Annotated in this window: 56 protein-coding genes, 4 tRNA genes and 1 pseudogene (2 of these 61 cut by a window edge); 40 read left to right on the top strand and 21 right to left on the bottom strand. The window is 40.8% G+C overall.

Translation table 11 applies throughout. The features are described 5' to 3' along the window. A protein-coding gene (locus ACPUEY_RS02765; protein WP_425121062.1) for an anti-phage deoxyguanosine triphosphatase crosses the window boundary here: on the bottom strand, positions 1-181 show its start. 1,157 nt of this gene lie to the left of the window's left edge; 181 of the gene's 1,338 nt are visible here — the first part of the coding sequence; it begins with the start codon at positions 179-181; its stop codon lies beyond the left edge, outside the window. Positions 182-248: 67 nt separating this feature from the next. Then, positions 249-3,080 carry an excinuclease ABC subunit UvrA gene (gene uvrA, locus ACPUEY_RS02770; protein WP_425121063.1) on the bottom strand — a complete coding sequence of 944 codons (2,832 nt, stop codon included), beginning with the start codon at positions 3,078-3,080 and terminating at the stop codon, positions 249-251. Positions 3,081-3,323: 243 nt separating this feature from the next. On the opposite strand from uvrA, the gene ACPUEY_RS02775 reads away from it, so the two are divergent. Further along, entirely contained in the window at positions 3,324-3,680 is a 357-nt protein-coding gene (locus ACPUEY_RS02775; RefSeq protein WP_409976748.1) for a DUF1304 domain-containing protein, read from the top strand. A gap of 64 nt (positions 3,681-3,744) precedes the next feature. Continuing rightward, entirely contained in the window at positions 3,745-4,086 is a 342-nt protein-coding gene (locus ACPUEY_RS02780; RefSeq protein ID WP_131272708.1) for a GlpM family protein, read from the top strand. Between the two features lie 267 nt (positions 4,087-4,353). On the opposite strand, the gene tenA is transcribed toward ACPUEY_RS02780, so the two are convergent. Next, positions 4,354-5,025 (bottom strand): thiaminase II, encoded by a 672-nt coding sequence (gene tenA / locus ACPUEY_RS02785; protein WP_425121064.1) that lies wholly within the window; start codon positions 5,023-5,025, stop codon positions 4,354-4,356. A gap of 237 nt (positions 5,026-5,262) precedes the next feature. Between tenA and ACPUEY_RS02790 the strand changes: the two genes are divergently transcribed. The 3 genes from ACPUEY_RS02790 to ssb all read left to right on the top strand — a co-directional run bounded on the left by ACPUEY_RS02790 (position 5,263) and on the right by ssb (position 8,499). Beyond that, positions 5,263-6,348, top strand: coding sequence for a DUF475 domain-containing protein (locus ACPUEY_RS02790; protein ID WP_131272707.1), 1,086 nt, complete (start codon positions 5,263-5,265; stop codon positions 6,346-6,348). A 147-nt stretch (positions 6,349-6,495) separates the two neighbouring features. After that, positions 6,496-7,860: an MFS transporter gene (locus tag ACPUEY_RS02795; RefSeq protein ID WP_425121065.1), complete on the top strand. Its 1,365-nt coding sequence runs from the start codon at positions 6,496-6,498 to the stop codon at positions 7,858-7,860. Between the two features lie 51 nt (positions 7,861-7,911). Beyond that, the gene (gene ssb, locus ACPUEY_RS02800) at positions 7,912-8,499 is read left to right on the top strand and encodes a single-stranded DNA-binding protein (protein WP_425121066.1); all 588 of its coding nucleotides are present in this window, start codon (positions 7,912-7,914) and stop codon (positions 8,497-8,499) included. Between the two features lie 90 nt (positions 8,500-8,589). Here the strand turns inward: ssb and ACPUEY_RS02805 are convergent, their stop codons facing one another. Next, a complete protein-coding gene (locus ACPUEY_RS02805; protein WP_425121067.1) occupies positions 8,590-9,054 on the bottom strand; it encodes a hotdog fold domain-containing protein in 465 nt (154 codons plus the stop codon). Positions 9,055-9,193: 139 nt separating this feature from the next. Between ACPUEY_RS02805 and ACPUEY_RS02810 the strand changes: the two genes are divergently transcribed. Then, the gene (locus tag ACPUEY_RS02810; RefSeq protein WP_425121069.1) at positions 9,194-9,844 is read left to right on the top strand and encodes a TetR/AcrR family transcriptional regulator; all 651 of its coding nucleotides are present in this window, start codon (positions 9,194-9,196) and stop codon (positions 9,842-9,844) included. Positions 9,845-9,982: 138 nt separating this feature from the next. After that, positions 9,983-10,546, top strand: a complete 564-nt coding sequence (gene ahpC, locus ACPUEY_RS02815) for an alkyl hydroperoxide reductase subunit C (protein ID WP_092820458.1) — start codon at positions 9,983-9,985, stop codon at positions 10,544-10,546. A gap of 73 nt (positions 10,547-10,619) precedes the next feature. On the opposite strand, the gene ACPUEY_RS02820 is transcribed toward ahpC, so the two are convergent. Next, positions 10,620-11,543: a LysR substrate-binding domain-containing protein gene (locus ACPUEY_RS02820; RefSeq protein WP_425121071.1), complete on the bottom strand. Its 924-nt coding sequence runs from the start codon at positions 11,541-11,543 to the stop codon at positions 10,620-10,622. A gap of 122 nt (positions 11,544-11,665) precedes the next feature. Beyond that, positions 11,666-12,292: an isochorismate family cysteine hydrolase YcaC gene (ycaC, locus tag ACPUEY_RS02825; RefSeq protein WP_425121072.1), complete on the bottom strand. Its 627-nt coding sequence runs from the start codon at positions 12,290-12,292 to the stop codon at positions 11,666-11,668. Between the two features lie 316 nt (positions 12,293-12,608). Between ycaC and ACPUEY_RS02830 the strand changes: the two genes are divergently transcribed. The 3 genes from ACPUEY_RS02830 (at position 12,609) to ACPUEY_RS02840 (ending at position 16,062) form a co-directional block, all read left to right on the top strand. Further along, positions 12,609-13,496: a pirin family protein gene (locus tag ACPUEY_RS02830; protein ID WP_425121074.1), complete on the top strand. Its 888-nt coding sequence runs from the start codon at positions 12,609-12,611 to the stop codon at positions 13,494-13,496. 430 nt (positions 13,497-13,926) lie between these two features. Beyond that, positions 13,927-15,225: an FAD-dependent oxidoreductase gene (locus ACPUEY_RS02835; protein ID WP_425121075.1), complete on the top strand. Its 1,299-nt coding sequence runs from the start codon at positions 13,927-13,929 to the stop codon at positions 15,223-15,225. Between the two features lie 3 nt (positions 15,226-15,228). After that, entirely contained in the window at positions 15,229-16,062 is an 834-nt protein-coding gene (locus ACPUEY_RS02840) for an SAM-dependent methyltransferase (protein ID WP_425121076.1), read from the top strand. Between the two features lie 80 nt (positions 16,063-16,142). On the opposite strand, the gene ACPUEY_RS02845 is transcribed toward ACPUEY_RS02840, so the two are convergent. Together ACPUEY_RS02845 and ACPUEY_RS02850 are read right to left on the bottom strand one after the other, a co-directional pair. Next, positions 16,143-16,218, bottom strand: a tRNA-Thr gene (locus tag ACPUEY_RS02845). Between the two features lie 140 nt (positions 16,219-16,358). Then, on the bottom strand, positions 16,359-16,586 hold the full coding sequence (locus tag ACPUEY_RS02850) for a hypothetical protein (protein ID WP_092820453.1): 228 nt from the start codon (positions 16,584-16,586) through the stop codon (positions 16,359-16,361). 70 nt (positions 16,587-16,656) lie between these two features. Here ACPUEY_RS02850 and ACPUEY_RS02855 point away from each other — a divergent pair, with 70 nt between their 5' ends. The 3 genes from ACPUEY_RS02855 to ACPUEY_RS02865 all read left to right on the top strand — a co-directional run bounded on the left by ACPUEY_RS02855 (position 16,657) and on the right by ACPUEY_RS02865 (position 17,541). Further along, entirely contained in the window at positions 16,657-16,887 is a 231-nt protein-coding gene (locus ACPUEY_RS02855; protein WP_425121077.1) for a hypothetical protein, read from the top strand. A gap of 84 nt (positions 16,888-16,971) precedes the next feature. After that, entirely contained in the window at positions 16,972-17,163 is a 192-nt protein-coding gene (locus tag ACPUEY_RS02860) for a hypothetical protein (RefSeq protein WP_425121078.1), read from the top strand. A 120-nt stretch (positions 17,164-17,283) separates the two neighbouring features. Continuing rightward, the gene (locus ACPUEY_RS02865; protein WP_092820450.1) at positions 17,284-17,541 is read left to right on the top strand and encodes a hypothetical protein; all 258 of its coding nucleotides are present in this window, start codon (positions 17,284-17,286) and stop codon (positions 17,539-17,541) included. Between the two features lie 534 nt (positions 17,542-18,075). On the opposite strand, the gene ACPUEY_RS02870 is transcribed toward ACPUEY_RS02865, so the two are convergent. Next, the gene (locus tag ACPUEY_RS02870) at positions 18,076-19,044 is read right to left on the bottom strand and encodes a hypothetical protein (protein ID WP_425121079.1); all 969 of its coding nucleotides are present in this window, start codon (positions 19,042-19,044) and stop codon (positions 18,076-18,078) included. 177 nt (positions 19,045-19,221) lie between these two features. Between ACPUEY_RS02870 and ACPUEY_RS02875 the strand changes: the two genes are divergently transcribed. From ACPUEY_RS02875 to ACPUEY_RS02940, 14 genes are all read left to right on the top strand, one after another. After that, the gene (locus ACPUEY_RS02875; protein ID WP_425121080.1) at positions 19,222-21,024 is read left to right on the top strand and encodes a MarR family transcriptional regulator; all 1,803 of its coding nucleotides are present in this window, start codon (positions 19,222-19,224) and stop codon (positions 21,022-21,024) included. A gap of 456 nt (positions 21,025-21,480) precedes the next feature. Next, on the top strand, positions 21,481-22,482 hold the full coding sequence (locus ACPUEY_RS02880; RefSeq protein WP_425121081.1) for a hypothetical protein: 1,002 nt from the start codon (positions 21,481-21,483) through the stop codon (positions 22,480-22,482). 42 nt (positions 22,483-22,524) lie between these two features. Beyond that, complete coding sequence (locus tag ACPUEY_RS02885) at positions 22,525-23,496, top strand: hypothetical protein (RefSeq protein ID WP_425121082.1); 972 nt, start codon at positions 22,525-22,527, stop codon at positions 23,494-23,496. Between the two features lie 604 nt (positions 23,497-24,100). Continuing rightward, entirely contained in the window at positions 24,101-24,361 is a 261-nt protein-coding gene (locus ACPUEY_RS02890; RefSeq protein WP_004650270.1) for a hypothetical protein, read from the top strand. Positions 24,362-24,378: 17 nt separating this feature from the next. Further along, positions 24,379-24,960: a hypothetical protein gene (locus ACPUEY_RS02895; RefSeq protein WP_425121083.1), complete on the top strand. Its 582-nt coding sequence runs from the start codon at positions 24,379-24,381 to the stop codon at positions 24,958-24,960. 11 nt (positions 24,961-24,971) lie between these two features. Continuing rightward, positions 24,972-25,352 carry a hypothetical protein gene (locus ACPUEY_RS02900; RefSeq protein ID WP_425121084.1) on the top strand — a complete coding sequence of 127 codons (381 nt, stop codon included), beginning with the start codon at positions 24,972-24,974 and terminating at the stop codon, positions 25,350-25,352. Positions 25,353-25,471: 119 nt separating this feature from the next. After that, positions 25,472-25,774, top strand: a complete 303-nt coding sequence (locus ACPUEY_RS02905; protein ID WP_425121085.1) for a hypothetical protein — start codon at positions 25,472-25,474, stop codon at positions 25,772-25,774. A 91-nt stretch (positions 25,775-25,865) separates the two neighbouring features. Beyond that, a complete protein-coding gene (locus ACPUEY_RS02910) occupies positions 25,866-26,912 on the top strand; it encodes a DUF932 domain-containing protein (protein ID WP_425121086.1) in 1,047 nt (348 codons plus the stop codon). Positions 26,913-27,047: 135 nt separating this feature from the next. Continuing rightward, on the top strand, positions 27,048-28,091 hold the full coding sequence (locus tag ACPUEY_RS02915; protein WP_425121087.1) for a YqaJ viral recombinase family protein: 1,044 nt from the start codon (positions 27,048-27,050) through the stop codon (positions 28,089-28,091). Between the two features lie 117 nt (positions 28,092-28,208). Then, positions 28,209-29,141, top strand: coding sequence for a hydrolase or metal-binding protein (locus ACPUEY_RS02920; RefSeq protein ID WP_425121088.1), 933 nt, complete (start codon positions 28,209-28,211; stop codon positions 29,139-29,141). Positions 29,142-29,237: 96 nt separating this feature from the next. Next, complete coding sequence (locus tag ACPUEY_RS02925; protein WP_425121089.1) at positions 29,238-29,465, top strand: helix-turn-helix transcriptional regulator; 228 nt, start codon at positions 29,238-29,240, stop codon at positions 29,463-29,465. A 561-nt stretch (positions 29,466-30,026) separates the two neighbouring features. After that, positions 30,027-30,968, top strand: a complete 942-nt coding sequence (locus tag ACPUEY_RS02930; protein ID WP_425121090.1) for a DUF4007 family protein — start codon at positions 30,027-30,029, stop codon at positions 30,966-30,968. Continuing rightward, complete coding sequence (locus tag ACPUEY_RS02935) at positions 30,958-34,263, top strand: hypothetical protein (RefSeq protein WP_425121091.1); 3,306 nt, start codon at positions 30,958-30,960, stop codon at positions 34,261-34,263. Before ACPUEY_RS02930 ends, ACPUEY_RS02935 begins: the two co-directional genes overlap by 11 nt. Positions 34,264-34,266: 3 nt before the next feature. Continuing rightward, complete coding sequence (locus tag ACPUEY_RS02940) at positions 34,267-35,109, top strand: phosphoadenosine phosphosulfate reductase family protein (RefSeq protein WP_425121093.1); 843 nt, start codon at positions 34,267-34,269, stop codon at positions 35,107-35,109. Here the strand turns inward: ACPUEY_RS02940 and ACPUEY_RS02945 are convergent, their stop codons facing one another. The 4 genes from ACPUEY_RS02945 to ACPUEY_RS02960 all read right to left on the bottom strand — a co-directional run bounded on the left by ACPUEY_RS02945 (position 35,110) and on the right by ACPUEY_RS02960 (position 40,989). Further along, positions 35,110-37,044: a hypothetical protein gene (locus tag ACPUEY_RS02945; protein WP_425121094.1), complete on the bottom strand. Its 1,935-nt coding sequence runs from the start codon at positions 37,042-37,044 to the stop codon at positions 35,110-35,112. Between the two features lies 1 nt (position 37,045). Then, positions 37,046-39,403, bottom strand: coding sequence for a sensor histidine kinase (locus ACPUEY_RS02950; RefSeq protein WP_425121095.1), 2,358 nt, complete (start codon positions 39,401-39,403; stop codon positions 37,046-37,048). Between the two features lie 118 nt (positions 39,404-39,521). After that, entirely contained in the window at positions 39,522-40,718 is a 1,197-nt protein-coding gene (locus ACPUEY_RS02955; RefSeq protein WP_425121096.1) for a tyrosine-type recombinase/integrase, read from the bottom strand. A gap of 181 nt (positions 40,719-40,899) precedes the next feature. Further along, positions 40,900-40,989 (bottom strand) — tRNA-Ser (locus tag ACPUEY_RS02960). A gap of 121 nt (positions 40,990-41,110) precedes the next feature. Here ACPUEY_RS02960 and ACPUEY_RS02965 point away from each other — a divergent pair. Beyond that, positions 41,111-42,991 carry a potassium transporter Kup gene (locus tag ACPUEY_RS02965; RefSeq protein ID WP_131272697.1) on the top strand — a complete coding sequence of 627 codons (1,881 nt, stop codon included), beginning with the start codon at positions 41,111-41,113 and terminating at the stop codon, positions 42,989-42,991. Between the two features lie 718 nt (positions 42,992-43,709). Here the strand turns inward: ACPUEY_RS02965 and ACPUEY_RS02970 are convergent. Then, positions 43,710-43,896 (bottom strand): annotated as a pseudogene (locus ACPUEY_RS02970) (hypothetical protein); the annotation flags it as partial. A 256-nt stretch (positions 43,897-44,152) separates the two neighbouring features. Here ACPUEY_RS02970 and ACPUEY_RS02975 point away from each other — a divergent pair. Together ACPUEY_RS02975 and ACPUEY_RS02980 are read left to right on the top strand one after the other, a co-directional pair. Further along, a complete protein-coding gene (locus ACPUEY_RS02975) occupies positions 44,153-45,268 on the top strand; it encodes a DNA/RNA non-specific endonuclease (protein WP_425121097.1) in 1,116 nt (371 codons plus the stop codon). 69 nt (positions 45,269-45,337) lie between these two features. Next, the gene (locus ACPUEY_RS02980) at positions 45,338-45,583 is read left to right on the top strand and encodes a hypothetical protein (RefSeq protein WP_092820446.1); all 246 of its coding nucleotides are present in this window, start codon (positions 45,338-45,340) and stop codon (positions 45,581-45,583) included. Positions 45,584-45,711: 128 nt separating this feature from the next. On the opposite strand, the gene ACPUEY_RS02985 is transcribed toward ACPUEY_RS02980, so the two are convergent. Beyond that, a complete protein-coding gene (locus tag ACPUEY_RS02985; protein WP_092820445.1) occupies positions 45,712-46,737 on the bottom strand; it encodes an AraC family transcriptional regulator in 1,026 nt (341 codons plus the stop codon). A gap of 102 nt (positions 46,738-46,839) precedes the next feature. Here ACPUEY_RS02985 and ACPUEY_RS02990 point away from each other — a divergent pair, with 102 nt between their 5' ends. Next, entirely contained in the window at positions 46,840-47,436 is a 597-nt protein-coding gene (locus ACPUEY_RS02990) for a hypothetical protein (protein ID WP_425121098.1), read from the top strand. 377 nt (positions 47,437-47,813) lie between these two features. Here the strand turns inward: ACPUEY_RS02990 and hisF are convergent, their stop codons facing one another. Beyond that, positions 47,814-48,575, bottom strand: a complete 762-nt coding sequence (gene hisF / locus ACPUEY_RS02995) for an imidazole glycerol phosphate synthase subunit HisF (RefSeq protein WP_425121131.1) — start codon at positions 48,573-48,575, stop codon at positions 47,814-47,816. Positions 48,576-48,686: 111 nt separating this feature from the next. Between hisF and ACPUEY_RS03000 the strand changes: the two genes are divergently transcribed. The 3 genes from ACPUEY_RS03000 to ACPUEY_RS03010 are packed head-to-tail and all read left to right on the top strand — an operon-like array spanning position 48,687 to position 50,697. Then, the gene (locus ACPUEY_RS03000) at positions 48,687-49,637 is read left to right on the top strand and encodes a homoserine kinase (RefSeq protein ID WP_425121099.1); all 951 of its coding nucleotides are present in this window, start codon (positions 48,687-48,689) and stop codon (positions 49,635-49,637) included. Positions 49,638-49,651: 14 nt separating this feature from the next. Further along, the gene (locus ACPUEY_RS03005) at positions 49,652-50,275 is read left to right on the top strand and encodes a DUF1294 domain-containing protein (protein ID WP_425121100.1); all 624 of its coding nucleotides are present in this window, start codon (positions 49,652-49,654) and stop codon (positions 50,273-50,275) included. A gap of 29 nt (positions 50,276-50,304) precedes the next feature. Continuing rightward, entirely contained in the window at positions 50,305-50,697 is a 393-nt protein-coding gene (locus ACPUEY_RS03010; RefSeq protein ID WP_425121101.1) for a DUF4870 family protein, read from the top strand. Positions 50,698-51,278: 581 nt separating this feature from the next. On the opposite strand, the gene ACPUEY_RS03015 is transcribed toward ACPUEY_RS03010, so the two are convergent. The 5 genes from ACPUEY_RS03015 to hisB all read right to left on the bottom strand — a co-directional run bounded on the left by ACPUEY_RS03015 (position 51,279) and on the right by hisB (position 55,049). Then, the gene (locus ACPUEY_RS03015; RefSeq protein ID WP_425121102.1) at positions 51,279-52,181 is read right to left on the bottom strand and encodes a DMT family transporter; all 903 of its coding nucleotides are present in this window, start codon (positions 52,179-52,181) and stop codon (positions 51,279-51,281) included. A 76-nt stretch (positions 52,182-52,257) separates the two neighbouring features. Next, positions 52,258-52,989, bottom strand: coding sequence for a 1-(5-phosphoribosyl)-5-[(5-phosphoribosylamino)methylideneamino]imidazole-4-carboxamide isomerase (gene hisA / locus ACPUEY_RS03020; RefSeq protein WP_086197722.1), 732 nt, complete (start codon positions 52,987-52,989; stop codon positions 52,258-52,260). 67 nt (positions 52,990-53,056) lie between these two features. Next, the gene (locus tag ACPUEY_RS03025) at positions 53,057-53,734 is read right to left on the bottom strand and encodes a 3'-5' exonuclease (protein ID WP_092821056.1); all 678 of its coding nucleotides are present in this window, start codon (positions 53,732-53,734) and stop codon (positions 53,057-53,059) included. Between the two features lie 104 nt (positions 53,735-53,838). Then, a complete protein-coding gene (gene hisH / locus ACPUEY_RS03030) occupies positions 53,839-54,456 on the bottom strand; it encodes an imidazole glycerol phosphate synthase subunit HisH (RefSeq protein WP_092820993.1) in 618 nt (205 codons plus the stop codon). Then, complete coding sequence (hisB, locus tag ACPUEY_RS03035) at positions 54,456-55,049, bottom strand: imidazoleglycerol-phosphate dehydratase HisB (RefSeq protein ID WP_086197720.1); 594 nt, start codon at positions 55,047-55,049, stop codon at positions 54,456-54,458. The genes hisH and hisB overlap by 1 nt, the downstream gene beginning before the upstream one ends. Before the next feature lie 96 nt (positions 55,050-55,145). Between hisB and ACPUEY_RS03040 the strand changes: the two genes are divergently transcribed. From ACPUEY_RS03040 to ACPUEY_RS03065, 6 genes are all read left to right on the top strand, one after another. Then, positions 55,146-55,523 (top strand): GNAT family N-acetyltransferase, encoded by a 378-nt coding sequence (locus ACPUEY_RS03040; protein ID WP_092820994.1) that lies wholly within the window; start codon positions 55,146-55,148, stop codon positions 55,521-55,523. 487 nt (positions 55,524-56,010) lie between these two features. Next, a tRNA-Phe gene (locus ACPUEY_RS03045) sits at positions 56,011-56,086 on the top strand. Between the two features lie 136 nt (positions 56,087-56,222). Continuing rightward, positions 56,223-56,298: transfer RNA gene (locus ACPUEY_RS03050), tRNA-Phe, on the top strand. Between the two features lie 271 nt (positions 56,299-56,569). Beyond that, entirely contained in the window at positions 56,570-57,049 is a 480-nt protein-coding gene (locus tag ACPUEY_RS03055) for a hypothetical protein (protein WP_092820996.1), read from the top strand. 122 nt (positions 57,050-57,171) lie between these two features. After that, a complete protein-coding gene (locus ACPUEY_RS03060; RefSeq protein WP_425121103.1) occupies positions 57,172-57,621 on the top strand; it encodes a hypothetical protein in 450 nt (149 codons plus the stop codon). An 18-nt stretch (positions 57,622-57,639) separates the two neighbouring features. Beyond that, positions 57,640-57,671, top strand: partial view of a hypothetical protein gene (locus ACPUEY_RS03065; protein WP_425121104.1) — the 5' portion only. 682 nt of this gene lie beyond the right edge of the window; only the first 32 of its 714 coding nucleotides appear in the window; the start codon lies at positions 57,640-57,642; its stop codon lies beyond the right edge, outside the window.

Consider the following 57,671-nt stretch of genomic DNA (forward strand, 5'->3'; position numbering starts at 1 on the left):
AAAAGTCACTATCTCCAATACCTAGAATTTGAGTTTTCGCTTGGAGTCGTCGAAATGAAGCTGAATGTATAATCCGCGCACGGTCAATTTGATAAGGAGTATCATTTGAAATGGAATTCCAATCTTCATCTTTAGATACGTCTGGATTAACTCTTTCACTTAATAAATTATGATCTAACACTATTAGCCCTAAATAAAAAACGGTGAATGAATCACCGTTTTATCATGCACTTAACTAAATGTGAAGATTATTTAAGCAGTGGCTTCAAGAACTTCGCTGTATGTGAAACTTTAGATTTCACCACCTGTTCAGGCGTACCTTCGGCAATAATCATACCGCCACCGGCACCGCCTTCAGGACCCAGGTCAATCACCCAGTCGGCGGTTTTAATCACATCCAGATTATGCTCAATCACTACAATGGTATTTCCCTTATTGCGTAGCTCATGCAGAATGTCGAGCAGCTTGGCAATATCGTGGAAATGCAGACCGGTAGTCGGTTCATCAAGTACATACAGCGTTTTACCGGTATCGCGTTTGGCCAGTTCTCGTGCCAGTTTGACCCGCTGTGCTTCACCACCGGAAAGCGTGGTTGCAGACTGACCCAGTCGGATATAGCCCAGACCCACCTGATTCAAGGTTTCTAGACGGCGGTGAATGACCGGAATGGCATCAAAGAAATGCATGGCATCTTCAACCGTCATTTCCAGTACGTCGGAAATGTTTTTACCCTTATAGCCGACTTCCAAAGTTTCACGATTATAGCGTTTGCCATGACAGGCATCGCAAGGCACATACATATCCGGCAGGAAGTGCATGGCGACTTTAATCATGCCGTCCCCCTCACAGGCTTCACAGCGACCGCCTTTCACGTTAAACGAGAAACGACCTGCGGCATAACCACGCGCCTTGGCTTCTGGCGTTTGTGCAAATAACTCACGAATCGGGGTGAACAAGCCAGTATAAGTCGCCGGGTTAGAACGTGGGGTACGTCCAATCGGACTCTGGTCAATATCCACGACTTTATCCAGAAATTGCAGACCATCAATCGAGTCAAACTTTTCAGCCGTTAAAGTCGTTGCACCGTTCAATTGTGTTGCGGCCAGCGGTAACAGGGTACGGTTAATCAAGGTCGATTTGCCCGAACCTGAAACTCCAGTCACGCAGGTCATCACGCCTAAGGGAATAGTCAGGTCGACATTTTTCAAGTTATGGCCGGCAGCGCCCATCAGCTTGATTTGCTCTTCCGGTTTTGGCGGCTGAGTTCGAACTTTCGGAACTTCAATTTTCAACTTGCCTGAAAGATATTTTCCGGTCAGCGAGTCTTCATGGGCTGCCAGTTCTTCATAGGTTCCTTCGGCAATGATATGACCACCATGTACGCCTGCACCCGGACCAATATCAATAATATGGTCGGCGGCACGAATCGCATCTTCATCATGCTCGACCACCAGCACGGTATTGCCAAGATCACGCAGGCGAACCAGGGTTTCCAGCAGGCGGTCATTATCACGTTGATGCAAACCGATAGATGGTTCATCCAGTACGTACATCACCCCCATCAGGCCGGCACCAATTTGTGATGCCAGACGGATACGCTGTGCTTCACCGCCAGACAGGGTTTCGGCAGAACGGGACAGGCTGAGATAATTTAAGCCAACAGACACCAGGAAGTGCAGACGTTCACGGATTTCCTTGAAAATCTTGTCGGCAATTTCACCTTTGGCCCCTTCAAGATTTAAATCCTGATAATAGCTTTCGGCATCGCCAATCGACATCTTGGTGATCTCGGCAATGGTTTTGTCTTTGACCCGGACATTGCGGGAAATTTCATTCAGACGTGAACCGCCACAGGCATCACAAGCGGCATTGGAAAGGTACTGGGCTAAATCATCACGCACATAGTTCGATTCCGTTTCACGGTAACGACGTTCCAGATGCGGCAAGATGCCTTCAAAAGGCATGACACGATTGTGTTTGCGCCCGCGCTCATCAATATAGCTTAAATCGATTTTTTCCTTGCCGGTCCCGTACAGGAATTTCTTTTTGGTCTCGGCATCCAGCTCGTTCCACGGCGTATCCAGGGAAAAGCCAAAATGCTCTGCGACTTTTTCAATCATGCTGTAGTAATAAGGACGCTGTCTGTCCCAACCGCGAATTGCACCCTGGCTAATCGAAACTTCAGTATTGGGAATCAGCTTTTCTGCACTGAAATGGCTGCGGGTTCCCAGACCATCACAGACCGGGCAGGCGCCAAAGGGATTGTTGAATGAAAACAGGCGTGGTTCCAGTTCGGCAACCGCACGGTCGCATTCCGGGCAGGAGTGCTTGGCAGAGAAAACCCGTTCTGGTTGTTCGCCTTTCATCCAGGCCAGAATGGCAATATCGCCGCCTAAACGCAGCGCAGTTTCGAAGGATTCGGCAATCCGGTTACCCAAGTCATCACGGACTTTAAAGCGGTCAACCACCACTTCAATGGTGTGCTTTTTCTTTTTGTCCAGTTCGGGTGGGGTGTCAATTTCAACAATCTCACCATCCACACGGGCACGGACAAAGCCCTGACTTTGCAGCTGTTCAAACAGATTGCTGTATTCACCTTTGCGTTCACGTACTACGGGTGCAAGCAGCATCAAGGCTGTGCCTTCTTCCAGACTTTTAACCGCATCGACCATTTCCGATACGGTCTGCGCCACCATCGGCAAGTCATGTTCAGGACAATATGGTGTTCCTACACGGGCATATAAAAGACGCAAATAGTCGTAAATTTCCGTGATTGTTCCCACAGTTGAACGCGGGTTATGGCTGGTCGATTTCTGCTCGATGGCAATCGCGGGACTTAAACCTTCAATCGAGTCAACTTCCGGTTTTTCCATTTGCGACAGGAACTGGCGTGCATAGGCAGACAGGGATTCCACATAACGGCGCTGACCTTCGGCATATAAGGTATCAAAGGCGAGGGATGATTTACCTGAACCCGAAAGCCCCGTAATCACCACAAACTTGTCGCGTGGAATATCGAGTGACACATTTTTTAAGTTATGGGTACGTGCACCTCGAATACGGATATGACTTTGGCTCATGCAATGATCCTAGAAAATTCATCAAAAACCTATATATGATAGCGCATGAAAAATGTTCAAGCTTTATTTAATAAAAATAAAACGTCAGTCTGTGTCGGGCTGCTCAAGGATTTAAATCAAATACGTAGAAATGGCATTTCGCTGTACCTATAAGTCATACATTTAGATATTGAAATTCTGTATTTCGACCGATTCACCGTTAAAATGCAAAATATCGTCTGAAAAATAAAAAACGGAAATCTCATGATTATTACAAAAGTTCTGATTGCCCTGATCGCGCTGTTACATCTCTATATTTTAATTTTAGAAATGTTCTTGTGGGATAAGCCTTTAGGTATGAAAGCCTTTGGCAATACTGTGGAAAAGGCAAAACTGACCAAAGTGCTGGCGCAAAATCAGGGACTTTATAATGGTTTCTTAGCTGCAGGTCTGATTTGGTCATTATTTGCCCCTGCAAGCTATACGGCTGCACTGGCGAATTTCTTCTTGGGCTGTGTGTTGGTTGCAGGCATTTATGGGGGGATTACCGCAAGCAAAAAGATTATTTATATTCAGGCATTGCCTGCACTGCTGGCCTTGATTGTGCTGAATTTAGTTTAAGTAAACGATATTTCGCGGCGTAAACTATACGATTCAATCAATTGATCAGTTCGGATGAGGCGGGATGCTGGCTTTATTTTTGAAATGTATTTTAGGGGCAACGGTTGTGCTGCTGATTTCCCTCCTTTCCAAAAGTAAGGCGTTTTATATTGCCGGTCTGGTGCCGTTATTTCCGACTTTTGCCTTAATTGCCCATGTAATTGTGTCACAGCAGCAAGGTGCAGCAGCTTTGCAGAAAACGGCATTGTTTGGTTTATGGTCTTTAATTCCCTATGCCATCTATTTGTTGATGGTTTATGTGTTGGCAAGCAAAATGTCGATGTGGTCTTGTTTGGGCGTGGCAACGCTTTGCTGGGTTGTGGCTGCGGCAGGATTGATTTATGGCTGGCAGATGTTTCAGCAGTAATGATTTAGTAAAAACTAAAGTATTAAAAATATTTGCTATCGTGGTAGAGTCATTCGCAACTGTTCGAGGCATGAGGTGTATACACCACAAGATTTAATAAGTAATGTTTTTATAATGAATTGGATAAAAACCGAATGTTGCCGAGTTTTGCAGATAGCAATGGTTTTGCCTACTTTTCCCCAAAGAAAAGTAGGTCGAACCGAAGGTTGATATTGAAAATTAATTTAGAGTGATAAGACTCCGCCAAAAAGAAACAGGCATTCTTGATTAATTATCCAAGCCCAACCATTGGCGTTGATCATAGGCACTATCCCAGAACAGCCATTCCAGTTTAGCCGCCGTGGTATAGGCATGATGCATTTTCTCTAAAGTATCGGCATCACAGCGCGCAGCTACGCTATCAATAGTCGCAATCACGTTACGAACCGCCTGATTAAATTCTTCACCTGAATAGGTGTCAATCCAGGCCTGATAAGGATTATTCGGAACTGAATGGGCAACAATGGTGTTACCCACTTCAGCATAAATCCAGAAACACGGCAGTAATGAAGCCAGTACCACCGGATAACTTTCTGACCAGGCCGTGGCGGTTAAAAATGAAGTGTAATGATGACAAGCCAGAGTCAGCGGCGTGGTTCTAAATTCTTCTTGGCTAATGTCAAATTCCTGCATAAAGTCAGCATGCAGGCTGCGTTCTACCACAATGGCAATCCTGGCGGCATCTGAAAACTGCATGACATCCTCTGCTGTAAATGCTTTTGCAGCACATACCGCCAGTGCACGGCCATAGGTCAGTAAATAATGCGCATCCTGAATTACATAATGGCTAAATACATCTTTATTTAATGTGCCTTGTGCTAGTTCCTGATTAAATGGCAGGGCTAAAGTTTTTTCATATAAAGCCAAGTTGCGTTGCCATACCTCTTGAGAAAAGCTCATGTCATCATCCTGTCGATATTAAAAGAAGAATTTACAGAAAGAGGGACTATAACAAGAGTTTTCAACCCAAGATATGCAGCAGAAAAAATAGTGGATTTGTACTCAAAAAAATTCATACGAAGAACTTTGGATAAATATCAAAAAGCCGTCATAATTGTGCGCATAAAATCTTAAGCGCTCTTTTTAAGTTTTACTGAATTCACCCGATATAAATATTTGTCTATAGGTCGATCTATCATGATGAAACATTTTGGTTTCTCAATCATTTTTACGATCGTGTGTCTGGCTATATCTGCATACTGGGGCTTTACGCATGGCCCGGAAGCAGGTTTAAAGACCATGTTCACGGCATTGACCATTACTGCCATTCTGGCGGTGATGGAAGTGTCGCTTTCTTTCGATAATGCGGTGGTAAACGCCTCTGTGCTCAGAGGCTGGGATCATTTCTGGAAAATGATTTTCTTAACCGTCGGTATCATTATTGCTGTATTTGGTATGCGTCTGGTGTTCCCAATCGTGATTGTTGCCGTGACTGCCGACATGGGCATGATGGAAGTGGTCAAGATGGCCCTGAATGATCCGATTAATTATTCTGAAAAGCTGATGGCCCATCATGCGGAAATTGCAGCCTTTGGTGGCTCATTCCTGTTGCTGGTGTTCCTGAACTTCTTCCTGGATAGTGAAAAAGATACCCACTGGTTCAAATGGCTGGAAGCACGTTTGTCCAATCTGGCTAACGTACCGGCAATGTCTGTATTCCTTGCCCTGATTGGCTTGCTGATCATGGCAGCCAATGTGGATGAGGCGGTGCGTCTGGTGGTCACCATGGCGGGGATCTGGGGCATTGTGGTCTATGTTGGGGTTCAGGTACTGAGCCACTTGTTAGGCGGTGAACCTGAAATTGATGAAGATGGCAATGCTGTGGCGCATGATGCCAGTGGAGCCTCTACAGGCGTGATTAAAGCCGGCTTGGGCGGTTTTATTTACCTGGAAGTGCTGGATGCGTCGTTCAGTTTTGATGGGGTGATTGGTGCTTTTGCCATTACTTCGGATGTGGTGATTATTATGCTCGGTCTGGCGATTGGTGCCATGTTCGTGCGTTCGATGACCATTTATCTGGTGGAAAAAGGTACTCTGGATGCCTATATCTATCTTGAACACGGTGCGCATTATGCCATTGGCGCCTTAGCCTTCATTATGCTGGCCAGCGGTACTGGTGTGCATGTGCCGGAAGTGGTTACCGGTTTAATTGGGGTAGCGTTTATTGTCTGGGCAGTCATTGCATCCATTCAATATAGCAAACGTCAAGAACGAATCCGTTAATGGTTTTTTAAGAAAACCGAGTACAATAGGGGCGCATGAAAATGCGCCCTTTTTTGTGGTGGTTCATTCCTGAAAAATCAGCATTTGTAAGATGAATGTTGTAGGATAATCCATTGAAATAAAACTTATAGACCTAAGCCAATTGATATGATGAATGCTTTAGAACGCCGTTCAACCTTTGCCTTAAGCAGTATTTTTGCACTGCGTATGTTGGGCCTGTTCATGATTATTCCTGTATTTTCTATAGCAGGACAGTCATATCAAGGGGCAACCCCTGCACTGATTGGATTAGCCGTCGGGGTCTATGGTTTAACCCAGGCCATTTTACAGATTCCTTTTAGCTTGCTAGCCGACCGCTTTAGCCGTAAACCTTTGATCATTCTGGGCTTGTTGCTATTTGCTCTTGGTGGTGCGGTTGCGGCAATGTCCGAGACCATTTATGGCGTCATCATTGGCCGTGCCATTGCTGGTGGGGGTGCAGTTTCAGCGGTGGTGATGGCACTTTTGGCCGATGTCACCCGTGAAGAACAGCGCAGCAAGGCCATGGCTGTGATGGGCATGAGCATTGGCGTATCCTTTATGGTGGCCTTCAGTCTGGGACCTTGGCTGACCAGTCTGGTCGGTATTTCGGGACTGTTCTGGGTGACGACCATTATGGGTTTGGCTGCCATATCGATGCTGTTATTTGTCCCTAAAGTGACCCGTCATCATAAAAATTACCAGCAAGGCTATGTAGCACAGCTAAAGCAGGTGTTGAAAATGGGCGATTTAAACCGTCTGCATGTTTCAATTTTTGCCTTGCATCTGTTGTTGACCGCGATGTTTGTATATATGCCATCGCAACTGATTCAGTTTGCCAGCATTCCCTTATCCAGTCATGGTCTGGTGTATCTGCCACTGCTCATTATTAGCCTGTTTTTTGCCTTTCCGAGCATTATTCTGGCGGAAAAATATCGCAAAATGCGTGGTATTTTCCTGACCGCAATTGCTGGAATTGTACTGGGTCTGCTGGTGCTGATTTTTGGTTATGAATCCAAATATGTTTTATTGGCAGGTTTGGGATTATTCTTTATTGCCTTTAACGTCATGGAGGCCTTGTTGCCTTCATGGTTATCCAAATCTGCACCGATTCAGTCTAAAGCCACGGCTATGGGCATCAATTCCAGTAGCCAGTTTTTAGGGGCATTTTTTGGGGGCATGATTGGCGGTCAACTCTTGTTACTAAATAATACCTCGATGGGTTGGGGCATCCTGGCGGCGATCGCGGTGCTCTGGTTATTGATCAGCTTTAGCTTGGCCCAGCCGCGCTATCTTTCCTCACTGGTATTGGCCTTGCCCGAGACAAAACAAACGGATGAGTGGACTTCTCAACTTTTGGCGATTCGTGGTATTGAAGAGGTTGTGGTGATGTCCGACCAGCAATTTGCTTATGTTAAAATTGATAAACAGCTGATAGATGAAGCTGCGCGACAAGATTTAACGCAGTTGTTGGGTAAAGAGGTAGCCATTTAAGCATAACTCTTATAAAGTAAAATATAGAAATAAATAGGAAGTGTACGTCTGATGCGTGGTGTTAATAAAGTTATTTTAGTTGGAACTTTAGGTAAAGATCCTGAAACCAAAACTTTTCCAAATGGTGGTTCTCTGACTCAGTTTTCAATTGCAACCAGCGATTCGTGGACTGATAAAAATACGGGTGAGCGTAAAGAACAAACTGAATGGCATCGTATTGTGTTGCATAACCGCTTGGGTGAAATTGCACAGCAATATCTACGTAAGGGTTCAAAAGTTTATATTGAAGGTTCATTGCGTACGCGTCAGTGGACAGACCAAAGCGGTCAGGAACGCTACACCACAGAAATTCGTGGTGAACAGATGCAAATGTTAGATAGCAACCGTCAGCAAGGTGAACAAGCTGCAGGTGGCGATAACGCCGGTTATAACCAGCCACGTTTCAATAATAATCAAGGCGGCGGTTATAACAACAATAATAACAACCAGGGCGGTTATGGCAATCAGGGCGGTTATAACAACCAGAACAATCAGGGTAGTGGTTATGGCAACAACAACCCAGGCGGTTTTGCACCAAAACAGCAGCCTGCACCGGCAGCAGCTGCGCCGGCAGATCTAGATGATGATTTACCGTTCTAACTTTTAATTAAAATGGCAAGTCATCTTTAAAACCCTTCCATTGTGGAGGGTTTTTTAATGGGCGATTGATCAGTAGTTTAGGATGAACGCTTATTTTTTGGCAGAAACCCACATGGTGATGATGGCACGGAACACCACATCCTGATTGGTATCTTTGACTTCAACCTGAACTGGATAATCACTGCCTGCGTTCCAGGGAAAATTGACTTGCAGCGGGGTGGCAACTGCAACCAAATCGGTATTGGCTTTTTTCAGATATTCCACCTGCATGCCTTTGGGAATCCAGCGATGCGTAGCAGGTACAGTGACATCGGTCATGGTTCCACCGGCAAGCTCTGCCATATTGCACATGGCAATGGCATGTACCGTGCCCAGATGATTCAGCACAGCGCGGTGCTTTTTCATCTTGATTTCGCAGTATTCGGGTTCAAGTCTTTCAAATAGTGGTGAAATGCTGCTGAAATAAGGCGCTTTTAAGCACAGCATTTTAGAAAATGTCCATTTCCCGGCAGGCTTATTGGCCAATGTATTCCATATTTTTAATGCTTGGCTCATCAGAGAATTCCTTCTTATCATTTTAAGAAAATCATTCTAATACAGAATAATATTCTGTTATTTGGCATAAATGACTGCTTTTCGGTAATAAATGGTCTATGATTTTGCCTGTTCTCATCATCTATCGAAGCATATGGATATGCAGCAAGCCGATTTACTCCACCGTATTTACCCTGGACGACGTGCCGAACTGAAACGTATTTTGTTGCAACATGCTTTAGACTGCTTTTCAGAATTCAGCATTGAAGCGACCAGCATTGAAATGATTCGTGAGCGTGCAGACAGTAGTGTGGGTGCGATTTATCATCATTTTAAAAACAAGGAAGGCCTAGTCGGAGCACTTTTTAGTGCAGCCTTACAAGATCAGATGCAGCAGCGCACAGCTACATTACAGCAAGCCCAAGGCGTGCAGCAGGGGATGGCTGTTATTATTGGCCAATATATCGATTGGGTGGTGCAGAACCCCGACTTTGCCCGCTTCCTGTTTATGGCACGCATGAGTTTAGGGGCAGAGCAGCACGCAGAAATTGCTGCACAAAACCAGCAACGCAATCAGGCGGTATTTGACTGGCTAAAAAAGCAGACAGATGAGGACCTTGCACAGCTTGCAAAAATTCCGCGTGAATTGCTGTTCTCTTTAATGCTGGGTGCAACCGAAAGTTATTGCCGTGCCTGGTTATCACGCAAAGTCAGCACTTCTCCCATTCTCTATAAGCAGGCTTTGATTGATGCAGCTTGGCATTCGATTATGCAGTTTCCTTCTTACGCTAAAATTGGCTACAGCGATTAGAACAAAGCATAAGATAGAATTTTTAAATCTAAAAATTCGATTATTTTTATAAAAAAGTACGGTTTTACCTATTTAAGAAACTTTCGTATTCTAGCTTCACCAGATAAGCAATCCCAGAAACGAGCTAGAGGATATCTCATGAGTTTAATCAATACTGAAGTAAAGCCATTCAACGCAACAGCATATAAAAACGGTGAATTCATCCAGGTGTCTGAACAGGACATGATCGGAAAATGGTCCGTGGTATTTTTCTATCCTGCAGATTTCACTTTCGTTTGTCCAACAGAACTTGGCGATTTAGCTGATAATTATGCTGAATTCCAGAAAATGGGCGTAGAAATCTATTCAGTATCGACAGATACCCATTTCACTCATAAAGCCTGGCACGATTCTTCTGAGGAAATCAAGAAAATCCAGTACAGCATGGTGGGTGACCCAACCTGGACCTTGGCAAAAAACTTCGAAGTGCTCATCGAAGCTGAAGGTTTGGCTGACCGTGGCACTTTCGTGATTGACCCGGAAGGCAAAATCCAGATTATCGAAATCAATGCTGGCGGTATTGGCCGTGATGCGCAAGAACTCCTGCGTAAAGTGAAAGCTGCACAATATGTCCATGCTCACCCAGGTGAAGTGTGTCCGGCTAAATGGAAAGAAGGTGATGCTACCCTTGCACCTTCAATCGACCTGATCGGTAAAATCTAATCTCAAGTTAAAATAATCTTCTAAAAAATCCAGGACTTCGGTTCTGGATTTTTTTATGTCTATTGTTTGAAAATTAAGGCGTATAGCCGAGGTGATCCCTGGCTAAATCTTTTAGACCTTTGATCAAGTAATCAATCAGTTTTTCCATCACCAGACGTTGCCCTTTACGCGAAGCATAGACCAGTTGCACTGTACCTAAATTTGAGCACCATTCCGGTAAAATATGAATCAGCCTGCCTTGCTGGATGTCCTGTTCAACCGCCAAATAGGGCAAGTCGGCAATGCCCAAACCGTCACGTACCGCGTAATAAACCCCTGCCAGATCATTGCTTTTGATCCGCGGTTGCAGCGGAATGTCAATCACTTCATCATGCTCGCGATTGTGTAAATGCCAGTAATATTGTGATTTTTGCGTACCGAGAACAATGCTTGGAAATTCATGCAATTCAGTGAAATGCCGGATTTGCCGTCCCTGTAGCAGTTCCGGACTGGCCACCAGGCAATGCGTGGTTTTAATCACGTCACGAATAATCAGGCTGGAATCTTCATTGGCCTGAAAATTGGTGCGAATAGCCAGGTCGATATCATCATGCAGCAGGTCGACACGGCGGCTGGTCAGCTCCAGTTCAATCTGGACTTTGGGATAATCTTTTAAAAACTGGTTGAGTAAAGTTCGTACCTGGAAATGCATCATCAGTGCAGGGCAGCTGATTTTGATCAGGCCTTGTGGTTCGCTTTTTTGTTTCAGCAAGACATGATTGGCACATTCGACCTGCGCAATGACCTTGCAACATTCTTCATAAAATTCCTGTCCCAAAGGCGTCACTTTAAAATGACGGGTGGAGCGCTGAATCAGGCTGACATTAAACTGGTGTTCCAGATCTAAAATGCGTCGGCTGAGTTTTGATTTGGTGATATTGCTGGCTTCACTTGCTGCACTAAATCCCCCGTGTTTAACCACCAGGAAAAAATAATAATAATCATCAAATGAATGCATACATCATGCTCAGAACAGGACCAGGGAATAACCGTTATTCTAGCTGAAAATCAGCCAGATAACGGATATTGAATAAGACAAAATAAGCGATCCGAAGACCGCTTATCTTAAAAAGACGAGGGTTATTTTTGAGCGCTGTGCTGGTTATAGCTGTTGATCAGGTTGCGATAATCCGGGATGTGATTGGAGAACAGGGTACCCAAACCTTCAATGTCATTACGCCAGTCACGGTGCAATTCACAGGCAGCTCCAAACCAGGTCATCAGTTGCGCGCCGGCAGTAGACATGCGATTCCAGGCAGAATCACGGGTTAAAGGGTTAAAGGTGCCGGAAGCATCGGTAATCACGAACACTTCAAAATCTTCTTCAAGCGCTGAAAGTGCCGGGAAGGCGACACAGACTTCAGTCACCACACCGGCAATAATCAGCTGTTTTTTACCTGTGGCTTTTACCGCTTTGACGAAGTCTTCATTGTCCCAGGCATTAATTTGACCGGGACGGGCAATATAAGGCGCATCCGGAAACATTTCTTTCAGTTCGGGTACCAATGGACCATTAGGGCCCTGTTCAAAACTGGTGGTTAAAATCGTTGGAAGATTGAAATATTTGGCTGCTGCAGCCAGGGCCAATACGTTATTTTTAAATTTGTCTGGATCGATGTCGCGTACCAGCGATAACAGACCGGTTTGATGATCCACCAGAAGAACCGCTGCATTCTCTTTATCTAAACGAATGTAAGGCTTGCTCATTTTGCTATTCCTTGTTGTGATGAAAAACATCCTGACATCAACCGAAAACAGAAGTGTGGCGATGTCGTGATATTTTTTTATGCTAAGTGTGAAAATAGGACAATGGAAGCGCTGATTCCGAGAAGGTTAATCATAAAAATAGGATAATTTATAAATATGAGGCTTTTTTCTAAATATTTAAACTTGATGATTATTCGATAAAGTCATTTTGTCTTGTTTGTAGGACAGTGTGTATTAATGTCACTCTATATTCAAAACAATGAAAGCACTAATATAAGTCCATGTTCATCCTATCGAGAATATAGGAGTTTAAAAGATGAAAAAAATTATTGGCGTTTACCGTAACCAGAACATGCATTGGGTGGGTGACGGCTTTCCGGTGAAAAACCTGTTTTCCTATGACCGCTTAGGGCAGGCGATCAGTCCATTTTTACTTTTGGACTATGCAGCACCCTACCATTTTAGCCCAACGACGCAGCAGCATGGGGTCGGTTCCCATCCGCATCGCGGTTTTGAAACCGTGACCCTTGCCTATCAGGGTGAAGTGACGCATAAGGACTCGGCGGGTGGTGGTGGGACCATTCAAAGCGGTGATGTGCAATGGATGACGGCAGGAGCAGGTCTGGTGCATGAAGAATTTCATTCGGCTGAGTTTGCCCAAAAAGGCGGCCTGTTTGAAATGGTACAGTTGTGGGTTAATCTGCCTGCAGCAGACAAAATGACCGCACCGAAATATCAGGCGATTGCAGCAAAGGACATCCCGGTCATTGAATTTGAACACGGTGCAGGGCATATCCGGGTGATCGCCGGCCGCTATATGGACGGTCATGCAGAACATCAGGGTCCTGCTTCCACCCATACTCCGGTCAATGTCTGGGATGGCGAATTAAAAGCCGGGCAGGTTCAGCATCTGCATGTTCCTGTCGATCACAATGTGCTGCTTGTGGTGTTGTCTGGCGAAATGCAGCTGAACGGAACGCAGCATGTACAAGACAGCTCGATTGTGATGTTTGCTCAAGATGGCGAAGCCGATATTCGACTTGAAACACTGCAAGACAGCAAATTCTTGCTGCTGACCGGTCAACCGCTAAATGAGCCAATTCAAGGCTACGGACCTTTTGTGATGAATAGCAAAGATGAAATAATTCAAGCATTTAATGATTTTAATAGTGGTAAATTCGGTGAAATACCGGTTGCAGGTTAAGTCGGTATTCATCGGAGCTGAGTGAAAAAGAAAGAGCCCCCTAAAAATTGAGGGGCTTTTTTGCGAACAGAATTTTTTTGTTGTCAGCATATTTGTATAGTTGGAGCTGAGGAAAACGTGATGGAGTTATCAAGTTTTTGCGTTACGTATCATAATAATATTAGAGGATTTTGTAAAACGTTTGTTATAAAAACGGTTAATATATATTTATTTTTTTAAAGGTTTTTTTATTATTTATATTTGGAAAATAAAACAATTTATTGGGTTTTTTAAAAGGTTTTTTGTATATAAATAAAGGTAATTGTTTACTTTAGACGCTTTATGATGAGTTTTGTTAAAAACATACATTCTGGAATATTTTAATACCACCTTTTAATCTCGCTTGGTTCATAATTTCAAGAATCTTATGTGTAACTGACGGATAATAATTTTGGATATTGCAGTTATTGGCAGTGGCATGGCTGGGCTAGCTACCGCAAGAATTCTTAAAGATGCAGGTCATAGCATTACTATTTTTGAAGCGTTACCTGGTCGTGGTATGGATAGCCATAGCATTAAATTCGAAGGTGGCCTGATTGATGCACCCTTACGCGTCATGAATCCGCATTTGTGGAAAAATACCCTGAGTTTGGCAACCTATTTGGGTATACCCACTTTTCCTGTTCGTACCTATATGGCATGCAGCTGGTTGTTTGAAGACCGCACTGAAACCTGGTTGACCACATCACGCAGCCGTATTGGCAATTTTCCGATTATTAATAACCGGAAAGGCATTCAGCAATATGGCTGGCGCATGGTTAAAGGCATGCTGCAACTGAAAGCGGCCATCACCCGATTCTTCAAATCAAAGAATCAGGAGATTACTCTGGCTGAATTTATTAATAATAATGATATTGAAGAAGTGTTCTGGCATGGTGCAGTGATGCCTGTACTGTATACCATTTGTACCTGTAACCCGAAAACCATTGGCGAATGGCCGGCAAAACCTTTATTGACATTCTTGCGTCAATTGACGGATGGCGAGGCTTTACTGCGTATTCAGGGTGGCACACCGGCACTGGTAAACAAGCTGATTGAAGGCATTGAAATTCATGACAGTTCTGCCATTACCCAAGTCAAAGAACAAGAACAGGGGGTTGTGGTTGAAAATGCGTTGGGTGAGCAACGCATTTTTGATCGTGTCATTGTGGCCACGCCGACCAATAAAATTGAAACGTTTTTAAATAATGAACAATTTGCAGATGATATTGCGCTGTTAAAGAAATTCAAATTTGAACAGGGCCAATTGGTGATCCACACTGACCAAACCGTAATGCCACCCAAACGTAAAGATTGGGCGGTACTCAGTTATATGATGGATCGTAAATTTACCCGTCAGCAGTTTACCGTATGGCTGAATTCGGTCGAGCCGAGTCTGGTCGGTAAAAATCCAGTGTTCCAGACCTGGCAGCCGGTAACGGAGATTGACCCGAAAAAAATCATCTCGTCAGTGACTTTAACCCGTGCTGTGGTGGATTCACAAACCGTAGCTTTAAATAAAGAGCTGCAAGTCCGTCATAAAGATCTAAACCGTAAAGTGTACTATTGTGGTTCCTGGTCTTGTGATGGTTTGCCGCTTTTGGAATCGGCAGTGACTTCAGCCATGAATATTGCGGAAATTCTTAATGCCCCATTGCCGTTTGTTGGATTAAAACCTAAAGTTGAGGTTGCCCCACAACTCGGCTACTAAGACATGAAATGGCTTCAAGCGATTCGGCAGAAACTTCCTCAACATAAATACGCAATCAATGCCAAACAGTTAGGAGATGATGCTGTCCTCGCCTGGAGCAATCTGGGCTATTGGGAGGATGCAAGATCTTCCTATCCAGAAGCTTGCCGCCAATTGGCAGATCAACTGGCGCAAGCAGTAGCTTTAAATTCAAATAACTGTTTATTGGATTTAGGCTGTGGCCAGGGAGCAAGCCTGCTGTACTGGCAACAGCACTATCGGGTTCAGCATATTGAAGCGGTAGAATTACAAGCCAGTTGTGTCATTCAAATTCAAAAACATTTTCCGCACATTGCGGCCATTTACCCGCAATCCTTTTTAAATTTAAAACAGATTCCTTTCAAACAGCGCTTTGATGTGGTGCTGTGTATTGATGCTGCCTATCATTCCAATCTGAATTCATTTCTCGATTCAGTCGGCAGTGTTTTAAATTCACAAGGCCGACTGGGCTTTCATTATTTAATGCTGTCCGAGCAATGGTCGAATTTAAATGGACTGCAACAGCAAAAATACAGGTGGCTGCTCAAGGCTGCTGATGTGAATCAGGAGCATTTAATGACCGCACCGCTCTTGGAGCAGACCTTGCAGCAACATGATTTTAGCGACATTGAAATTCGAAATTTATCCAAAGCCGTTTTGCAGGGATTTGCAAGCTATGTGCAACATGTGCAGCAATTGCCGCAGCAGGGCACAGCTATGGATGCTTTTAAGATTCGCATGACCGCAAAGCTCTGTCAGCAGCTGTATCAGGATGGGTTGGTCAATTATGTACAGATCAGTGCGAAAAAGAATGCCTGAGCATGGAGCAATATTTTAGTTTTTAAAAGCTAAGTGCAAAAACAACAAAGCCTCACTAAAAAGCGAGGCTGAGTATAAAATGGTGCCGGCACACGGATTCGAACTGTGGACCTACTGATTACAAGTCAGTTGCTCTACCAACTGAGCTATGCCGGCAACGTGCAGAGAATAATAGCGATTTTTTTTGAAAACGCAAGCCAAAAAATGAACGGTTGGATCGGGTGAATGGAGCCGGCTATTCTCCATCACCCTCTAGATCCGCTATTCACATTCATGTCCTGTTGCGATTGAACCGGTTATTTGCTCCTTAAAATCTGGTCCAGGTCTTGAGCACATTCTTCCAGGGTTAAAGCCATATCGATTTGCATTTGTGGTTTAAGTTCGTCGGCAAGCTTGCGCCATTGTTCGATCAGTCGGAGGGCTTTTTGAATTTTATGTTTATTAATATCCTTGGCAATTGTTGGAGTATAACCACCACGTTTAGCATTCTTGATTTGTTTGACATAATTATTGCTGGTATTCATATCTACTCCCGAATAGCAGTTTTTCTATGTGTTCAATGTGCTTGTATAGGTCGACTTAAGGCTCTGTTATATGATTGTTATCATGGAAATATTGCATTTATATGATCATATTTCAATAGGTTTGTTTAGTTTGTGGACTCGAAATAATAGCGTGCAGAAATTGTGCCATTTATGTGGCATGTTAATGAAATCCCAGGCTTTGATGGCTTTTGGTAATCAATGTGAAGCGGGTTACATCGAAGCTATTGCAGATCAATTATCTAGAGACATTACATTTACAATGATGGAAATTGAAACATAGCTGGCGTTAGAGAATGAACTTTAAGGTGTAGATTAATGCTGATGTAGCGCAAGTGATCAATAGCAATGCACAGGATAGATAAACATGACTGAACAAGATAACCAACAACCAGACCAGCAAAAACAGCCTGTTCCTTTAATTCAACATCCTGATCAGCAGAAACACCCTAATCCACCCAACCCTCAGCCGGACCAACCGGACCAGCATATCGAAACATTCAATCCGCAAAAAAAGCCGAATGAACAGCCTGAAAATCCAATCAGACAACAGAAGTAACGCATTTTTTGCATGAGGGTTCCGGTTCTTATCACTTCATCGTTGAAGATAAACGGATTTTTTCTGGCTAGAGGGTTTGAAGGGTATTATTTATCAATCGGCTAAAGGGAAATACATAAGATGACAAAACAGGCCAAAATGATCATTGCTGGAGTGGTACTTATCCTTATAGCTCTGGCTGCCTTGGTGTATGTTCAATCCAGGAAAAAAGAGGAATTTGGCGGTTTTCAAGAAGGGAGCGAACAGTATTACGGCTATCGCTATGCACAAGACCATCTTAAATCTGTAGATCAATGCGATGATGACAAAGACGATCCCGCCATGAATTTCAATGAGGAATTTTTTCAGGGATGTCAGAAATATTTTGAAGATAAATAATGTTTCAAAATTAGTGGAGATAAACCGTTCATTACTCAGTTTTTTCGGTTTGAATCATTTTTTTAATATCAATTATATAGAGGCGAAGTTGGCTGCTCAATATTACATCCGCTAGCCTGGTCTGAGCTTATTAAGCCGCAGTAGATAATATAAAGATCTCAATCTTGACGATTTTTCCCAGTGTATTTTTACGGTTTTAGAATCGCTGGGTATTTTTGCTGAATAGGATACGATAAAAAAGGCTTAAACCATTACAGTTTAAGCCTTTCGTCACTGCTTTGGATTGCAGGTCTTTCGAATCTGGCGGGAGAGAGGGAGTCACATTTTTAATTTAAACCATTGAAATAAAAATATATTCACATGGTGTATTTTTGTTTTTACCCCCAATTATACCCCCAGATTAATCAAGGTAGTAAAGCTTGTATAGTTAGGTGGATGAGTTTAAAAATAATTATACAAAATAAGGTACTTGCCTACTAGTCTGAATCTGTTTGTTGGATTTTTACACAGATCTAATAAGTTTATTCATTCTATTCAATTTTTAACATTAGATCGCTCATTATTAGAAATGCCTTCAACCTCATTGTCATTATGTACGGTATTACCATATTGACTATGCTGATCAAACCCTAAAGCAATATTGGTATTTGGTTGATTTTTCATTGTTAAAAATTGTTTTTGTTCTGCACATTCGTTTCTCAATTGGGTTTCAATTTGGCTAAGTGCTTCGGATGCAAGAGTTTCATTTATCGTCTGTTGATCTTCTTTGGAAATCTCACCCAAAGAAGCTTTAATTTTTTCCAATTCAATAGTTCTGCTTACAGCTAGATCAACTAGATACTGCTCAAACTCTTTTGCAGATTTGCTCATGTTTTCTTGGATAGTATTTTTTTGGCGCACGAGCTCTTTTTCAAGTTCTATAATTTTTTCATCCTTTAATTTTAGTTCTTGCCTTAAATTAGAATCATGATTTGAATTCTGTTCTTTTTTGAGTTTTGATATTACTTTGTCTTTTTCAATTAATTTGAAATTATGTTTATCAATTAAAAAGTCTAAACAGTTTTGTAGGCTTTTTAATTTGTACTTGTCTGTAATTCTCTCTAGCTCTTTTAACGTCTTTTGATCCAATGTGATTTGTTTGGAGATGCGATTAGCTTCCTTGTTTGTGTAGTTATACTTAAATAAACGGAATCTCTTTTTTAAGATTTCAAAATGCTCAGGGCTAGTTTCAAGTGAAAAGTGTTCAGTCTCAAATTTTGCAGTATTTGGGAATAGTTGATCTATGGAAGCTGAATTTGATTGGTTAGGTAAAGAGGAGGGGTTTTGATTGTCATTTGATTTAGTTTGCGAATGATTTATAGAAAGATAACGATCTTTACTACCAGAGGTTGTGATCTTTCGTATCTGGTTTGGTCTTAGTTTGGTTTCTTGATCTAAGAATTTTTTTTTGCGTTCTGTATCAGTGGATAACCATTGTTCTAAAGTTAAATATGGTCGTGTCATTTTTCAATTTAAATAAAAGTTGTTTAAATATTTATATATCAATAAATAAACATTAAGTAAATGTTAACTAAATATTAAGTGTTGATTATCATATTTTTAATTATCATTTTGTGCTTATCTTAATTAATGTATAGTAGTTATCATGAGAATACAGTTAAAGTTTTAGGAATAGCATCTGTGTCGGAGAAAATTTCAGAGCAATATCTTTTAACCCTATTTCTGGCTTTTTATCAAAAAGTAGATGGTCAGCTTTCACCTTATGCATTTTGGGCACTACTGAAGTTTGTAAGAAATTTTGGAATTGAAAGTACCTCATTACCGCTAGCTGAATTGTCAAAAGTAATCGGCATACAGGTTAAAAAATTAGGGGGTGTGTTGGATGAATTGGAGCAACGAGAGATATTAATGATTAGCTTTCCTGAGAGTGGAAAGCGGGCTCGTGTCCGTCACTTACAACTCAGGCTTGCTTATATTGAAGCGATAATAGAGTCTCCTGACTGGCTAGAACAAATCCATAAAAGACAGAATAGGCAGATTTCTTTACTTCAGCTTATTAAGATTTTGTTTATAAAAAGTGATGGCATAAGCATTAGTAATTTACTCCCAAATTTAGAGTTGAATTATGGTCTTGATTATCGAAGCTATTTGGTTTTGCTGCGGTTGCTTTATGGGACAGATTTATTTGGGATTGTTATAGGGTGTGGAATTGGTGAAATTGAGCGAGCCACGGGTTTAAACAAGCAATCTATTTATCGGGCGATACAACAACTAAAAAAAATGGGATTTATTCGAAGTCAGGCAGATGGCGCAATTCGAAATAGTTTTATTCAAACAGAGTCTCCAATTTACGCTTTAAACATTTCGCATGAATTTTGGGGGGATGCTGCAATTTACGGCAAATTTTATATTTTGAAGTACCCTCAGCCACATGTTTTTGAAGTTCAGAAAGTTGCCTCTATTTTTACTATGCTGAATCCAAAGAGTGACTTGTTGTCAAACACTAAAAGTGAAGATTCAGATGCTGGCTTGAAAGTATTGAATTGCAAAAACAATTATTTGCTACATGATCCTTTGTGCTGGATGAAACCGTTTATTCCTCTGTCTCGTGAAGCTGTAGGTTATGCAAATTATGTTGTGCTACAACAGCAGGAAATAATGAAGTTGTATGATCATTATTTCGAACTAAAGCGGCTACATTCAGAAAACCCATTATCAGCAACGTTTTATTTAAAGCCGCATGAAAATATTTTGAAGGATGAGGCGGTTTTGGATCATTTAGAATCTATCCAGCATACTAAACTCAGCGGGATGAATAACCGGTTAGGTCTTTTTCAAAGCTTGCTTGAGCAGTGGTGCTGTCAGATATATAGCCAGAATATATCGCTTTTTAAAATGCTGAGAGATGCTAATCCAGCAGTAATCGATGATGAAAGCTTTGAACGTTTAGGGTGCACAGACTTTCTCTATACGTATTCATTGCAAGCTACTCAAATCAAAACAATCAAAGAAGATCTTACTCAAAAAAATGAGACTGATAAAATTGAATCAATGATCACCTTCAGGTTAAAGGCTGAGCAGTCCAGAATTCATCAGTTTTTAATGGCCCTTATGGATCTGATTGCATATAACCAAATTTATTTTTTTCAGCAATGTATGCGGAAACATTCTGATATTGACCAAAAGCTCGGTGCTACTAAAAGTAGTTTGGAAAGGGCGTTGGTAAATGCAACTGAAACAGTGATGCCTTTTAAGATTCTACCTCGGTCATTTATACAAAATACATACAGCTGTTGCTTTGTCCCTGATCAGCATGCAAAAGCTAACAGGTATTTCTTAAGTGAATTGGCGTTTCAAGAACCCCTTCAGGATGGAACTCGCTTTGATTTTCCTACACAGCAAATAACAGAAATTTCACCAACACTGGTAGAACTTAAAGATTACGGACTGCTGCATCATCACTGTTTGTCATTATTTGAATAGTTTTTTGCGCTAGGTTTATGATTGAAAAATCATTTTTCTGACCTAACTATCGTAACGCCAAAATATATAAAAGGCCTAGCTTACCCGAAGGTTTGGAAATCGTGCTGATCGGCTGGGCTATCATTATTGCTTTTGCGCTAAGACGGTTTTATATATTATTAATATAGAGATTAATACTTATAATAGATTAATGACTATAGAGTATAGAACTATAAATACTAGATATATCAATACAATTACTCATACGGATAATAAGAACAGTTAGACATGTCATTCAAATCAGAATAGATACCCCAATATGGATGATGCTATGGATCAATAGTCCATGCAGGATGAGAGCACTATTCGATATATGCGGATAGTGGATGACTGGTCCTTACTCTAGATAAGGACTCCATTTAAAAAAATAAGTCGATTGCTTAACTATGACGTTAATCATAGTTAAGGAAGTTCAACGTGTTCCCATTGGATTTAGATCATCAGGCAGGGGTGATGTATGCCATTCATACCTTTGTTGATGTATGTCTTAATTTTGATATGCCGAATGAAGCATTCCTTTTTAATTTGGAGCGCTTATGCTGTGCATTTGAGGTGTTTGAGCAAGAAGGGGTTGAGTACTCTGCATCGATTAGGGCGTTTATTTCGGTCACTGAATATCTCAATAGCCAGCGTGGCATCCACAGCTTTGGTGAATATCTATCAGGACTTTCTATAGGCGAAATTAAGGCATTAAGACGAATCCTGCATGCGCATAGAGGGCTGATAAGTGAGGAGATCAAAAGCTTTACAAGACGGAAAGAATTGAATCGAGTGGCATTACTTGAGGAGTTCGAAGGTGCAATTAAAGCCTATCATGAAGTATTGGTGATCAGGGTAGATTTATACTATTCCAGAGATCGTCTGAAAGAAATTACTATACATGATTTCTATCAGCATATCGGAAAACTACGTGATTTGATCACTGATAAGAATGGATATTTTGATGCACTTTTGACCTATGCGATTTCGCTAGAGCATGGAATAACAAAAGGCTTTCATGTGCATCTAGCATTCGTTATTAATGAGTCCAAATATCGCAACGATTATAATATTGCTAAATGGGTGATTGAAAAATGGCAGGAGATCACTCTTGGAAAAGGGTATGGATGGAATAACAACACGACAGAAAACAAAAAGAATTATTACGATCAAGGTACTTTGGGGATTGGGATGATTCGTCGTACAGAGCCTGATAAAGGCAATAATGCTTTAAAAACCGTTGCATATCTTAGTGACCCTGAAAAATACAGGCAGACGTTATTGGTTAAACCACGAGGACGTAGAACCTTTTATAAAGGGGATTATCAGCATCATGGTCGCCCTATACCTGACACTGAGGAAAATAGAAGAATTAAAGAATGGGATGCGCAGACTGCTTTAGCAAAGCTGGAAGAGGAGGTTTGGTTTAAAAAATTATGAATGTGTCAGTTCTATGAAATCAATTCATTCATAGGACAACACATGAGTAATTTAGCATTAGAGTTTACAGCTGTACGCTTAGAACAGAACATGATTGAGCATTACAAAAGACTCAAATTTGAGCGGGTTCCAGAAGGTGTCGAATTCAAAGATTATCAAAGTGCTTTAAATCAGGAGTTAAAACAAGCATTGATGAGCTACTTGGACGATTGGCGTATTCTGATGGTGGCTTATGGAGGGCAGTACGGGTTTTCATTTTGGGTGGATGCTTTTTATCGTGCTTATAGCAGTGTGCTACTGGAATCAGGCACTCCCTATTTTACAATGGAGGGTGCTACCACAGCTTCTCATTATAATGATCAAGCATCTGCACATATTGATAAAATTTTGAAGCGACTGAATAAGTTATTTAAAAGTGCAAGCTTTTTAGAACAACTCCAGCAGTATAACCAGTATTACACGAAGCAGATCGACAAAATTCGTGAATCTTATTGTACGGTGAGTGAAATATATCCCAATGCCGTTGATTTGAAATTTGAACTGAGTCTAGAAGGATTGCACAATCAATGGGTTGATATCTCTGCGTGGAGTAAGTTGCTATATCACTTTCAAAAGCAGCTCAAACAACTCTCTTGGTATAACGCCCAAGTCGTATTTACGTTTTATCAGATTATTCGAGTTGATCAACGCTATGTTGTGAAATTCTTTTTGACCCTCGATCCCTTATTGTGTGCTGAACCTTCAGCGTATAGTCGAGAAATAGATATTTGGTGGAAAAGGGTAACTCAAAATAGGGGGATTTCGTTTTGTCCACTGTTAGATTTTCAGCAGTATCAACATGAAGATGAGTATCAACTGATTATCCAGAGGAATGCTCAGGATCAAGCTTTAGATCCTTTAAGTGCCCTAGACGAGATGCCTGATCGAGAAACCAGTAGCGAAGGTTTAGCCAATAGAATCTGTGTTTATCCTCAAGGATTTAGATGGTTTCGTGGTGCACCTGTAAGACGTTAAAAATTCATATTACATTCCTGTACTTGCTTGACGCTATATAACGTGCAGATTATCCTTAGCCTGCTGACCTACATCGTCAGCGGGTTTTAGCAGACCCATTAACAAAGACAATATGTGAAATCTCATTTTGCATGTTGTGGACCCGTTCGTCCCCCTTTCTTTGCGGTAGGGCGGAGGGGGGACGCGCTTGCGCGTGCTGGTTTCTTTGTTACCAGTCTGCTAACCCTCCTTCGTTCTGCCACCATCATATTAGCAGTGATTTGGCAGGATTCTTTTAAAACAAAGGAGTACGCCATGCGCTTACATCAATACCGTCTTTTACATTTCTCTTTTTTCATGTTTGTACGATTGGGTGATTAGACCTGATGCTGTGCAGTTAATGCATAGCTGTGTCGATGACTTTCTAAGAATAAAACTTTTTCAAGTACATATTACCGATATGAAGATGAATCTCTCATGCTGTTTTGAGGGTCATAGATCCGTGTGCTTTATCGTCTATAACACTTCAAAAAAACATAGATATTCATTCCAACATTCATGCATGGTGAGCACTGCGTCTGATTAAGACCAAGACGAGTGATGCCTATAAAAAGAGAAAATGATTATGTTTAAAACCTTCCTAAAAACTGCCCTTATTTCATCACTACTTGCAGGTGCATCATTGGCGCAGGCAGGCTGGTTTGCGCAAGCCAGTGAAGCTTATTTTGTTAAGGCCCGCAATTTGGGTGGTGGGGTGTATCAATGCATGTATAAAACCAATCCGGGCAACCGTGGTTGGCGTAATTTTACGGTGAACTTTCAGGGTGGTTGTCCGCGCTTTGTTCACTTTAATGCTCAGAATGGTCAAGTCACTGTACCCAACTAAAGACGGGAGCATTTGAGATGAACCAAAAAACCGTATTGGGCTTGGCGGCAATCTTAGCCCTGACCTTGATCAGCATTGCAGGCTTCTATTTCTTCAGCCCTAAACAAGGAACTGAAAAAACGGTTCAAGCCAGCACTTCTGAGGCTAGCTCTGCACAGCCGTTGGAATCCGCCAGTTCAGAAGCAGCATCCACTGAGATTGCAGCGGCAGAAGTAGACGGGATCGATGTCAAAGAACTGACCACGGGAAGCAAAAGTCTGAGCCCATCAGACCATGAACCTGAGCTACTCAGCTTTGAATTTGATAAAAACTTAAAGTCTGTCGATACCTTACTGTCGATGCTGCCTTATGACGAACTGCCTCAGTTTGAGCAGTACAACCTAGACAAGTATCAACGCTATGTCTTTGCTAAAGCCGCAAAAGATACAGGCAAATCAGTGAAAGACTTCAGCTTGCAGGAACACGGAGCACTTGAATCGGAGCAGGCGGGTAATCGTTACTACGTTTATAAATTTGATAATGGCACAGACTGTGAAATCCATCTGGTCAGTATTGATCTAAACACAGGCGATTATGGCGTGAGCTATAACTACTGCTAGGGATGAATTTTATGAAGCAATTTTTTAAACCCATCCTACTCGCAGTAACTGCAACGTCAGGAATGTTACTGGGTGGCTGTAATTCTGGCCTTGATCCAAATACATTTACGGTAGAACTCGATGTCAAAGATACCAGTAACTGGTATGCGCAAAATCAGTCCGCTACAGTATTGACGATCCGCTCTAACAGTGCAGATCCGATTGATGTCACCAATGTGCTGATCAACAACGGTGAATGCAGTTACGAAGGTTATCGCAGATCGTTGGAATATCCACAGCATTTTAAAATGGGTCTGCGTTTAAGACTGAAATTAACAGGCTGTGGCTATGACAACGTAGTGCGTGTTGATGTTGAAACGGAGAAGGGCACTGCAAGCTATAGCTTCCAATAACGGCCTTCGACTCTCCACGACAAAGCAAAAACTAAATCAAACCGTGTCCTCAATGGGCACGGTTTTTTTATGCCCTCAATTTAGCTCCTCATACTGAATTCATTTCACAAGGAATATCAATGTCCTTTATTCAATGTCCCTACTGTCAGTCTAGCCATGTCAGACAGACCGATTCAGGCAACGCCCACGCCAACTATTTCGAACAATTACACCACTGTATTTCACCGACACAGATGGCGATGTTGGGCATGCAGATCGCACGAAAGTCAGGCTTTTCACCGCTCTTCGGTGCAGCCGTCGGGGTAGTGATCGGCGGCGTACTGGTGGTCGTTAGCCAGTACTACTTTGAAAAGTACTACAGCAATGCTGAGCAATATGTCTGCTTGGATTGCCAACAACAGTTTGCATGGGTGAAGCAATAGTTACCTCTCTATCTACATTTACATGCACGCATTCTTCATTCTTTAAAACCTTACACCACATCTTTACATTTTCATTTTAGGAATATTCAAAATGGCACATCAAATTGAAAACATGGCTTATGTCGGTCAAACCCCTTGGCATGGTTTGGGTAATCAACTCACACCGAGCGAACCAATCGAAGTCTGGGCCATACAGGCAGGGATGGACTGGCAGATTGAAAGTTCCAATGTCAGCTATATGGCTAGAAATGATCGTGGGCAAAGCATCATCCTACCGCATGATGAACAGCGGGTTTTATACCGTTCCGACACACATGCGCCTTTATCGGTGGTCAGTCAGCGTTATCAGGAAGTTCAGCCTCGCGAGATTTTAGAATTTTATCGAGATTTGACTGAACAATCAGGCTTTGAACTGGAAACTGCAGGCGTACTCAAAGGTGGCAAGAAATTCTGGGCATTGGCTAAAACGGGACAAAGCTCAGCCTTAAAAGGAAAAGATGTCAGTAATGGCTATATTCTCTTAGCCACTGCTTGTGATGGCACACTGGCAACTACCGCACAATTCACTTCCATTCGCGTAGTTTGTAACAACACTTTAGCCATTGCCTTAAAAGGTCAGAACGCAAGTGCAGGTATAGTCAAAGTGCCACACAGTACCAAGTTTGATGCGCATAAGATTAAACAGCAATTGGGGATTTCAGTGCGGGCATGGAACGAGCATATGTATGAAATGAAACAGCTCAGTCAACGTAAAGTCACACAAAGTGAGGCAGCAGCGTATTTTGATACAGTGTTTAATAACACCAGCCTGAGTCCAATGGAGCAGGATGAGGGTATTATTCAGTTCTACCGCAATGTAGCGGCACAACCCAACCTAGCTACTAAAGCTGAAAACAAGACCGAACCGAATGGACGCGCCATGTCAAAAGTCATGACCATGTTTAATGGGCATGGTCGAGGTGCAGAACTCAGTTCAGCCAAAGACACGGCATATGGCTTATTATGCAGTATCACGGAATTTGCAGACCATGAACGTCGAGCAATGAGTCAGGATCATCGCTTAGATTCTGCTTGGTTCGGCGCAGGGGCAGGCTTAAAACAACGTGGGCTCGAACAAGCTTTACGCTTGATTGTTTAACTTTAGATTCAGATTTCAGATAATCACATCAGATCAGCATGATCCTGTAAATCTCCTTGAACTCAAATACCTCTTTGCCACATCTCCAGATGTGGCTTTTTTATGCCTAAAATTTAATAATCAAAGGACATCTATATGAACTCAGCTTTAATTCAACCTCATCCTACTCGAACAAATATCCACGCTCATCGCCCTAAACTCACCCATCCAAAACGCGTTGTGGAGACTAAAAACTTAAGTCAGGCGGCATGGCTGGAAGTCCGTCGCCAAGGCATTGGCAGCAGTGACTGTGCCGCAGCCTGCGGCCTTAATCCCTATATGTCGATGCTCGAACTGTGGATGATCAAGACTGGACGTATTCAACAAAGTATTGAGGATGAAAGTGAAGGCCATGCACCCTTGTACTGGGGTAAACGGCTTGAACCTTTGGTTGCTGAATACTACAGCATGCATACCAATTACAAAGTGCGTCGGGTCAATGCCGTATTACAACATCCTGATCCAGACAAGCATTTTATGTTGGCTAATCTGGATTACTCCGTGGTTGGGGATGCTGATGTGCAGATATTAGAATGCAAAACCGCAGGGGAGTATGGCGCCAAGTTGTGGCGAGATGGTGTACCGTTATACGTACTCTGTCAGGTGCAACATCAATTGGCAGTGACGGGCAAAAAGGCAGCACATATCTGTGTCTTAATTTGTGGACATGAAACAAGAATTTTTAAAGTCACACGTTCTGAATCGGTGATTCAGCACATCATCAATGCGGAGCGTTACTTCTGGGAATGTGTCGAAAAGGATACCCCACCTGAAGCTGATGCCAGTGAATCGGCAGCTAAAGCCTTACAGCTCCTCTATCCAGAACATGTGCCTCTCAGCACTACAGACTTATCTGAAGATGAGCAAGCCAATCAACAGTTTGAACAACTCATTCAGACCCGTAGCCAGATTGAGACGCATCAGGAGCAGTTTGATCTGCTGAAACATCAACTACAAGCCAAGATGCAAGAGGCTGAACGCGCCACCTTTAAGGCAGGCTCAATCACGTGGAAAAAGGCCAAGGACTCAATCTGCTTAGATAGCAAGGCTTTACTCAAATCATATCCTGAATACCTCAACCAATTCCCACAAACTAAGCAAGGTTCACGACGTTTCAATATATACAGTAAGGATGATTGAAGTTGCTTTAGCCTAAGTGCAATTCACAAGCAGCACCTCAAGCTCCACTCAACAATCCCATGCCACAGCGCATGGGCTTTTTTATGCTTATTTAATTTATACAAAGAGGAAATCAACATGATCAAAGGTTTAGCAATTACACCCCCTATACTTGGGCGAATCAGTATCGGCAAGGTTGTGGAAAAGAATGGCAAGCGCATCCCTGAAAAGGATGACCAATTCACCATTACCAGCCAAATCCAAAATAAGGATAGTGGTTGGGTGAAACATCCACTTGATGAACAACTTCGAGCTAAAGCACCCAATCAAAAACTACGAACTATTCCAGTTCGCATGATCTTCAATGATCCTGAACTCAACCTTCGCGCAGAGTACAGTCTCTTTGATCGACAGACAGGGCGCCCCGTGTGTGTAGGAAATGGAGAAACCTGTCAACGACGGACTAATCAAGGTGTAGAACAACATCCATGCCCATCCCCTGATTTATGCCCAATGGCACAAGGGGGGAACTGCAAGCCTTATGGGCGTTTGCATGTCAATTTAGATGAGTCGGATGAACTGGGTACGTTTATTTTTAGAACCACGGGCTTTAATAGTATTCGGACTTTGGCAGCACGCTTAAGTTATTACTATGCAGCATCGAATGGCTTGCTCTCATGTCTTCCATTACAGCTAACACTTAGAGGCAAGTCCACCACACAAAGCTATCGCACTCCTGTGTATTACGTAGATTTAACCTTACGGGATGGTATTCATTTACAAGAGGCGATTCAAACCGCTAAAGAAATTGATCAGAAGAGTAAGTTGTATGGTTTTAATCAGGCAGCTTTAGATCAAATGGCACGGCAGGGTTATGGCAATGCACGACTTGAGGTGAATTCTGAAGAAGGATTGGATTTGGTGGAAGAATTTTATGTGGATGAGAATGCTGAGCCTGAGCATTCTCCACTTGAATCAAAAGCCAAGACGAAGACTAAATTCACTCAGAGTAAGGGTTTTTTACGGGATATTCAGCAAGATTTGCAGGGGAGTGTGAGGGCAGTGAATTAGATGAATCTAGATAACATGGGACTCCGTAAAATTTTATTGGACTGCCCTATGATCTGAGCGAATACGCGCTCGCATCAATGATCAGGAGTAAACATCATGAATGCGTTCACAGGTCAGACTTTTCAGATGAACCAAATTATCAATATTAAAGAAGTTATTCAATTCACAAGTATTAGTCGGGCAAAGATTTACGAAATGATTAATGTAGATTCTAAGTATTATGATCCGACTTTTCCAAAACCAGTACGCTTAAGCGAATCACGTATCGGCTGGGTGGCTTGGGAGGTAAATCGGTGGATTGAGGATAAGTTGAAACAAAGATGAATATAATGGAGTTAAATGATGAAATTATTAAGATTTTTATAGAAAGTAAATTAGTAGAACACGATGGATTTGTTCTAGTAGGAAATCATCTTGAAAATTCTTTCAATGGTTTCGAGGTGATTTTTGAAGCTAGAGGTAGGCAACTATTGCTGTATTCAAAGAGAGATAGTGAACTTCTTAGATCTATAAGTCTTGTGGATATGGAGCCCTATAACTGTATTGAATTCTCAATGAAAAGTTACTATAGCTTTAAAGAGTGTTTATCTGAAGTAAAGAAAAATCATTAGTAATAGTGATTTTTCTTTTGATTTCTTAATTGAGAATTATTCTATAAGTGATAGTGAGCGATGAAAGATTATTGAAATTTAGATTCGAAGCGTCTTTAATTGTCGCAAGGAGTAAGTGGATTTTTTAATTTCATCTTATTTTTTTTCTTTATCTTTTTGTTTTGTAATAAAAAAATAATAAACTTGATTTTTTTGTTGTATGACTTTTAAGGGTTATTGCTGTTATACTGCATACGTCTATTTTTATAACTGGTAGTTTTCACCAGCAAGCAATATGATTCAATTACCTTCAGATATAAAGCTTATTTTTTCTGGCCATGAGACTTTTGCATTAAGACAGTTATGGTTGAAAAAAGCATATATACAAGTAGAAGAGCATCAGGACGCTTCCGAATTAGTTTGCTCAAAATCTGTATTTTCATCAAGTGATGCTGTTGAGCGCTTTGGTGTAGGTAAAAATATGGTTGCTTCAATTAAGCATTGGGCTTTAGCTACGGATGTAATTAGTGAGAGTGTTGAAACTAATGGTTTTCAACTTGGTGAAATAGGTAAGTTCCTCTTCGATAAAAATTTAGGGATTGATCCTTACTTAGAGCATGAATCATCTTATTGGTTAATTCATTGGTACTTGGCAGGAAAAAGTATCCGCTCTACTAGTTGGTATATTTTATTTAATTATTTAAATATTAATAGTTTTAATCAAGTTGATGTAATTTCTGTAATTAGTGATCTTGTTTCAGAAGCAGAAAATGTTAGATCTAAAAAAACTTTAGAAAATGATGTAGATACGTGCTTGAAAAGCTATGTATCAGATAATGAAACGGAAGATGGAATAGAATCTTTTTTATCTAAACTTGGTCTTATTAAGAAAATAAATAAAAATTTATATCAATTTAACTATTCTTATCATGAGTCGTTATCTGACTTCTTATTTTGTTACGCTATTTTAGACTTCTGGGAAAGTTTAGAAAGAAGGTATGGTACTTCACAGTCGACTCTTTCTTTTAAGAATATAACGTACGACTATGGCTCTCCTGGGCGAGTATTCAAATTGACCGAGTATTCAATTAATGAGCGACTTTCCCGTATAGAGGATATTTCAAAGGGCTATCTTGGTTGGACTGATAGTGCGGGTTTGAAGCAAATAACGAAGTTGAAAAATGAAGCTATTGGTGAAGTGAAAAAGAATTTATTGAGATTAGCATATGTTAGTTAATAAAACTTTAGGTGACGTGGTTTCTGTTAATAGAAACTTTGTGAAGTCTATTAATCTAGAGTTGGATTTTGGCCGTTTAGATTCTATCAAAGAATATATATTTCAGCCTTCAGCTCTTAATGTCTTAGACATTATGGCAAATCAAATTACTAGTACTCAACAGCGTACTTTTACGTGGACTGGGCCATATGGTAGTGGTAAATCATCTTTAGCTTTAATTTTAGCAAATTTGGCTGGTGGGAATAATGAAGTTAGAAAGCAAATTTGTGACCATATAAATTTAACTTCCGTAACCTCTCTCTTTTGTTCAGAAAAACCGTGGCTGATTACTCCAATTACTGGCAAAAGAGTGTCAATTGAAGACATGCTTATGTCTGTGTTAATGAAATTGACAAATAAAAAAGAATTAAAGATAAAGAATAGATCAGAGTTAATTGATTTATATATTGATTTTGTTGAAGAGCAAAATGATATTGAGGGAAGTATTCTCATTATTGATGAGCTAGGAAAATTCTTAGAATATGATGCTTATCATACTCAAGACATCGGATTTTATCAGGAGTTAGCCGAAAAGACTTCACGGTCTAAAAAAAAGATCGTTGTCATTGGTATTTTACATCAAGCATTTGGTGAGTATGCAAGGCATTTGGGACTAATTAAACAGCAAGAGTGGATTAAGGTTCAAGGGCGTTATAGTGATTTGCCATTAGTAAGTAGCATTGATGAAAATATTAATTTAATTAGTAAAGCTATTTCAACCACTTATAAGCATGATCATACATTTAAATTATCTGAAGCCTATGTTAATGCTTATAATGCCGATCACGTTTACAAATTAGAAAATAAAGCGGAAATTTTTGATCAATGCTGGCCATTACATCCGGTTAGTGCGGTGCTACTATGTTCATTATCCAGAAAACAATTTGGGCAAAATGAACGTAGTATCTTTAGTTTTTTATCATCGTATGAAATGCTAGGATTTAGAGATATTCTGCGAACAATTTCTTTAGATGAAAAGAATAATTATTATTATCCAGATATGCTCTGGGATTATTTACAAACAAATCTAGAGCCTATGATTTTATCATCCTCTGATGGTCATAGATGGTCATTAAATATTAATGCTGTAGAAAGAACACAGTCCCAATTTTCTGCTGAATATGTCCGAGTAGTGAAAACCATTGCTGTTTTAGGATTATTAAGAGATGGTGTGAATATTCTGGCTACTGAAGCAATTATAAAGAACTGTTTCCCAGATTATTCTGAAAGCTTTATTCTTGAAATTCTTAAGAAACTTGAGTCTGCTTCTATATTAGTTTTTAGACGTCACTTAAATGCTTGGGGGGTTTATGCAGGAAGTGATTTCAATATTGATGAAGAAGTTAACAAGGCTCTTTCTGTTCAAGGAGATATAGTTTCTTCTGAATTACAGGCTTTACTTGATACTACACCAGTCATTGCCTCTCGCCATTATTGGGAGACAGGAGCAATGCGTTGGATGAATAAAAGTATTGTTTTGGAAGATAGCTTAAAAGAATTTAGAAGCCAAAATAATTTTAAAAATAAAAAAGATGGAACCTTTATCTTAGTTTTACCCAAAAATTACTATACATCTGAACAATCTTTAAAATTAGCATCAAAGCTTGCTAAGCAGGAACGGAAAGATAATTTAATTGCAGTTGCTAGATTTGAAAATCAAATAATTGATTTGTTGCGTGAGTTAAAAGCTTTAGAGTGGTTGAAGAAAAATAAATTAGAGCTCCAATCTGACAGTGTTGCAATTAAAGAGGTTGATGCTAGGCTCAGTGCATTAAGAAATATTTTATCAGATAAATTTAAGAGTGAATTTAATAAAAGTATTTGGTTTGATGCTAACACTAATAAGTATCAAGGCAATTTATCTAAGATAGCATCTGAAGTTGCTGATAGAACATATCAATATGTGCCTATTGTTCATAGTGAAATCGTAAATCGTGATTCTTATTCGACCCCTGCAAGCAAGGCAATTAAAGATTTGATGAAGGCTATGTTATCTTCTAATAATCTTGAAAATCTTGGTCTAGAAGGGTCATCTGCTTCAACAAGTTTGTATAAAACAGTTCTCAAAAGTCAAAAAATTCATATAAATGAAAATGGTTTGTGGAAATTCAAATCCCCAGATTTGACAGAAAACCAATCTATTTTTCAACTCTGGCATACAACATTGGACTTATTAAAGAACTCTGACACGGCTGTATCTGTTGAGGATATATATAGTTTATGGAGGCAACCTCCATTTGGTATGAAGAGAGGACTCCTGCCAATCTTCAGCTTAGCTTTTTTTCTGACATTTAAAGATTTATTAGCTATCTATCATGAAGGAATGTTTGTTACAGATATTGATGAAGTTTTGGTAGAGGAGTGGATAAGACAACCTAAACTATTTGCATTAAGATTTATTGAATTAAATAAAGAGCAGTTACAGCTTTTAAAATTGGTTTCAGAGAATTTTTCGGAAGATATTGATTTTTCTAAAGAATTAAATCCGCTTGATTGCGCTAAACAGTTAGTAACAAAAGTCTTTACATTACATCCTTTTGTAAGAAAAACAAATGATCTAGAAGTTTCAACAAAGAAATTAAGAATAACTCTGTTTGCAGCAAAAGATCCCTATGACCTTTTATTCTTTGATATTCCTAAAATATTTGAAATAAAAGAGCCAGCAGAGATTGCGTCATTATTACGATCAGGATTGAAAGATCTAGATGTTTTCTGGCCACGTAAGTTGAGAGCGATTGAGTCTGGGTTATTAAAAGATTTAGATCATTTCGGTGATTTGAGTAATCTTAGAATAAGAGCACAATCACTCTTGAAGATTAAGACGGATCCTAAATTAAGTGTTTTTATCAGACGTCTTTCAGAGTATCACGGTACTCTCAAAGAAATAGAGAACCTTCTTACATTAACGCTGAAGAAGCAAAGCAAAGATTGGATTGATCAAGATATCAACTCTGCTATTGTGCAATTTAAATCTTGGAGCGAGGCATTTAGACGTCATGAAACCATTTTTTTTGATGAGAATCAAAGTAATGGTCGGTATGCAATCTCAATGTCTTTTGCTTCTCAAGATGGGCAAACTGTATCAGGTATTGTGGATTTTTCTAAAGAGGAAATGAGCCAGATTGATGCGGTAGTCAGAAAGATGAATGAGCAATTTTCTGATATCAGTATGAAAAAAGAAATTGTATTAGCTGCTATTAGTAAAATTGGTAGTGAACTTCTTGCTGATGTAAAACAAACGGAAGAGGTTATCTAAGTAATGACTGAATACCATGTGCTAGGCCTATCTGGCGGCAAGGATAGTGCAGCTTTAGCCGTATATATGAGCCAGTTTCACCCAGAAATTGATATCCGATATTTTTTTACTGATACTGGTAAAGAGTTGCCAGAAGTTTATGCTTTTTTGAATAGACTAGAGGGCGTTTTAGGGAAAGAAGTTGAATACATTAATGGTGATCGAGATTTCGATTTTTGGCTGAAGCAGTACAACCATTATTTGCCTAGTGCACAAACCCGCTGGTGTACTCGTCAATTAAAATTAACTCCATTTAAAAAATGGATTAAACCTTGGTTAGATAATGGCGATAAAGTTTATAGTTATGTTGCTATACGTGCTGATGAAGAACATCGAACAGGTCTGATTTCGGAGCATGAAAATTTAAAAGTGATCTTACCATTTAGAGAAGATGGTATAGATAAGCCAGCTGTGATAGAAATTCTTGAAAATGTTGGATTAGGCCTTCCTGAATATTATTCATGGCGTTCAAGAAGCGGATGTACATTTTGTTTTTTTCAGCAAAAAATTGAATGGGTACGTTTAAGAGAAATACATCCGGAATCTTTCGAAGAGGCAAAAGCATATGAAAAATTAGCTTTAGATTCTGGATCACCGTTTACTTGGACACAAGGAGAGTCGTTGGTTGATTTAGAACAGCCAGAACGAATAGCGGCAATAAAAGCTGAGTTTGAAAAAAGAAAAGTAAGAATGCAGAAGAAAAAGAAAGTTAATCCTTTACGCCCACAGCTCATCGATATTGTTGATATCGATGAGCTGTATTTAGAAGATGAAGGTGGAGGGGCATGTTTGGTTTGTCATAAGTAGCTAGATTGGATTGGCTATATAGAAATGTAATATAGGGGTACCATTATTACTTTCTCCTTTGATCATGCTAGAAGCAGTTTGAGTTGCATCAAGATCTTTAAATTTACATTGAAGCTTGTCTTGCTGATCATTTAATATTAGATGGGGGTTATTTTTTAATAACTCCAGACTAAGCGAGTTGTTTAAAATTTCAATATTGGTATTTTCTATATATTTGTTAATCCAAAGAGTAGCATTTAAACAAAATCTGCTAGGAATAATAAACTTATTTTTTGCAGTTAAGGTGATATGACATTCCTCTTCATACTCATGAATGACTTGATTGATTTTTAAAAATATACTAATTTTTCTTGTTCCAACTCTATTAATGCGCTGTTGACTAGGTCTCAATAATTGTAGTGCAATTTTTTTCTGGTATGCATCTGCGATATCTGCTCTAAGTTGTCCTACAAATTCTAATTCTTCTGAAACAATTAAGTCTTTAAATCCATTTAATCCAGTACTAATTAGCTTTGCTTTCTCTGGGTTGATATCATAGGCATGTACTTCACCTAACTCAACCGGGCTATCTATCTCTATAATGGATACATAATTATTACTAATGAACTCAATACATTCTGAAATATTCTTTCGCGTAATGTCTGATTTAGCTAGTAAAATTGAATTTGGTGAAAATTCTGGTTCGTTGGGGGATGTATAAACTCTTCTAAAATCAGCTAAATCACATTGTTGAGTAATATTGATATAAACAAATTTATCTTCTGATTTAGGTTTTAAGACAGAGCCAAAAGGTAAGAGGTCAAGGATATTAAGGGATAAAACTTGTTTGTAATCATCTTGAATACAAATGTCGTATAATTTACGATTTTTTTGTACACCACCTAAGTGAAAATAGTGAGCTAACAGGTCTCTATGTGCCTTGATATCTGAAGTATATGTAAATAAATTTATATCTTTGTCTTTTGTTAATTGATTTTCTAAAAGTGTGACGGATTCTCTTAATGAGCGATCACCTTCTATATGCCATAAAAGTTCTCTAGTTAACAGGCTATTTAGAAGCTCTTCGAAAGGTACTTTATCTGAATTAGCATCCTTATAGATATTTTGTATCATAAATGCATCAAGCTTCCATAGCGTTTCGGACAATTTATCTTTTGTCCTTTCTAAGGCTTGTCTCCAAATATTAATATGCTCTTTAGTGAGATTGGAAATTTCTCTTTGTGAACTCATTTTTTTATATGTTAAGAATAATCCATTAACACCAAAGTCATTGGAAATTATTTTATTTTTAGAAAGAGGGGTTAAGCCAGTTGCGCTTAGTTTAGTTTTTTTAAAGTATTCAGCTAAGTCACTAGTATCAACATTATTAAAACGGCTAGAGATTAAAATTATTGGAGGTAAATTTTTAAATAGTGCTATGGAGTCTAAGTAGGATGTTGAAAGTGTGTCATCGTCACCGCCGCCATAATTATTTGTAAATAAAAATAAGTCAATAATTATTAAAGAGAGACTGCTAACAAATCTTTCATCTTTATGTTCACTTTTGATTTCATTTTCAAAAATAATTTCGAACTGATCTGTAGGAAAAGTTTGAGTTAGTTTGTCTTTAATTTCCTTTAATCTATCATACTCGCTATATACAGCAGAAAGGAGGGTGGTTATATTCAGAGGAGCATTTTTTTTAAAATGCTCACTAAATATTATTTCTTTTATTATAGCTGGATTATCTGAAAGATCTTCAATTGAATTAGTATAAATTTCAGAATTATTAATTAAAAAATCTGAAAAAATTTGATAATTTTCTTGATCTTCATCTTCTATATCTTCAAAGAAAGTTACAGCTAAACTTTTTATTTTATGTAAAGATGGTCCAAAGATTTCGTCATCTATCACTAAAATCTTACTTTTATGAAAAGTTTGATTTTCTGTACACATTCTATTTTTCCTGCGGTAATTCAATAATAAATGTTCTTAAGCGATTGTCTTCTTCTTTGAGATTGTCTAGATATAGACGAGCTCCATGATATTCAGCAATTTGAGAAGCAATGTAAAGACCTAACCCTTTTCCATTTTTCCTGTTTGTGAAATATGGTTTGAATATATCAACAATGTGTTCGGGTGCTATACCTGGTCCATTATCTCTAATGGATATAGTTTTTGCCACACTATCGATGTCAATATCAATTTTTCGTATATTATCCCCTGATATTAAACCTTTTTGAAGCCAATATACTGAATTTGTTAAAATATTTTCAATAATTTGAGTTACTAATCCACGTACCATTTTTACTTTGACAGGAATTAGGTCCTTATTATTATCAACGGTTAGACAGTATTGAACATTGTGTCTTTTAAACTTTGGTTCATAGCCATAAAGTAGAGTTCTTAATTGTGCTGTAATATCATAAAATTCTTTTCTTTGTCGTGTTTTGGGGCTGAATAAATCGATACTTTTAATACGCTTCTCTGTTGCTATGATCTGCGATCTTAGCTCTAGCATAATTTCATCTGTATCAGATTCTTTATGATCTTTATTTTTTAAACGATCTAAAAGCATTACTGTGTTTTCAGTAATACGGCCTAACTCATGCGAAATAATATCTGCCATTTGGCCTAAATTAGCTAGTTCTAAAATTTCAGTGTGTTGTGCTGAGGTCTGCTGTAATTTAACGTGAAGTTCTTCCAATAACTCATATTGATCTTTCATAATTGAGCGAGCATTTTTGATAATCTCTTTTTCTTCTTTCTTCTCTAATGTTTTTTCTATATTAGCAAGATCTGAATCTGACTTTTGATGTGATTTTTCAATTGTTGTAATATTTTTTTCGATAGAGTCTAAAACTATGGCTTCTTGTAATTCGCGATAATCATTAATATGTCCTTTAATGTCAGGAATTATAACTTTATTTAGAATATCTGTTAACAAATGGAATTCATTATTTTCTAACAGAGCTTGGCGATTGGCACTATCAATTAAATTGGGGTTCTCTCTTTTTGAAATGGAAATTTCAGCTATCGTCTGATAACGGTTAAAAGTAAAGCCTTGGCTAGTTAAAGCACCTCTGTCCATTTTTAACCAGTCATCATTTAATCCACCTGTGAATCCTATGCGGAAACCATCTCTATAAATTGAAAATCCACCAACCCAATAATTTAATTCATTTTTAATTGTTTTAACATTGAATTCAAGTTGGTTTAAAGGTTTTATATTCGCTCTGTTGTACCATAAAATATTAATCGTAAATTTTCCCAATCGATTCGCTAGTAAATTATTGGTTTCAATTTGGTCGACAAAAGAATTTTTAGGCCAGTCTCTAATTTCATTTGATACTGTATCCTTCCATTTTAATTCTCTTCTTAAAATAGTGTAATTTTCTTCACTTTCTGATGGGGAAAAAGTATATTCAGCATGGAATTCTGCAATTTCTTTCAACCATTTTGGGAGTGGTTTTACAGCTAATCTTTTTTTATTTTGAAGGATGTCTATTGGGAATGAGAATTTACTTTTACTAAATGGTCGTTTTAGTCTTTGAATATATTCTTTCACAAACTTTTCTGTTTTGTTTAGGTTCCAGTCGTTAGTTATTTCTGAAATAATTATTGTTGTACCTTGCTCGATATTATCTTTGTTGTTAAGTGTTTTTGATTCTATTTTTATATCTTCTAAGAAAAGATTTGGATTATTGAAATCTTCCCAGTTAAAAGAAATTTGATTTAATGATTTTTCTTCTAAAGTTTTGGATTGAACAATTGATTTATTTCCTAATCTCATCATGGATAGTCGGCCAATGCCTTTTTCACCAAGTAGAGGTCTTTCTTCAAGGTGATTTAACTTATTTAATTTCGAGTTAGTTCCGATAGTTAAAAAAACATTTTCAAGAGTTGTTTTTTTCATCCCATAGCCAGTGTCTGTAATTATAATAGAATAATATTTGTTTTTTATTTCTTCTAAAACTTTCGCACATTCCTCTTGTGTGTTAAAAATTTTTATAAATAATTCATAGATTTCTTCTATAAAAAAATTAATATCCTCTTCATCTTTATAATAATCTTTGCAGCACTCTTTTAAAGAATTTTTTGCATCTTCTGGAAAAACTTGACCAGATAGAATTAATTTAATGAGACTTTCTAGTTTTTTTAAATTTGCTGGATAATTAATTTCGATTTTTACACGAGGAGATTTGGCATCAAAAGCATTTTTAATTAACTCATTTAGAGCCATTTCTTCTGACGTGATAAGCTCAGCACCGAGATGTCTTAGTGTTCTTGCTGCTATCTTAAAAGTAATAGCCATAAGTAATTACCTAAAATTTATAAATATTTAAATAGAAATATACTAACAAAGTTTTTGTGAAGATGTTCAAATATGTACTTTATTGAAAATTAAAATTAATGATCCGCACTTTTGAAAGCTAACCAATATTTTGCTTAAGAAAAGGTACAATTTTTCCCCTTAAACTATCAATAAAATCAGACCATTCCTGCATCATCTTTGTTCTGTACTCGAGGTGTTGTGCATGGTTATATGCTTGAGATACAGCATTACCAACAGTATGCGCTAGCTGTATTTCAATAGCATCATGCATATAGCCTTGCTCATGTAATGTTGTAGATGCAAGCCCACGAAAACCATGTCCCGTCATTTTACCTGTATAGCCCATCGTGCGAATGGCACTTAAAAGAGCATTGTTACTTAACGGTTTTGCAGTACTGTGATTATAGAAAACAAATTGCTTATTTCCTGTGAGTGGCTGTAGAGCCTGAATGAGCTCAATAGCTTGTCTTGATAGAGGAACAATATGAGGTAGAGCCATTTTCATCTTATATGCTGGAATTCTCCATAAATGATTCTCGAAATCAATCTCATTCCACTCCATGTTAATGAGCTCAGCAGTTCTTACGAAAGTGAGTGTCATGAACTGTAAAGCTGTCTTAACCAGAATATTACCGTGATAACGATCAATCCTTTCTAAGAAAGGAGGAAACTCAGAAATATCTAAACGGGCCATATGCTTTACTTTACGAGGCTTGAGAGCTTCTTGAAGGTGAGGGGTCGGATCATTCTCAATTAACCCTTTACGAATCGCATAACGGAAAATACGTCCAGCTAAAGGAATAGATCGTTTAGCCATCTCCTGAGCACCACGTGCTTCAATTTGCTTAGCACAAGCAAGGATATCTTTTCCTTTAATCTGATCAATAGGCATATTACCTATAGCAGGGAAAAGGTCTTTTTCAAATACAGATAGGTCACGTAAATATGTGCCTTCTTTAATAACAGCCTTACGATCCTCCATCCATTCCATAGCAAGAGCTTTGAAAAGAATGCTTTCATCGACTTGTTGTTTCTTTTGCTTTTTCTCTTCATTGGGATTAATCCCATCTTTAAGCTTTAACCGTGCTTCATCTCTAGCACGGCGAGCCTGTGCAAGCGTAGTTTCAGGGTATGTACCAATACTGAAGATATTCTCTTTTCCATTTAAACGAAACTTCATTCGCCAATGCATTCCTCCAGAAGGAGTGACCTCTAGATACATGCCTTTTTCATCAGAGTATTTAGTTTTCTTTTCTAAAGGTTTTATTTTTCTGACTTGAGCATCTGTAAGCATGGCAATAAATCCACAGAATTGGGGGTATAATTTTAGGGATAAAATATTATACCCCCAGTTATACCCCCAACTACATCAAGCTTGCAATAGATTAAGTAGATTGTATAAGACGTAAAAAAAAGCTTAAACCCTTTAGATTTAAGCTTTTTTAGACCTTATGAGATTCCATAAGAATTGAATTTGGCGGTGAGAGAGGGATTCGAACCCTCGATACGCGCAAACGTATACACACTTTCCAGGCGTGCTCCTTCAGCCACTCGGACACCTCACCATTGGAGCGCGATAATAGCGAAAAAAAGCTGCTCTGCCAAGTTGAAACAATTGATTTAGAGCAAAAGTTTTTGCTCGGTGATATCATTGCGAAAAAATAGTGTTCAAAACGAAGACGAAATATGCAAAGTACTGCACAAAAAGCCGCCTTGCCTGTGATTACCCTTGCAGCGCTTGGGGTGGTATTTGGAGACATTGGCACCAGCCCATTATATGCCCTCCGGCAATGTTTCCTCACAGCGCATCTGGCTATTACCGAGGCATCGGTTCTTGGAATTTTATCACTGATTTTTTGGTGCATCATGCTGACGATCAGTTTTAAATACGTCACCATTATTATGCGTGCAGACAACAATGGGGAAGGTGGGATTATGTCGTTATTGGCATTGAACCTGCGAACCACACGTATTGCAGACAACAAGAAAATTTATCTGATTGCATTGGGTTTTATTGGTGCTTCGTTATTTTTTGGCGATGGCATTATTACGCCTGCCATTTCCGTGTTGTCGGCAATTGAAGGCTTAAGTATTGCAACACCCATGTTTAACCAGTGGCTTATGCCTTTGGCGATTGGAATTTTAACTGGTCTGTTTATTATTCAGCGGCATGGTACTGCCACCATGGGCAAATTTTTTGGCCCTTTAACCTTGGCCTGGTTTTTATCCATTGGTGCCGTGGGGATATGGAGCATTATCCAAACCCCCTTTGTATTGACCATGATCAGCCCGCATTGGGCTTTTAATTTCGTGGTGCATCAGCCTTATGTTGCTTTTCTGACCATGGGTGCGGTGATTCTGACCATGACCGGAGGGGAAGCGCTCTATGCAGATATGGGACATTTTGGTCGTCTGCCTATTCGCCTGGCATGGTTCATTATTGTTTTACCTTGCCTACTCTTAAACTATGCAGGACAAGGGGCGTTACTGCTGCGTAATCCGGATGCGATTGCCAATCCGTTTTATATGCTGGTTCCCGGTTGGGCATTGTATCCGATGATTGGTCTGGCAACCGCAGCAGCAGTTATTGCCTCGCAAGCCGTGATTACGGGTGTTTTTTCCATGACCAATCAGGCTATCCAGCTGCGTTATTTACCCCGTTTAACCGTGCATCACACTTCGGATGTTGAACAGGGGCAAATCTATTTGCCCTTCATTAACTGGGTGCTGTTTATTTCGGTCATTATTCTGATTTTATTATTTGAAAACAGTGCCAATCTCGCCAGTGCTTATGGCGTTGCCGTGACCATGACTATGCTGTGCGGGACCATTTTGATTGCATTTCTGGCTTATGGTTTCTGGCGCTGGCCGGTATGGAAGGTTCTGCTCTTTGCCGTGCCATTTTTGCTGATTGATTTGGTCTTTGTTGCATCGACCTCATTAAAAATTATTGCAGGTGGTTGGGTACCAATTTTGATTGGTGCAGCCGTGTATACCATTTTGATGACCTGGAAAGCAGGTCGTGAAATCTTGCTGGCTCGTTTGGAAAAAGACGCCTTGCCGATCGATCTGTTTATCAAAAGTATTGGTATGAGTGCTGAAACACAATTTGTTCCAGGTGCAGCCGTATTCCTGACCGGTACACCGAATATCGTGCCACACGCCATGCTGCATAATATCAAGCACAATAAGGTCTTGCATGAGCTGAATATTATGGTAACCGTGAATACCCGTGACATTCCTTATGTGACGCAGGAAGAACGGAGTAAAATTGAAAAACTGGATAATCGTTTTTATCGTATTTCACTGTATTACGGTTTTAAAGATCAACCCAATATTCCTGAAGCACTGGAACAGGCCTATCAGGAATTGGGTTTTGAATTTGACATGATGCAGATGAGCTTCTTTATTTCCCGAGATCGACTGATTCATACGGTGGGCGACGGCTTATCCCCTTGGCGTGAAAAGCTGTTCATTTCGATGCAGCGTAACACCAGTCCGGTCAGTGACTTTTATCAGATTCCTCCCAATCGTGTGGTTGAATTAGGCAGTCAAATCGAAATCTAGGCGCTAGACATTGCAGGCAATAAAAAACCAAGGTGGAAAATCCTTGGTTTTTTATTTGGAGGATGAAAGCCTGAACAAGAGTGTGATTAGTTCTCTGTTGCGTCTGCCACTGGCGTTTCGGGAGATGCATTTACCGGAGCATCTGTCACCTCAGCTTCTGGAGCCGCTTGGACTGCATCATCTGGCTGTGGTGCAGCTTCAGGAGTTGCTGCAAAGGCTTCCTGAAGTACAGGGGCATCAGCGCTATTTGCCGGTGCGACAGTTGCAGATTCAGGGGTGGCATCTGCTTGAGGCATATTCGCTGCGTTCACTGGTGTATCAGCAGTAGATTGACTGACTGGCGCAGCTGCAATCTCTTGATCTGCAGCTTGCTCTGCCTGTTGTGCGGCTAATTCACCATTCGGTTGCATAGGATCTACATTTTCAGAGGCCGCCTGAGCTGTTTGCTCGATCGCAGGTGCATTTGCTTGTGCTGCAGGATCAACGGCCTGTGCCGCTGTATTCACCTCAGCGCTTTGTGCCGCAGTTGCATCTGAAGCTGAGGTGGCTTGTACTTCAGTTTCAGGTGCAGCTTGGATGGTTTCAGTATTTTGTGCTGGGGTATTTAGGCCGGCAGTTTGTGGAGCAGCTTGAGATGCAGTGCTATCGGTAGCAGAACGGGTTTGCAGTTCGGTTGCAGAACCTGCTGGGTTGGACTCAGCAGCAACTTGCCCTGCCTCCACAATACGGATCTGACCACTGGCGACCAAATTTTCAATGGAACCGGCCTGACCATTTACCGTCGTGTTTACTTTGACTTTAGATAGACTTTCTAAGGTATCGCCCGGTTGAATGGCAGGTTCTGCAAATGCAGTTGCACTTATCATTCCTGTGACTAGACTTAAACCTAAAAGCTTAAAATGCATAAAATACTCCGTAGCAATCATTATTCAGATTTTTTTGCGTATTTTTACCTTGTCATAAGCATGATCGGTTTTTCAATCAAACATACGTAAAGCTATTAAGACTTGTTATAAAAGCTTTAGAAAATGAGACAGACTGTTACAACAACTGTGCTTTTGTTGAACAGTTTTAGTCTAAATGTTAAGCAAATAAAATTTACTACATATACTTCATTTTCACTGCTTGTTAAGCTCGTGAAAAATAGGGGTTCGGCTCAAAATGGCAATGAAGAAAGGTAAAAGCGGTCAATCTTTGATGCAAATTTTAAATCAGAATAGTTTAAAAATTGTTTTGGGGGTAGTGGCGACCAGCAGCTTTGCAATTGCTTTTGGACAGGAAAAAATTCAACAGCTGGTCTCCTTGCCATCTGCATCAAACTCGGCCTGTCTGGATCAGTTTTACCGTGATATTCCGCCTTATCTGGCCAAGGAAAGCCTGACTAAAAATGCCTTTCCGCTGTGCTTTAATGGCTTTAACGTGATGTATTCGGGGGTGTCGAAAACGCCTTTGTGGGTGGCGGAAGCTTTGACCCCGCAGCGCTTGAGCCAGAAAATTCCACGTGAAGACAACTTCCATGAAGAAACACGTTTAAAAACAGAATATCGTGCGACCTTGGCCGACTATAAAGCTTCGGGCTATGATCGTGGACACATGGCACCGAATGCCGACATGCCGAATAAAGATGCCCAGTTTGACAGCTTCTCATTGGCCAACATGGTGCCGCAGGCCCCGAAAAACAATCAGCAGGTTTGGCGGGAGCTGGAAGAGGCGACTCGCGCCATTGTGACCAAGCAGAAGCAGGATGTCTATATTGTAACGGGACCGGTGTATTCAGCTAAAAAACTGAAAACTATAGGTAATGGGGTGATCGTCCCGACAGCAACCTATAAAGCCATCTATATGCCAAAAACAGGGGCGGCAGGGGTGTACTATGCCGACAACACCCTAAAAGATACTACACCCAAAGTGCAGGTGATGAGTATCTGTGCCCTGGAAGATCTGACCGGAATCAACATTTTTCCGCAGTTAACCGAAGACCAGAAGCGCAATACTTACAATTTGCCATTAAAGGCAAGTGCCGTGAAAGCGAATCAGAAAATTGCCTATTCTTATTGGGATGCAGAAAGCCAATGTGCCGAAGAAGTCAGTGCAGATGAGCTGAGCGCTTTGCAGAAAAAGTTTAAATCTTCCTCTGCAAGTTCAGCAAACTCAACCCCTACACAAGCGAACGAGAACAACGGCAGTGCGTCAACGATCGATCCAGATACCCAGGATGCGATTGTTAAGCAACTGATTGAAGGGCTTTTGCAGTATATTTTACAGTTGTTGAAATAAGTCCTTTTTAGGTAGGATGAAAGTCATCATGCTACCTTTTTAATAATAACAAAGATCAGGGGAAATATAATGTTCAAGCCTTTTGAAAATGGTACCGAATCGCATGCCATTCACGACTTAACCTTAGAAAATCAGGAAGACCGCGTCAGTATTTATGGTAATTTACAGCTGACCAAAGATCAGGCCGGGCTTCAGGCAGCGAAAGCCTTGCAGGCTTTTGTCAATGCCGTGGTCAGTGCCTTGGAAAATGAAGCTCATCTTCCGGAAAAAATTGACCGCCAGGATGAACAGGAAATTGAAAATCCATTTTTGTAAACAGCGTTTATGTTCCACATGGAACATAAAAAAGCTCACCGATGTGAGCTTTTTTATCATTCAGGTGATTTGATAGGAATCGGGACATTGCTGCTTGATTAATCATAACCTGATGAATAAATAGAAGGTCAAGATGACGAGCAGAGTGTAATTTTTGCATATTGTTGTTGTCGCCATTGCTGCGGTGTAAGGCTGGTCCACTGTTTAAATGCACGCTGGAAGGCACTTTGCTCGGAATAACCCAGTAATAAGGCAATTTCTTGCAGGCTCAGATGCCGGTCTTTTAAATATTGTACAGCCAGTAAATGCCGTACTTCCTGCATACGTTGCTGATAGGTGGTGTCTTGTTGCTGTAAATGGCGTTGCAGTTGGCGTACCGACATATGTAACTGTTTGGCAATAGGTGCGATTTGATACTGGTTTTTTTGCAGCCCGGTGAGAATAGCCTGTTGCAGACGATGATCGAGCTGGGTGGAATTGGGAAGCTTATCTAATAGGGCATGAGCTTGTTGCATCAGTAAATGCTGCAAGGTCTGGTCACCTTGACGTATAGGTTTAGCCAACTGATGAATGGGTGCAATAATTTGGGCCTTAGGCTGGGAAAACAGGACTTTGCAATTGAAGTATTCTTCATAGATGGCCACATTTTTCGGTGCAGGATGAATAAAGTGCACTTCATGTATATGAATATCTTTAAATTCCAGAAAATGTTTCAAAAATTGCACCATCAGGGCAATGGCATTTTCCTGGGTAATTTGCGTGGTCAAATGAAAGGGGATGTATCCCCAGCCAAGCGCCAGATATCCATCCTGTATATTGAGTTCTAAGGCACTGCCATCATAGATCAGTCGATGAAAATCATGATAACGGTATAAGGCTTCCCCCAAAGTGTTGCAGGACAGGGCAATATAGGCAATGATGCCCAAATGTTTAGGCTGGACATGTTCGGCAATATCCAGGCCTAGTGCCGGAATTTGCAGATGTTGGTCTATATCTGTCAGCAAATCACGCCAAAGACAGAAGTCAAAACGTTCCAGATTCTGAACTTGTTCAAGTTTTTCAGAAATAACCAAGCCTTTGGCCTGACTATAGGCATAAAGTAAATGCCCAAGTCCACCATATACAGAGCCTGTGTAGTCTTTAGAATGTGGCATATTGATCTTTTTATTGTCGTAATTGTCAATTAAATTTTATTTTGGGTCAATGTTTAGCATATTTTATAACCTATATTCAATATAAAATAGGGAGAAATGGATATGTGGAAAGGTTTTTTGGTTGGGCTGGTGGTGGCCAATGGTTTTGAATGGGTAGCACACAAATATATTTTGCATGGCACACATCGCAGTGGAAAACCCCGTTATAGTCCGGTGCCCGACAGCATGAAGTCACATTGGGAACATCATCGCGAAGTCAGAAAAACAGCATTTCATGACCATGGCTATGTCGAAGGTCTTGCCAATTGGCGCACTAAAAATGAAGTTGTCTCTTTAGTCGTGGTTGCAGGCGTTTTTGGTACGCTATTTTATCCGGTCTCCAAAGGCATGGCTCTGTCTACCGTATATAGCGCCTGTAATTATTATTATATTCATCGCCGTGCCCATTTAGAGCCAGAATGGGCCATGAAAAAAATCCCCTGGCATTATGATCATCATATGAATTCCAATCAGGATGCCAACTGGTGCGTGACCAAGCCCTGGTTTGATTACATTTTGGGAACTCGGGTGATTTCAGCGCCAGAATTGCAGGAGAAAAATCCCTTAGGAATTCTGCTGCCCGGCACCGTTTCAAATCTGTTGAACGGCATAACTGAGCGTTATTTCCCGGCAAAATGGGTGGAAAAACAGGGGAGATGATCATTTTCTCAGAAGGGAGGGAGAGTTTTATTGTTCAGGAAGAGATCGCAATAAAATCGCCAGAAGTCACGACTGCCGAGACCTTGTCGTAATTTGTCAATATTTTCGGCATCAATGGTCAATGTTTTTGTTATTTTTTTGTTATATATTTGTTTTCGCAATCAAGTCGGTCTAGTTAACTTGACGAGCTACTGTATATGTCATTTTACTGTTTTTCTTTTCAAGAAACCGCGCTGTAGTTTTCTTGGTTTATAGGGAGTCTTCAAGACTCCCTTTTTTTATCTGCACTTTTTATGCAAGCTTGATTGCAAAGCCATTTATGAATAAAAAAGAGTGTCATTTAGACACTCTTTTGATTTTTTAAGGCATGCTAAAATTTAGAGACGCATTTCAATTCCTTGAGCAGCCAGATATTGCTTGGCTTCCGGAATGGTGTATTGACCAAAGTGGAAAATAGAAGCGGCAAGTACCGCATCCGCACCGCCCTTGAGAATACCGTCGGCCAAATGCTGCAAGTTGCCCACTCCACCTGAAGCAATCGTTGGAATGGTGACACGGTCATTGATGTGACGCATTAATGCCAGGTCATAACCGGCTTTGGTGCCATCGGCATCCATAGAGGTAATTAAAAGTTCGCCCGCGCCGTAATTGGCCATTTTCACTGCCCATTCAATGGCATCAATCCCGGTCGGTTTACGGCCACCATGGGTGAAAATTTCCCATTTATTGTCGCCAGTTTTCTTGGCATCAATGGCGACCACAATACATTGGGCGCCAAAGCGTTGCGAAGCTTCCTGCACAAATTCCGGGTTAAATACCGCAGCCGAGTTAATGCTGACTTTATCTGCACCGGCATTCAGCAACAGGCGGATATCTTCCACCTTACGCACACCACCACCTACGGTTAAGGGAACAAATACGCTTTCGGCCATGCGTTCAACGGTACGGTACGTGGTATCGCGGCCGCTTGAGGTTGCGGTAATGTCCAGGAAGGTAATTTCATCTGCACCCTGTTCGTTATAACGGCGTGCTACTTCAACCGGATCGCCTGCATCACGAATATCAAGGAATTGTACACCTTTCACCACTCGACCATTATCTACGTCAAGGCAAGGAATAATACGTTTAGCAAGCATAATTTTTTCCAAAAATAACAGCCGATTATGAAACTTCGCCACGAAGGTGCTACACCTTGGTAGTCGTAGCAGGTATTCTATCAAAATTATGTAAGTTTTTTTGCAGGTTTTTCTATGTCGGTTTATACCACTTTGACTTTACAGGAAGTTCAGGCGTTTACAGCCCCTTATGGATTAGAGGTGCTGGACCTGATTCCGATTCAAGGAGGTATTCAGAATACAAACTATTTTTTAGTCTGTGAAAATGGTCAGCAGTATGTACTCACGATATTTGAAGAAATGGATGAACAGGGTGCGGGGGAGCTGGTTCCCGTGCTGGAGCATTTGGGCAAACAGGGGGTAGCTGTGCCGGTACCGCTAAATTATGCGGGCAAAGCCATTCATACTTTAAAAGATAAACCCGCCCAGATTGCACCGCGCATGATGGGTAAGCATCCCATGCCATCAACTCTGGAGCAGGTACAGGCGATTGCTGTGGCTCAGGCGAAAATCCATATTGCTTTACAGGATTTTCCTCTGGAACGCGCCGAATATCGTAACCATGATTACTGGTTGCAAGTGGCAAAAGAATTAAAACCGACTTTAAATCCGGCCGATGCCATTTTGCTCAGCGAGGTGCTGGGACTTTATGATGCGCTCACTGCCGTCTATCCAAACCGCCCCAAAGGCTTTATTCATTCCGATTTGTTCCGTGACAATACCCTGTTTGAAGGCAATGAATTAAAAGGAATTCTGGATTTTTACGAACTTAACAAAGATGAATTCCTGTTTGACATTGCAATTACCTTAAATGATTTTTGTACCGAATATCCTGAGGTTCACTTAAATGAAGTGAAAGCCCAGGCCTTTTTAGAAGCCTATGAAACGGTGCGTCCATTGACTCAGGATGAAAAATCCTGCCTGGAAATCTATCTGGCTATGGCAGCTGCACGTTTTTGGCTGATGCGTTTACAAGTCGCACAAAAAAATGCACAACAAGGACGTACAGGAGATGATATTCTTCAAAAAAATCCTTTGGAAATGCGTAATATGCTTGTGGAACGACTAAAATTTGTGACGGCTTGATATAGGATATAAAAATGCGTGATCAGGGGCGATTAGTCGAATGGTTTGATGAAAAAGGCTATGGTTTTATTCAGCCCAATGATGCCTCGAAAGATCGCGTGTTTTTGCATATCAAGGATTTTGCCCGTCAGGGACCCCGTCCGATTGTGGGTTGTGCGCTTGAATATACGGTATTGCTGGATGGAGATGGACGTTATCGTGCCCAGCAGGTGACTTATCTTAAAGCGTCACAAACTAAAAAAAATGTCAGCAAGCCAAAACCTTCCAGTCAACCTGCGCAAAAATTAAAACCGATGCAAATTGCTTGTGTCGGTTATATTCTGGCTTTGGCCGTGTTTACCGTAGCGGGTTTATTAAGTGGCATGGTGCTGTTATTTATTAGTCTCATTAATGCCATCACTTACTGGATGTACGCCCAAGATAAAGAAGCAGCCCTGCAGGGTAAGCACCGCGTACCCGAACAGGCCTTGCATGTATTGTCTTTTCTTGGCGGCTGGCCTACGGCATGGCTGGCTCAGGAAAAACTGCGGCATAAAACACAAAAACAACCTTTTAGAAAGATTTATTTTTGTACTATAGCCTTGAACATACTTTTGATTTTATGGCTGATTTCTCCTTTTAATGTACTGAAATTTTAAGGAGAGCAATGACTTTATAAGGCATGACAATGAATTATTCTATAGATCAAGATCCGCATCGTAGCCTCACTTTAATCCTTTATATCCTCTACATGATTGCCATTTTTACGGGTGGTTTATTGGCTGTTGTTGCCCTGATCATTAACTATATAAAACGCAATGATGTACGTGGCTCTATTTTTGAAAGCCATTTTACCTGGCAAATCCGAACTTTCTGGTGGTATCTGTTCTGGAACCTGATTGCCTTTATTCCTTTTATTTTCCTGTTTTTCACGGGTGAAAACATGGATGTATTTACCGGGGTTGCTTTAGGGGTAAGTGCATTTTGTCTGGTTGTGATTGGCGTTTCCTGGATCTGGATTGTGTATCGTGCGATTCGCGGTATGATGCGCCTGAATGATAATCAGCCGATGTATCAATAAGACGGGTGGATACTCAAAAAGGCAGATTGAGCCAGTACTGTCCCATAGTTCTGTTAAGGGCTTTTATTTTGCTGAAAACGGTTAATTTCGAATTAGAATCATATAAATGAATTTTTATGAAGTCTGTTTGTAGACATTCGTTTGTTAATCCAATATTCATTATTTTCTTTAATTCTTTGCTGATGAGAAAGCTTAAAATTTCATAGATAAGTTAAAGTCTTTCACAGCCACAATTTTTCAATAAAATCGAAATGTATTTGTGTAGGCGATGTCTTACTTTTGACAGGCCAAAAGTAAGCAAAAGCCTTTGTTACCCACACATAACATCCATGTTATGTGTGGGTAACATGTGGCATCCCTGCCACATTCGTCAATCCAAAGTTTACTTAAATTAAATTATGGGACAGCAGAGAGATAGAGCTGTCTTTTTGGAAATGGCATATTAGAAATAGTATTTTAGCAGTAGCATCGTTCTAGAAATTGGTGAAGGAGCTCTTGCTTGTAGGGTAGTGCTTATCATCTCCAGCTTTAGTTTCTCTCTCCCCGGATGAGAAGGTCAGGGAGGGGGAGAAATGCAGCTTTTAAGGGCTCACTTCCTCATTCTTCTTCAAGAATTTCGGTTTCCACTCACTGACAATTACCCCTAACACCACCAAAGCCCCACCAAGGAGGGCCAGTAGGGGCAAACGCTCACCCGCGATACGGCCAATTAAAGCAGCCCAAACCGGCTCACCCGAATAGATAATCGCAGCCTGTGCAGGGTCGACTGCACGCTGTGCCCAGTTCATCACCAGTTGAATGGCGGCACTGGCTAAACCTAAGCCAGCTAAAATGATCACGAGCGGCCTGGAAAAGACCGGATTCCAGTTTTCATCCGCTAGGGGCATCATACAAAAGGCAAAAATCGAGGCAAAGCCGAGCTGAATGACGGTGACACGCCGCACATTGACTTTACCGGCAAACAATCCGATCAGAATAATTTCCATGGCAATCGCGATTGAACCGAGAATGGTAATGATCTGGCCGAAATTCAGCTGGATTGCACCAAAACCATTGCCGGTTAAAAAGACCAGACCTAAAAAGGCCAGCGCTGCTCCGCACCAGGTCATGAATTGCGGGGTTTTACGGAACACTAGCCATAAAAGAATCGGCACCAGAGGTACATAGAGAGCTGTCAGGAAAGCGGATTCACTGCTGCTGATGCTTTGCAGCCCAATGGTTTGCGTGCCATAACCCAAGGCAATCACCAGACCAATCAAAGCCCCTGCGGCAATTTCTTTCAGCCGGATTCCAGCTAAATCTTTCCAGGAAAACAAGCCGACAAACAGCATGGCTGCAGCAAAACGGCAGCCGACAAAAAACATCGGACTGGCAAAGTTTAAGCCGTATTGCACGGTAATAAACGAACCGCCCCAAATCAGGGTAATTAAAATTAAGGCAAGTTGCGGTGCTTTGGCTTTCAGGCCAGAAGGAAAATAGGGCATGTTGACACAGAAAGTGATTTTAAAATATCAGAAATAAAAAAGAGGTCCGAAGACCTCTTGGAGATACATCACGGAATTAAAGTGATTGTTCATCTAACAATAATTGCGCTTCACGAAGATTCAGCGTGCCTTCGTAAATGGCACGACCGGTAATGGCACCTAAAATGCCCGGCTGGCCTTTTAAGTTGCGCACATCGTCCAGATTGGTCACGCCACCAGATGCAATCACAGGCAGACCTGAATACGTCGCCAAATTGACGGTTTGTTCGATGTTTACACCCTGCATCATGCCGTCACGCGCGATGTCAGTATAGACAATGCTTGATACACCAGCATCGGCAAAACGTTTAGCCAAATCTGTTGCTTTGACATCAGTCACGTTTGCCCAGCCATCAGTTGCCACCATGCCGTTCATGGCATCAATACCGACAATGATGTGACCGGCAAATTTTTTGCAGGCTTCTTCAACAAATTCAGGATTTTGAACTGCTTTGGTGCCAATAATCACAAAAGACACACCGGCATCCAAATAATGTTCAATAGTTTCCAGTGAGCGGATACCACCGCCAATTTGAATAGGCAGTTCTGGTTGCGCTTTGGCAATTGCTTCCACCACAGGTTTGTGAATCGGTGTACCTGCGAAAGCGCCGTTTAAATCCACCAGATGCAAGCGACGTGCGCCTTCATTGACCCAATGCTGTGCAGTTGCAACTGGATCGTCAGAGAATACGGTATCGTCTTCCATACGGCCTTGTTTTAAACGGACACATTTGCCATCTTTCAGGTCAATTGCAGGGATGATCAGCATGCTTTCGCTCCTTGCCTAATCTTATTGAATTCATTGTGTTCCATCTTAACAAAGTATTGGCAAATCTCTAAGCACCAGTTTCAGCTTTTATTTTGCTGGGGCGAATGCGCAACTTTAATGTGGTATTGGGAATATGTTTGGGGAGTAAGCCTAAGCGTAATAATTCTTCAAACACTAAAACCGGGGCATAGGCATCGGCAGCGGCATAGTCAATCTGCTGTGGAGTCAGCGTTTTGCGTGCCCAGTTCGAGGTGCTGGTTTTTTTACTTTTGGGAAAGTTCACCTGAAATAGAAGTGCCATGGCATTTTTCAGTCCCATCGGATTGCTAAAGCCAAAGGCAGAAAAGCATTTCGACAGTTCAATCACACTGTTCAGTTCAATGCCTTTTTTACGGAACAGATGGGCATCATTCTTTAAGCCAAAGCCGACTTTAATCTGGTCACGGCTGGCAAAAATCGGCTTTAAAAATTCCCAAATCTCGTCATTCATTTGGAACAGGTAGGCTTTGTCCAAGGTCGCCAGCTGAATCAGATGTGGTCCAGTTGCAACTTCGCCCTTTTCAAAGGTCGGTTTGGATTCGCTGTCAAAACCCAGAACAGCACAGTGTTTTAATTCTGCTTCCAAAGCATGACATTGTTCTAGGCTGTGAATCACCTGAATCTGTTGCATCGGAAGGTTTTTAAATAAAGGGAAGACCTGAATCTGTTCTTTGCTGGGCAGGGTTTGAAGCAGTGGCTCTTCCATAATCATCAATAGTTTTCTTGGTTTGTATTCAGCTTAATCGCTTTTCGTATTTTAGGCAAAATAAAAGCCCAGTCGAAACTGGGCTTTGATGTGCAGCGTGGAAATTAGATATTCCATTCCACAAAGTTTTTCAGTAACTGTAAACCTGCGGTATGGCTCTTTTCAGGATGGAACTGAGTGGCGAACAGGTTTTCTTGATGCAGTGCCGTGCAGAACTCTAAACCATAGTCACAAGTGGCTGCCACAATGTTCTTGTCTTGCGGTTCAACATAGAAACTATGCACGAAATAGAAACGCGCATCCTGTTCAATGTCTTTCCACATTGGATGACTTGGGTCTGCCTGATGCACCTGGTTCCAACCCATATGCGGTACTTTTAAGCCTTCCATATCCGGAAAGCGCTTCACTTCACCTGCAAAAATACCCAGCGCATCGGTACCGCCATTTTCTTCCGAACGCTGCATCAGCGCCTGCATGCCGACACAGATCGCCAGCACAGGCTTGTTGAATACGGCATGGCGTACCACTTCATCAATACCGGCTTCATGCATGCCCTGCATACAGTCACGCATTGCACCGACACCCGGAAAGACGATTTTGTCGGCCTGGGCAATCAGTTTGGGATCATTGGTGACATCTACTGTTGCGCCGACATGTTCCAGGGCTTTGGCTGCAGAGTGTAAATTTCCCATACCATAGTCAAGAAGGGCAATACGGGTCATTACAAGGTACCTTTGGTTGAAGCTACTGTATTTTCTGCACGTGGATCGACTTCACATGCCATACGGAGTGCGCGGGCAAATGCTTTAAACACGCTTTCGATCTGGTGGTGGCTGTTTTTGCCTTTCAGGTTGTCAATGTGTAGCGTCATTAAGGCGTGATTCACAAAACCTTGAAAAAATTCAGAGAATAGATCAACATCAAAGCTGCCAATACGTGCGCGAGTGAATGGAATATCCATCCACAAGCCTGGGCGGCCCGATAAATCAACCACAACACGGCTTAAAGATTCATCCAGTGGGGCGTAGAAGTGACCATAACGACGTAAGCCTTTTTTATCACCCAGTGCCTGGGCAAATGCCTGTCCCAGGGTGATACCACAGTCTTCTACGGTGTGATGGTCATCAATTTCCAGGTCACCATCACAATGAATGTCAATGTCAAATAAGCCGTGTCGCTTGATTTGATCAATCATATGATCTAAAAATGGGACACCAGTATTGAGAGTGCCTTGACCTGTACCATCAAGATTCACACGAACTCGGATTTTGGTTTCGTTAGTGTTTCTTACCACTTCACTGATACGTTGCGTCATAGACACGTTCCTCAAAAACGTCAAAAATGATGATGTAAAATGTTTTTTCGCGGCGACGAAGTCCCCGCATATTAGATTGCTCAGGAGGGTTAATCAATGCCTATTACCGTACACGCTTATACTTCACTAGAAAATGACGAAGTGCGCAGCCAGCTTGAGCGACTGTATGACACTAGCCCGGAATTTGGAGATGGGCAGGATGCCATTGAACAACTAGAGCAAAACTTGGCTCAGTATACCCTAGTTTACACAGCAGAATTTAATACTAAAGTGATTGGGGCAATTTGGTGTACCGGGCAGGGGGAAAGCCGGACGCTGGAAAATATTGTGGTACACCCGGCCAACCGTGGACGCGGGGTTGCAGAACGGCTGGTCAGTGAAGTGTGCCGCATAGAAGAAGAAAAAGGCGTGAAGACATTTGAACCGGGCTGTGGGGCAATTCATCGCTGTCTGGCGCATCTGGAAAAAATTTAAACCCGTCCAATACATAAAAAAGCAGCCTTCAGGCTGTTTTTTTATAAGTGAAAAATATGGAGGCGATTAGACTTCTTTCATAAATCATTTTAGAAACTAAAAATTGTTCATAAAGCTGAAATTGAAAATAGATTTTAGTCGATATTAGAGTCATGAGTGTGGCATGGATGCCACACGTTTCCCATCACGACAAGGATGTCGTGTATGGGAAACAAAAGGTTTTTGTCTACTTTTGACCTTTCAAAAGTAGAGAGATTGCCTACGAGAAGGTAAAAAAATTAAATCAATCAAATGAGGCCGTGCTGATTTAAAATATCAAATATTGAACATTTTCTGATTTATAAAAGAGATCTATTAAATAATGATTTGAGTTTTAAATAAAAAATAGGCAAATAAATGCCAATTTGCCTTAAAAATAAGCACTTGCTTTAAAAAGCCCAAAACCTGCTTGACTGTAAAACACTTAAACTGTTTAATACGCGACATCGGCGTGATAGCTCAGTAGGTAGAGCAACGGATTGAAAATCCGTGTGTCCCCAGTTCGATCCTGGGTCTCGCCACCATATTCAAAATCTGATTTTAAGATTTCAATCCCTGATCCCATCAGGGATTTTTTTTGGGTAAAAAATACCCGATCAAATAAAAATGTCATGAATTATATTGACTATTGATAACAGATACGGCTTAATACACGGCATCGGCGTGATAGCTCAGTAGGTAGAGCAACGGATTGAAAATCCGTGTGTCCCCAGTTCGATCCTGGGTCTCGCCACCATATTTAAAAAATCCTCAAACATTGTTTGGGGATTTTTTTTGCCTGTCTGTTGGATATGGGGACTTATCCCTGCATGCAAGATGCGATAAAAGGCGGATATAAGCGAATCTCATTAATGGATTGAGCGGTTTTGGAAAGACCGTCTATCCGAGTCCAAGTGAGCAAAAACGGAATTTCATGTAGGCTATAACCTATACAGATGCAGTGAAAAGCATTTTCCTTGCATGGCGTGAAGCTGCATTGCCTTGAAATTACGTGAGGAGTCAAACTTATGAATCTTCTAAAAATCTCTGCTTTACCGCTGCTACTCGCCTGTACGGGGAACATGCTGGTCCATGCGGACGACACGGTGACCTTGCCGACACTGCAAGTATTGGCCGAGCCAGAACTACGTACAGAAACAGGGTTTGTACCCTATCAGAATGATGAAAAAAACCTTCGTGCTTTACAGCATCAAGTTATTCGTAATTCACGTGAAGCACAAAACTTTATGCTTGACAGCCATGTGGTTGCCAATCTGGAAATTCAGCCCTTACAATCACAGCCAGACCTGAATTCTTTACCTCCTATACTGCAACAGCATGTGGTGAATATCGCTCAGGGTTTACAGTCGAGTGATCCGACACAAGGCTTGTATATTATGTTGCAGCCCTTTGGTATAGACCGTAACAACAGTATGCAGCACATCGACCGTGGTACGCATATACAGCTCGACCTGAAAAATGTCAGCATGGGTACGATTGAACATTAGATAATCCTCCTGCATCCGGGGTGATGACACCTAAAATGCAATAATTTTTCTTGTTTTACATCTTCATAGCTTGAGGTTTTTGTTCTTATAGAATCAAAGTAATAACAACTGGAGACTATGCAATGAAAAGAATCGCTCTCCCTGTATTCGCTTTTTTATCGGTTTTACTCACAGCTTGTGGTGGTAGCGGAAGCGGAGATTACTTTAACTCATCCTATGAAAAAACGTTTAGCTTCGGCAATCAGACTTATATTTGCCGCAGCGAAAAAGCGGCCGATGCCTGTGGCGGTGCAAATCAGGACTGTTCAGCATGTGAACTGGAGTCATCTTCTTCAGTAGTCATTACCCAGTTATGTGCTCAGCCAGTCACAAATACCCATAAAGTGACAGTCAATGGCTGTGTGGTACAGCTGAGCAATGATACCCATACGGGACTGTGCACTGCGGAAGGATTAAGGCTGCTTTCCGGAACCAACCTGACCAGACAGCAGGTCAGTGCAGGGGCATTATTTCCCACTGGCAGCGTCAATATTCCTGTCGGAAACCTGACTGAAACCATCACCTGTAACTAAGTAGCGTATTTAAATCGCATGAAATTCCTTGCTGCACTGGTGATTGGCAT

Source organism: Acinetobacter sp. G11, from assembly GCF_049808495.1.
Taxonomy (GTDB): domain Bacteria; phylum Pseudomonadota; class Gammaproteobacteria; order Pseudomonadales; family Moraxellaceae; genus Acinetobacter; species Acinetobacter kookii.

What these genes read in the sequence shown, in the direction of transcription:
- hisH (WP_092820993.1), bottom strand. Translation starts at nt 54,456, where the DNA reads ATGACCCGTATTGCCCTTCTTGACTATGGTATGGGAAATTTACACTCT.
- ACPUEY_RS02975 (WP_425121097.1), top strand. Translation starts at nt 44,153, where the DNA reads ATGGCAATGAAGAAAGGTAAAAGCGGTCAATCTTTGATGCAAATTTTA.
- uvrA (WP_425121063.1), bottom strand. Translation starts at nt 3,080, where the DNA reads ATGAGCCAAAGTCATATCCGTATTCGAGGTGCACGTACCCATAACTTA.
- ACPUEY_RS03015 (WP_425121102.1), bottom strand. Translation starts at nt 52,181, where the DNA reads ATGCCCTATTTTCCTTCTGGCCTGAAAGCCAAAGCACCGCAACTTGCC.
- ACPUEY_RS02990 (WP_425121098.1), top strand. Translation starts at nt 46,840, where the DNA reads ATGTGGAAAGGTTTTTTGGTTGGGCTGGTGGTGGCCAATGGTTTTGAA.
- ACPUEY_RS02985 (WP_092820445.1), bottom strand. Translation starts at nt 46,737, where the DNA reads ATGCCACATTCTAAAGACTACACAGGCTCTGTATATGGTGGACTTGGG.
- ACPUEY_RS02870 (WP_425121079.1), bottom strand. Translation starts at nt 19,044, where the DNA reads ATGACACGACCATATTTAACTTTAGAACAATGGTTATCCACTGATACA.
- ACPUEY_RS02805 (WP_425121067.1), bottom strand. Translation starts at nt 9,054, where the DNA reads ATGAGCCAAGCATTAAAAATATGGAATACATTGGCCAATAAGCCTGCC.
- ACPUEY_RS02920 (WP_425121088.1), top strand. Translation starts at nt 28,209, where the DNA reads ATGATCAAAGGTTTAGCAATTACACCCCCTATACTTGGGCGAATCAGT.
- ACPUEY_RS02950 (WP_425121095.1), bottom strand. Translation starts at nt 39,403, where the DNA reads ATGGCTATTACTTTTAAGATAGCAGCAAGAACACTAAGACATCTCGGT.
- ACPUEY_RS02830 (WP_425121074.1), top strand. Translation starts at nt 12,609, where the DNA reads ATGAAAAAAATTATTGGCGTTTACCGTAACCAGAACATGCATTGGGTG.
- ACPUEY_RS02900 (WP_425121084.1), top strand. Translation starts at nt 24,972, where the DNA reads ATGAAGCAATTTTTTAAACCCATCCTACTCGCAGTAACTGCAACGTCA.
- ACPUEY_RS02905 (WP_425121085.1), top strand. Translation starts at nt 25,472, where the DNA reads ATGTCCTTTATTCAATGTCCCTACTGTCAGTCTAGCCATGTCAGACAG.
- ACPUEY_RS02780 (WP_131272708.1), top strand. Translation starts at nt 3,745, where the DNA reads ATGCTGGCTTTATTTTTGAAATGTATTTTAGGGGCAACGGTTGTGCTG.
- ACPUEY_RS02810 (WP_425121069.1), top strand. Translation starts at nt 9,194, where the DNA reads ATGCAGCAAGCCGATTTACTCCACCGTATTTACCCTGGACGACGTGCC.
- ACPUEY_RS02935 (WP_425121091.1), top strand. Translation starts at nt 30,958, where the DNA reads ATGTTAGTTAATAAAACTTTAGGTGACGTGGTTTCTGTTAATAGAAAC.
- ACPUEY_RS02820 (WP_425121071.1), bottom strand. Translation starts at nt 11,543, where the DNA reads ATGCATTCATTTGATGATTATTATTATTTTTTCCTGGTGGTTAAACAC.
- ACPUEY_RS02840 (WP_425121076.1), top strand. Translation starts at nt 15,229, where the DNA reads ATGAAATGGCTTCAAGCGATTCGGCAGAAACTTCCTCAACATAAATAC.
- ACPUEY_RS02980 (WP_092820446.1), top strand. Translation starts at nt 45,338, where the DNA reads ATGTTCAAGCCTTTTGAAAATGGTACCGAATCGCATGCCATTCACGAC.
- ACPUEY_RS03000 (WP_425121099.1), top strand. Translation starts at nt 48,687, where the DNA reads ATGTCGGTTTATACCACTTTGACTTTACAGGAAGTTCAGGCGTTTACA.
- ACPUEY_RS02915 (WP_425121087.1), top strand. Translation starts at nt 27,048, where the DNA reads ATGAACTCAGCTTTAATTCAACCTCATCCTACTCGAACAAATATCCAC.
- ycaC (WP_425121072.1), bottom strand. Translation starts at nt 12,292, where the DNA reads ATGAGCAAGCCTTACATTCGTTTAGATAAAGAGAATGCAGCGGTTCTT.
- ACPUEY_RS03005 (WP_425121100.1), top strand. Translation starts at nt 49,652, where the DNA reads ATGCGTGATCAGGGGCGATTAGTCGAATGGTTTGATGAAAAAGGCTAT.
- ACPUEY_RS03025 (WP_092821056.1), bottom strand. Translation starts at nt 53,734, where the DNA reads ATGGAAGAGCCACTGCTTCAAACCCTGCCCAGCAAAGAACAGATTCAG.
- ACPUEY_RS02955 (WP_425121096.1), bottom strand. Translation starts at nt 40,718, where the DNA reads ATGCTTACAGATGCTCAAGTCAGAAAAATAAAACCTTTAGAAAAGAAA.
- hisA (WP_086197722.1), bottom strand. Translation starts at nt 52,989, where the DNA reads ATGCTGATCATCCCTGCAATTGACCTGAAAGATGGCAAATGTGTCCGT.
- tenA (WP_425121064.1), bottom strand. Translation starts at nt 5,025, where the DNA reads ATGAGCTTTTCTCAAGAGGTATGGCAACGCAACTTGGCTTTATATGAA.
- ACPUEY_RS02940 (WP_425121093.1), top strand. Translation starts at nt 34,267, where the DNA reads ATGACTGAATACCATGTGCTAGGCCTATCTGGCGGCAAGGATAGTGCA.
- ACPUEY_RS02890 (WP_004650270.1), top strand. Translation starts at nt 24,101, where the DNA reads ATGTTTAAAACCTTCCTAAAAACTGCCCTTATTTCATCACTACTTGCA.
- ACPUEY_RS03040 (WP_092820994.1), top strand. Translation starts at nt 55,146, where the DNA reads ATGCCTATTACCGTACACGCTTATACTTCACTAGAAAATGACGAAGTG.
- ACPUEY_RS02895 (WP_425121083.1), top strand. Translation starts at nt 24,379, where the DNA reads ATGAACCAAAAAACCGTATTGGGCTTGGCGGCAATCTTAGCCCTGACC.
- ACPUEY_RS02855 (WP_425121077.1), top strand. Translation starts at nt 16,657, where the DNA reads ATGATTGTTATCATGGAAATATTGCATTTATATGATCATATTTCAATA.
- ACPUEY_RS03010 (WP_425121101.1), top strand. Translation starts at nt 50,305, where the DNA reads ATGAATTATTCTATAGATCAAGATCCGCATCGTAGCCTCACTTTAATC.
- ACPUEY_RS02795 (WP_425121065.1), top strand. Translation starts at nt 6,496, where the DNA reads ATGATGAATGCTTTAGAACGCCGTTCAACCTTTGCCTTAAGCAGTATT.
- ACPUEY_RS02910 (WP_425121086.1), top strand. Translation starts at nt 25,866, where the DNA reads ATGGCACATCAAATTGAAAACATGGCTTATGTCGGTCAAACCCCTTGG.
- hisB (WP_086197720.1), bottom strand. Translation starts at nt 55,049, where the DNA reads ATGACGCAACGTATCAGTGAAGTGGTAAGAAACACTAACGAAACCAAA.
- ACPUEY_RS02865 (WP_092820450.1), top strand. Translation starts at nt 17,284, where the DNA reads ATGACAAAACAGGCCAAAATGATCATTGCTGGAGTGGTACTTATCCTT.
- ACPUEY_RS02860 (WP_425121078.1), top strand. Translation starts at nt 16,972, where the DNA reads ATGACTGAACAAGATAACCAACAACCAGACCAGCAAAAACAGCCTGTT.
- ACPUEY_RS03055 (WP_092820996.1), top strand. Translation starts at nt 56,570, where the DNA reads ATGAATCTTCTAAAAATCTCTGCTTTACCGCTGCTACTCGCCTGTACG.
- ACPUEY_RS02790 (WP_131272707.1), top strand. Translation starts at nt 5,263, where the DNA reads ATGATGAAACATTTTGGTTTCTCAATCATTTTTACGATCGTGTGTCTG.
- ACPUEY_RS02850 (WP_092820453.1), bottom strand. Translation starts at nt 16,586, where the DNA reads ATGAATACCAGCAATAATTATGTCAAACAAATCAAGAATGCTAAACGT.
- ahpC (WP_092820458.1), top strand. Translation starts at nt 9,983, where the DNA reads ATGAGTTTAATCAATACTGAAGTAAAGCCATTCAACGCAACAGCATAT.
- ACPUEY_RS02965 (WP_131272697.1), top strand. Translation starts at nt 41,111, where the DNA reads ATGCAAAGTACTGCACAAAAAGCCGCCTTGCCTGTGATTACCCTTGCA.
- ACPUEY_RS02945 (WP_425121094.1), bottom strand. Translation starts at nt 37,044, where the DNA reads ATGTGTACAGAAAATCAAACTTTTCATAAAAGTAAGATTTTAGTGATA.
- ACPUEY_RS02930 (WP_425121090.1), top strand. Translation starts at nt 30,027, where the DNA reads ATGATTCAATTACCTTCAGATATAAAGCTTATTTTTTCTGGCCATGAG.
- ssb (WP_425121066.1), top strand. Translation starts at nt 7,912, where the DNA reads ATGCGTGGTGTTAATAAAGTTATTTTAGTTGGAACTTTAGGTAAAGAT.
- ACPUEY_RS02775 (WP_409976748.1), top strand. Translation starts at nt 3,324, where the DNA reads ATGATTATTACAAAAGTTCTGATTGCCCTGATCGCGCTGTTACATCTC.
- ACPUEY_RS02885 (WP_425121082.1), top strand. Translation starts at nt 22,525, where the DNA reads ATGAGTAATTTAGCATTAGAGTTTACAGCTGTACGCTTAGAACAGAAC.
- ACPUEY_RS03060 (WP_425121103.1), top strand. Translation starts at nt 57,172, where the DNA reads ATGAAAAGAATCGCTCTCCCTGTATTCGCTTTTTTATCGGTTTTACTC.
- ACPUEY_RS02925 (WP_425121089.1), top strand. Translation starts at nt 29,238, where the DNA reads ATGAATGCGTTCACAGGTCAGACTTTTCAGATGAACCAAATTATCAAT.